This is a genomic window from Myxococcus sp. CA056, from assembly GCF_013336715.1.
Lineage (GTDB): Bacteria > Myxococcota > Myxococcia > Myxococcales > Myxococcaceae > Myxococcus > Myxococcus llanfairpwllgwyngyllgogerychwyrndrobwllllantysiliogogogochensis.
The window spans coordinates 1-55,218 of sequence record NZ_JABUMT010000026.1 but is presented as its reverse complement, the minus strand read 5'-3'; the positions used below and the strand labels follow the sequence as shown (position 1 = coordinate 55,218).

Below are 55,218 nucleotides of genomic sequence, written 5' to 3'. Positions count from 1 at the left end.
CCCAGGCCCGAGAACATCGACTCAAGGAAGCTCGCCAGCTCTCCCTCCAGTCGCTTCAACTGCTTCGGCGTCATGCAGGGGGAACACTTCGCCCACCCTCACGCATTCTTGAAGTGACCAGGTCGTACTATGCGCCCTACGCTGACGGTCATGTCCTTCGCGCCTCCGACACCACGAACCGCTATGTGGTGGCGGGTGGCGCGAGGTTCCTCATTCCCGCTGGGGAGTGGATCCACTACGTCTTCGCCCCCTCGGTGACGCAGCCCCAGGCCACCATCAACACCTATGAAGTGATTCCCAGAGACGGCACGCTGATCCGCGAGCTCAGCGAGACAGCCATCTACGTCGTGGTGGGCGCGAAGGACTGGTGGGTTCCGAATCCCACGGAGCTGGGCTTCTGGGATGACACCACGAGCGTCAACAACGTCCCGACCGGGTCGCGGGACGTCTTCCCCATGCTCGTGTACAGCGCGCTGATCCAGGACCGCACGTCGAGCGACATCTATCTCTTCGTCGCGGGCGCGGTGTTCCCCGTCACCACCCCCGCGGACCTCGCCTACTTCGGCGGCTCGTCCGCCGTGAAGGTCGTTCCCCTGGGCACGGTGGGTCAGTACACCAACGAGGTGTATTGCGGAACGCTCCTCCGCGAGCGCTCGAGCAGCACCGTGTACTACATGGGGTATCGCTCCAGCTCCCCCACCATGTGGAAGGGCGAAGTGACCGGAGTCACCGCGGATGGCGTCGTGCCGGATGGCGCGCTCTCCTCGTTCCCGCTGCTCCCCGGCATCCCGTCCTGCATCTGGTAGTGCGCTGACTCCGAGGGGGCCGGGAGTTCGCCGGCCCCCCCTTCTCCGTGGAGCCACGCGGCCGCAGTTCGCCAGAAATTCACGTATTGCGACTCTCCCTTTCTTGGTAAACAAGTCAACGAAACATTGAAACCGACTCAGAAAGGACCCAAGAGAATGCGCGCGCTGAACAAGCTCTTCGTTGCGGCGGTGTTTGTCCTGATGTCTGGCGGCTGCGGAGTCACTGACACGGACCTGGGCGGCGATGGGGCCGCCCATCAGCTCGAGCAGGACTTCGGCGGCCCGAGCGGTCTCATGGAGTTCTTCGAGCACCACACGGAGGAGGAGATCCGGGGGGCGCTGAAGCAGTACGGCGTCGGCTACGTCATCCACGGGGAAGTCTCACAGGCAGCCATCCGCGACTGCCCGAAGTACTTCCCGTCGGCCGACCGGAACATCTGGCACAACTTCGACGGCGAGTACTACTTCATCGACACGGCGGGCCGACCGAGCCGGGCGTACAAGAACCTGCCGCCCATCACCGCCGCGCCGCGCGTCGACTCCTGTCAGACGACCGTCGGGCAGTGGGGCGACGCGGAGAACTCCAGCAACGACTATGACGGGGGACACCTCATCGGCTCGCAGCTTGGAGGATGGGGCGGGCGGGCGAACCTGGTGCCTCAGGATGCCAACTTCAACCGTGGCAACTGGGTGCAGCTCGAGAACAAGATGGCCAAGTGCGGGAGCCTCCCGAGCGGCCGTATCCGCTACACCATCGGCGCGAACTACCCGAACTCCACCACGCTCATCCCCAACAACATGACGATGGAGCTCAGGAACCAGTCCTCGGGCGCCAGCGTGTCCCTGTCCTTTTCGAACACGGACGGCGGCGGTACGAGCGGCACGGCCACGCGGACCCGGGGCGTGGACTGGCTGACCAGCCAGGGCTGCAACTGAGTAGACCGTCGCAGTCGGACGCTATTCGCGCGCTTCACAACCGCGCGCAGGGAAGTCTGGTGTGCAGGCACCCTCCCGCGACACGCACGGGGGGGTGCTCGGAGCGAACGCGGTGGGACGGACATCGGCGAGGGCCGTGAGGACTGACGCCGTGTCGAGCGCCACCCTCTGAGTGCCGGGCGACGCGCGGACCCCTGGGGACGATGAGTCCGAGTGGGCCGCGCCACAGCCCGTGTTGCTCGGCGACAGCAGCGCGAGGCCCGTGAGGCAGAGGGAATACAGCGCGCAGTCGACGACGTGTCGCAGGAGATGCACCGAGGCAGGTCTTTCGCGAGAGGAACCGCGGCCCAGTGCAAGTGGAGCGCCACGCGGCCTCCCGTCAGGTGTCGTGCAGGCACGTCCTCGCGTCGCGTGCGCGAGGGACGCAGCGCGCAGGCAGGGCGTTCCTCCAGGACGCACACCTCCCGCGATGTGACAAAGCCGCCCTCTGACGGGAGCGGCCGGCCAGGACATGCGCCGGGCCACGCACGCCGCAAGAACGACTCTCCGTGCTGGTACCTGTCCCTGGCGGAAGTCCGCGACCGCGCCACGGCGCCGCCCGAAACGAGCGCCATGAAACCCCATTGACAGGTTACCGTTTCTCGAACATACCTCCGTCCGTAACCTTATTATCGGGTTACGGAGTTCATCCGACGCGGAGGCGCACCCATGCAGTTGGAAGGCAGGAAGGTGATTGTCGTTGGGGCTGGCTCAGGCATCGGCCGGGGCGTGGCCATCGTGGCATCCGAGGCGGGCGCCCACGTGGTGCTGGCGGGCCGCAAGCGCGAGACACTGGAGGCCACCTCGGAGTTGATGAAGGGCCCCCGCGAGGTCCGTGTCCTGGACGCCACGGTGGAAGCAGAGGTGGCGGCCTTCTGTGAAGGGGTGGGCTCCTTCGACCATCTGGTGAGCACCGTGAGCCAGGGCGCCGTCGGACCCCTCTCCGGACTGGGCGCCGCCGCCATCGAGCGAGCCTTCGCCGCGAAGCTCTGGGCTCCCCTCTTCCTGGTGAAACATGCCGCGCCGCGCATCTCCCCGGAGGGCTCCTTCACCTTCTTCTCCGGGTTCCGCGCCTGGAAGCCCGCTGTCGGAACCTCCATCACCAGCCTGGTCAACGGAGGGCTCGAAGCCTTTACCAAGGCCATGGCCGTGGAGCTGGCGCCGGTGCGGCTCAACGCCATCTCTCCGGGCGTGGTGGACTCCGGCTCCTTCTGGGACCGGCTCGGCGCCGAGGCCCGCGAGCGGCTCTTCGCGGACTACGCCAGCAAGGCTCCTGCCCGCCGCGTGGGGAGGACGGAGGACCTGGCCGCCGCCACCCTCTTCGCCATGACCAACCCCTTCCTCACCGGCACCGTCCTCAGCGTGGACGGCGGCGGGGTGCTGATGTGAACGGACGAAACCCGATGACTCGAAGCCCATTGCGCGCCCTCCCCACCGTGTCCCTGCTGCTCCTGGCGGTGTTGCTCCCCTCACGCGAGGCGGACGCCGGGGAGAAGTCCTTCAAGGAGCAACTCGTGGGGTCCTGGACGCTCGTCCTGGTCGACAACGTGCTCCCGGATGGGAAACGCGTGCAGCTCTACGGTGCCGAGCCCCAGGGCCTCCTCATGTTCGATGGCCAGGGGCGCTACTCCATCCAGATCCTCCGAGCGGGACGCGCCCGGTTCGCATCCAGCAACAAGAACCAGGGGACACCGGAGGAGAATCAGGCCACCGTGCGCGGGACCAACTCCCACTTCGGCCGGTACTCGGTGAACGAGGTGGAGCACACCGTCACCTTCCACATCGACCACGCCTCGTTCCCGAACTGGGAGGGAACGCAGCAGCGGCGCACCTTCACGCTGACGGGCGACGAGCTGAAGTACATCGTCCCCGCGCCGACGACCGGTGGAACGGGCGCCGTCGGCGAAGTGAAGTGGAGACGCGCGAAGTAGCCGCGACGCCCGCGAGCACCCTCCCCTTTTCGTCCCGGGGGCCTGCCTCTGGACCAGCAGGTGGCGAGTTCCCGCCGATGAGGCGTGTCAGCCGACCAGGAGGCGAGGCTGATCGACGAGGTGCTCCGTGTTGGACTCGTTGCTCGACCGCTCCCGCCTCGCGTTGGGGCGGCGGGCCACGACAGGGGCGCTCCCGCCGAGCCAGTCCCACTTCTCTCCGTCCCAGAGCTGCTCGCGCCAGGTGAGCTGTGCCGCGGCCTCGCGCGCCTTGTCTCCGTGCGCGATGAGCGCCCAGCCCGCGCGTGACTGCTTGCACTCACCACTCTTGAACTTGAGCAGGCGGCGGTGCCCCTGGGCTTCCTCGCGGTCCGCGTCCCAGAGCGCCTGCTGCTTGCCGCCCGGCCCCTCGTAGTCCACGCCGTTCCACTCACACCAGGCGATGACGTCCTTGAGCCGGACCAGCTTCGCGCTCCTCGACAGCGAGAGTTCCGTCACGGCCGCCACGAGGAGGCCTGGGGAGATGACACGCATGGAAGAAGCCCCGTTGCAGGTCAGCGAATGCAGCCAACCTACTGCGGCGGTATAGGTGGAAGGTCCATGGCGACTCCATGCCTTTGTCATGGTTCTGTCATGGCGCACTGAGCGCTTGACTCACGGCGTTGAAATCAGCGCGCGGCGTCATCGCACGACGCACTCCGACAGGGCCCGCGAGCCCCCACTGCCGGTGGCACCGGCGCGCAGCGAGGGTGAGGGCCGGACTGGTGGCACAGGCCGAACACACCTGGAGTCCACGAGCCATCCGCGGCCCCCGTCCTCCCGGAGTGGTGGCTGGAACCGACTCAAGCGGTGATGGGCTGTCTGCCAAAAGGCGTGCGCTCACGGGCTTCAATCGAAGACTGTGATTGCCCATCTCCCTGCCCTTCCTGGATACCCTCCGCATCCACTGACCGGGTCGGGCCCCTCTGGGGTGTTCTCATCCTCGGCACGAAGACGGTGAGGGCTGCCTGAGACGGTGGGTGAGGTCATGGGGGCTCGAAAGACTCGGACGGAGCCTCGGGGCGCACCCCCGCGAGAACGAGGGACTGTCACTTTCATGGAGTGCTAGCATCCGCCGCCGCCGCGCCGCCAAGGCTCGCACTCCCTCCCGCGTCGTGAGCTGGCGCTGGGAGTCAGGTGGGGTCCTGGCGCGCTTCGAGGGTGGGGACTGAATGAGCACAGGTCGTGTGATGGGATTCAAGGCGCGTTGCGCCCTGCTTGCGGTATGGGTCTGTGTCCTGGGGGGGTCGTGTGTGAAGCGCCCCGTGGACTACGCGCGGGAACATGCACAAACCCTCGCTCCAGCGAAGCTGGAGACTTCGTCGCAGTCATCGGCGGGTCCGGTTCGGAAGGTTCGGGTCCGCGTCTACGCGGATGCGGACTACCGGGAACAGGTGATTCGCTGGCGAAGCAGCATCGTGTCCCAGTTGCAACGCGCGAGCGCGGTGGTGCGAGGGCCGCTGGGCGTTGTCTTCGAGCTCGAGTCGACGCGCGAGTGGGCGCATCGCGGCGTCGAGGGCGAACTGGAGGGCTCCCTGGCCGCGCTGGAGCTGGCGGACCCGGGTGAGGACGTGGACCTGGTGGTGGGCTTCGTCTCCTCGCTCAAGTTCTTCTCCTCCGCGCAGCATGAGCTGGGCATGGCCCGGATGTTCGGGCGCCACTGTGTGCTGCGCGAGATGGGAAACCCGGAGGAGGTCCGCGCCATGATGGAAGCGCTGATCCACCTGCCAGCGGACGAACAGCAGACGCTCTACCAGCAGCGCAAGGCGCACAAGGAGACGTCCGTCTTCCTCCATGAGTGGGCGCACACACTGGGGGCCTTCCACGTGCGCAGCTCGCACTGGATGATGTTCCCGAGCTACGCGCCGAATCAGGCGGCCTTCGCGTCGCAGACCCTGGCGTTGCTCGCCACCAGCCTTCGCCATGCGTCCGCGGGTCGTCGAGATGACGAAGCCGCGCGGGCCTGGGCGACCGAGCTGGGTGGGCAACTGGCCTCGACGACCTCACCGGACTGGGAAGGTCCGGAGAAGCAGGCCGTGGTCGACTGGCTCGCGAAGGTCCGCGAAGGCAAGGCGCCGCTGGTCCAGCACGAGCCCAAGACGACCCTGTCGCCGGACGACCGGCGTCGGCTCAACGAAATCCTCGCGCTCGAAAAAGAGGGGCGTGTCGAGGTCGCCGCCCAGCAGATGGAGCCCCTCGCCCGACGCTACCCGGAGGACGCCCACCTCCAAGGTCTTGCCTGCTACCTGGACACGCGGGTCGCCCCCAAGCTGCCGGCGACCCGCGAGAAGTGCGAGTCCGCCGCCGAGAAGTTCCCCGACCAGGCCGCCGCCCTGCTTCAGCTCGCCGTCCTGGAGCTCCACCAGGAGCGGCACCTGGAGGCGCAAGGTCACCTCGTGCGCGCGCGGCAGCGGATGGAGGCGAACCCGGGAACGCCGCCAGAAGCCTGGGGAGACCTCGCGGCGCTCTTCAAGCAGTCCTCCGCGCTCACCTGGGCCGAGCAGGCCACCCAGAAGATGGGCAATGGGGCCCGGACCGAGCCGTTGCGGACGTGGGCCCTGCAGGCGCGACGATGGATGGCGCTGCCGGTGGATGCGTCCGTGAGCGGTGTCGCGGTGGAGCGGGAGGGAGAGCTCATCCGCGCGGTGAAGGACGTCGAGGTGTACCTGGACAAGGGGCCGGCGACGAAGGCGCAGGCGCGGCTCGCCTGGCTGAAGCGGGAATTCCCGCGCGCGGCGGTGCAGCACGTTCTCGACTGCGAGGTCCACATGCGCGCGGGCAGGTCGGGGCCCGCGCGCGCGGCATGTCGGCGGGCGGTGGCCGCGCATGAGGAGGCGGTGCAGGCACATTTCATCCTCGGCTGGCTGGCCTCCACGTCCGGCCCTCGCGAGGAAGCACGGACACACCTGGAGCGCGTCGTGACGCTGGAGCCCCAGCACATGGAAGCGTGGCGACTCCTGGCGGACCAGTACCGTGCCGTGGGGATGACGGAAGCGCTGAAGTCGCTCCAGGGGCGGTATCGCGAGCGGTTCTCCCAGGAGCTGCGCTGACGCGCGACGCGCCGATAGAAAGCGGAAGCGGGCCCGGCTGGCGTTCCAACAGGACGCCCCGGGCCCGCGGTGTTTCCTGGCGCCAGCGCCGGGCTACGGAGTGCCGGGCACCGTGAAGGCGAAGCGGATGTACTGCGAGTTGGTGCTGGAGCTATGGGCGACGCAGCTCCGAGCCACGCTCGACGCGGGAATCGCGATGTTGAGTTGCTGCGTGTCGGAGTACGTCACCGTGGCGCTCACCGGCGAGCCATTGCAGACAATCTGCCCCACCGAGAATCCGTTGACGCAGCTGAGCGAGTTGAAGCTCGCCGTCCCGATGCTCGGGTTCGAGCTGGTGAAGTTGGAGTAGTAGAGCTCCAGGTAGTGCAGCCCTCCCGCCGCGCCCCGGTCCACCGCGCTCCCCACCGGAAGGGCGGCACAGGGACACCCCTGGGGACTGGTGTTGGACTGACACTGCGTCGCGTTGACCGTTCCCCCACCGCAGAAGCCGCAGCTCAGGTTGCAGACGAACGCGATGGCGGAGAAGCCCGCGGGGCACCCCAGCCCGCATTGCGTGATGGTTCCGCAGTTGGGCGTCACCGCGCACGTCGTCGCGTTCGAGTTGTTGAAGTTGCAGGCCAGCGCGCCACAGGCGAAGCGATCACAGTAATAGGCCGTGGGATGCTGCCCAGGCGGACAGCCAATGCCACAGATGGCCTGCTCGGAGCTCTCCTCGAAGGACGCCTCGTCCTCCAGGTTGGAGTCGGTGCCGACACAGCCCACCAGGAGGGATGCCAACAGGACACAGCCAAGGTACTTGAACATGGGTGCCTTTCCGCGCGAACGCGAAGGACGCCCGTTCAGTCAATCCCAATCCGAGCGCCTGAATTCCATTTTATCATGAAATTCATGCATTCTCTGCCGGAAGGCATTTCCTTCAAGTATTGCGCGGGAGCAACTCATGGAGGGCCTCGGCGACGAGCCCCTTCGCGCCCCGCGCCGCCGCCGCCAGCGTGTCGCGGATGCGGCCGAGGGTGGCGGGCTCCACGCCCTCCAGCGCGCTGAGCGCGGCGCCGACCTTGTCCGGGTTCTCGGCGGACGCCAGTTGGGCTGCCAGGAGCGAGGCAGCCTCCTGGGGAGGAGCCCCGACGCGCAGCAGGGCCACGGCGGCGCAGGCAGCCACCGCGGGGCTCTCATCCTGGAGGCGCTTGCGCAGCGCGGCCACGGTGGACAGCGAGGACAGGCGCCCCAGGCCCAGCAGGGACACCGCCTCCAGGCGGACGGGCGGCTGGGGGTCCTCGGCCGTCTTCAGCAAGACGGGCTCCAGGGAGGCCAGCTCCGGAGCGGGCTTGCCCTCTCGGCGGCCCTCTTCCACCAGGCTCCGGAGCGAGGTCAGCGCCAGGTACTGCCGCGTCCCCTCCGCCCGGCTCACCTGGTCGAACAACGCGGGCAGGGCCACCTCCGGCGCGGCGGAGGCGAGCGAGCCCAGCGACTCCAGCGCGGCCCCCGCCACGGACTCCGAGTCGTCCAACACCGTGAGCAGGCGAGGAAGCAATGACACCGCCGCCTTGCCCACGCGGCCCACACAGCCCGCGGCGACTCGACGGACCGAGGCCTTCGCGTGGCCCAGGGCTCCCTCCAGCGCGCTCAGCGGCAACGGGGCTGCCCGGTAGAGGTTCGCGATGAGCAGCGCCGCTTCATCCAGCTCGGGCGCATCAACGTCGATTCGAGCCACCGCGGTCAGCACCGCCTCCAGCGCGGGCTCGGCCAGTTGCACCTGCGGCGGCCACCAGGACGTCTGGAGCAGGCGGAGGATGGGACCGTGGGCGGCCGAGCCAGCCCGGGCCAGCTCCTTCACCAGCAGTTGTGCCGCTCGCTCCCGGACCGCCTCATCGTCCGCGCAGAGCGCCTCGCCCAGCACTTCGAGTGCCGCCGCCACGTCCTTCGGGTTCGAGGTGGAAAGGCGGGATACCCACTCATCCAGGGGACGGACACGGTTCACCAAGGCTCCTCGAAGAGAATCACCCGGGTGGTACCACGGGCGGGTGCGCCGAGGGTGCCAACCGTTCCCTTGCGGCGGAACTGTCCGTCAATCCCCTGCACGCGAGCGATAGGCACGAGGCGAGACGCCGAACGCTCGCGTGAAGCTCGCCGTGAAGTGGGACAGGTCACCGAAGCCGGCCTCCAGGGCGACGTCAGTGACTCGAGCGCGCGTCATCCGCAGTGCCGCCGCCGCCGCGCGAAGCCGCGTGGCGATGACGAACTGTCGAGGTGTCTGCCCCGTCATCGCCCGGAACACGCGCAGGAAGTGGAAGCTCGCGAGCCCCGCGACATGGGCCAGGGTCTCCAGGGAACAGTCCTCCGCGCTGTGGGTCTCGATGTAGCGCAGGCTCCGCGCAATCCGGCGCGCCTGCGGCTCCGAGACCGCCAGCGACGCCTCCCCTGGCTCACACCCCAGCGTCAGCGCCGTCCCCATCACCGTCAGCGCCGCCTCACGCAGGGCCTCTGCTTCTCCACTCGCCAGGGCGTGATGCGTGAGCAGGACGGCCTCCGCCGAGGCGACCGAAGCGGGGATGCAGACCCGCTCGAAGGGACGCTCGACATGCGCGTGGCGCCCCAGCGAACGCAACGCATCCTCCAACAGCGACTCCGAACAGTCGAACACGATGGAGCGGTCTCCCCCATCATCGACATGCCGGTACTCGTACGGGGCGGAGCGGTTTCCCAGCAGCAATGCTCCGGGCCCCACCACGGCGGCCCCCTCGCGAGCACGGACATGGAAGACACCTGACAACACCACGCTGATCCGGACGCGAGGATGCTGACCGCCGAAGGCAGGGCTCCCCGCGCCCTCCAGACAAACACAGTCCCTGACGTCGAAGGCCTCGCCCTGCCCGAGCAGGTGATAGCCACCAGGGCGCCCGGGCAGCGTGGACGGAGCCGACGCAAGATTCCCAAAGTTTCGCCTCATGCCCGGATGCTACCGCTGACCTCCCAACGACGGAATGCACGTCCAGGAGGGACTGACGATGACCGGAAGGCAGTGGATGCGAGGGGTTCTCGGAGTGCTGAGCCTCACGACGCTGGCATGTGGCGCCCATTCGGGACGCACGGCGACGCCTCGCGCCGCCTGTACGCCCGAGCTCTACGGCGCGGGCCTCTTCACCACGGGCGCCTGGGACTTCTTCATGGCCTTCTCGCCAGACCAGCGCCGCGTCCTCTTCGGGAGGGCCGACGACAGCTTCGAGCGGTACACGATGTACGAGACGCGGCTCGGGGACGACGGGGTCTGGTCTCGCCCCGTGCTCCCTCGCTTCGCGGACCAGTGGAGCAACGCGGATCCCCACCTGTCGCCCGATGGGCGTACTGTGTACTTCATCTCCAATCGTCCCCAGCCCGGCGAGCCCGGTCCGCGCGCGTCGTATGACATCTGGGCCGCATCCCTGGGCACGAACGGCAAATGGGAAGACGCACGAAGACTGCCCGCGCCCGTCAACGACGCGAGCCTCGACGAGTGGTCACCCGCGGTCGCCGCCAACGGCAACCTCTACTTCGGAGGCGAGCGCGTGGGCACGCTCGGAGGGAGCGACCTCTGGGTCTCCCGTTGGGTCGACGGCGCATACCAACCGCCAGAGAACCTGGGCGCGGCCATCAACTCCACGGTCCACGAGCTGGAGCCCTGGATTGCTCCGGACGAGAGCTATCTGCTCTTCAGCGCCCTGCGCCGCGCGGACGGGCTGGGAGGTTATGACCTGTTCCTCAGCCGCCAGGTGAACGGCACCTGGGAGCCCGCGCGGCGCCTCTGTGAAGGGCTGAACACGCGCGCGAGTGAGTACAACCACAGCGTGTCTCCCGACGGGAAGTGGCTCTATTACAGCAGCACCCGCCCCTTCACGGGGGACGTCGGCGAGCGCTTCGACACGCCTCGGGACGATGGCTCGCTCAAAGGCATCGGGAGCGGCACCGGGGACATGTACCGCATCCCCATGAGCGAGCTGGGGCTGTAGGTCAGTCGTTCGGGCATGAGCCTGGGTGAAGACCTGACGAACGAGGCGGCCTCCTCGGAAGGAAGCCGCCTCGCGGCCATGCTCCGTACGCCTACTGCAACGCGCTCGCAGGCAGCTCGACCACGTACGAATCGATGTCCGTGTCGCTGCCATTGCCCCAGTTGGAGTTGAAGAGCACCCGCGTGAAGTCACGGTTGACGCTGGCGACCGGCTCCGTCCAGTAGCCGTTCGAGGCGGTGCGGTGGTGCGCGAGCGTGTAGACCGTCGGATTGGCCTTGAGCTGCACGGCCATCACCTTGCGGTGCAGCCACTGCTGGGCGCCACCGTAGTCGGCATAGGTGCTGACCACCACCCAGCCGGGTTTGGCGAACGCCTTGCCGGAGATGTGCAACGCCGTCGCGGTGCCGCTCACGTACGTCGGGAACAACGCCGTGCGAACACCCGTGCGAATGTTCAGCATGAACACGTCGCCCGCGTTCGACTGGTAGTCGACGGCCACGAAGATGTCGTCGCCATTGGCATCCAGCGCGATGTCCGAGTGCTCGGACTTCGAGAGCAGTTGGGTCTTCGCGCTGAAGTCGCGCGAGAACGCCGCCGTGCCCCGCGCACCGTCGCCAGACACCACGCAGTAGTTCCCGCTGGGGGACATGCTCACGTGGTCGGGACGCTCGCCCAGCGTGTCATACGTGCCCAGGATGGTGTTCGTGTCGCGGTCCCAGGTGAACACGCCGACACTGCTCCACTCGCTCGTGTCGACCATGAAGCACCAGTAGCGACCATCCGCGGAGGGAGAGCCCTCCGACTTCGTCCAGGCCGCGTTCGCCGTCGGCCAGCGGGCCTTCAACCGCGCGGCAAAGTCCCCCACGACGCGGGTGGCCCCGGTCGTGACGTTCAGCTCGTGGAGCTTCATGCCGACGCCGTTGGTGGGCAGGTAGTACAGCAGGTCCGGGCTCGTCGGGTGCCACTGCGGCTCCGCGTCCCCAGCCGGACCCGACAGCTGCTTCAGCCGCGCACGGGTGTTGGCGTCGTACACATGCCAGGCCCCGTCCAGGGCGTACACCAGCTGCTTCGTGTTGTTCGCGTTGAAGGCCTGACGGCGCGAGTAGTCGTTTCGGGCAAAGCCGGAGACGCCATCCGCGGCGTGGTCGGTGGTCCGTACGAGACACGTCTTGTACGTGGGCTCCGTCACCGCGACGCCCTTGGCGGGCTCCGCCAAGGTGGGAATCGGGTGGGCCTGACGAACGCTGGAGAGCGCGAACCCCGAGGGATAGAACGTAGCACACGCGGGGCTGAGCGCCGGCTCCGGCACCGGCTGAATCTTGCGCTGGCACGTCTTGAACCTGCCGGGCGCCGGGTCCGGATTGAAGAAGCAATACACACTGCCCGCGGCCAGCTCCTTCGTCACCCAGGTCTCGCCGAGTCCAAACCTGACGGTCGACGGCTGGGTCAACGTGAACGACTGATACTGGTTCGCGACCGTCTCCCATCCCTCCGGGGCGAGCGTCGAGTCGACCGCCCCGGGGAGTGAGCCAGGAGGGACACCGCCCTCGTCCGCTCCGCCGCCGCAACCCATCAACGCCAGACACACCAATGCCATCACGTCATGCTTCAATGCAGGACTCATGTTGAACGCTCCTCGTTGAGTGGAGACCACGGCACCGCGCCACGCGCGGACACGCGTGGGCCAAGGGTTCGGACTGAAGAAGCGGGCCCCCTACCCGCTCGAGCGCGGGGGCCCCAAGTGCGCCGCGTCGTTACTGCAGCGCGTTCGCCGGCAGCTCGACCACGTACGTGTCGACGTCCGTATCGCTGCCGTTGCCCCAGTTGGAGTTGAAGACCACCCGCGTGAAGTCGCGGTTGACGCTGGAGACGGGCGTCGTCCAGTAGCCGTTCGGCGAGGAGCGGTGGTGCGCGAGCGTGTAGACCGTCGGATTGGCCTTGAGCTGCACGGCCAGCAGCTTGCGGTGCAGCCACTGCAGTGAGCCACCACCGTCGCTATAGGTGCTCACCACCACCCAGCCCGGCCTGGCGAACGCCTTGCCCGAGACGTGCAACGCCGTCGCGGTGCCGCTCAGGTAGGTCGCGAACAGCGCCGTGCGCACGCCCGTGCGCAGGTTCACCATGAACACGTCCCCCTCGTTGGAGCCATAGTCGATGGCCACGTAGACATCCTCGCCATTGACATCCAGCGCGAGGTCCGAATGCTGGGAGATGCCGAGCAACTGGGTCCTCGTGCTGAAGTCACGCGAGAACGCCGCCGTTCCCCCCGCCCCGTCGCCGGACACCACACAGTAGTTCCCGCTGGGGGACATGCTCACGTGGTCGGGCCGGTCGCCGTGGGTGTCGTACATGCCCAGGATGGTGTTGGTGTCGCGGTCCCAGGTGAACACGCCCGCGCTCACCCAGTCCGTCGCATCGACCATGAAGCACCAGTAGCGACCATCCGCCGAGGGGGAACCTTCCGCCTTCGTCCAGGCCGCCATCGCGGCCGGCCACCGGGCCTTCAGCCTCGCGGCGAAGTCACCCACGACGCGGGTCGCCCCGGTCGCGATGTTCAGCTCGTGGAGCTTCATCCCGATGCCGTTGGTGGGCAGGTAGTACAGCAGGTCCGGGTTCGTCGGGTGCCATTGCGGCTCCGCGTCCCCGGCCGGCCCCGACAGTTGCTTCAGGCGCGCGCGGGTGTTCGCGTCATACACATGCCAGTACCCATCGAGGGCATACACGAGTTGCTTCGTACTGTTCGAGTTGAAGGCCTGACGGCGGGAGTAGTCGTTCCGGGCAAAGCCGGAGACGCCGTCAGCGGTATGGTCCGTGGCGCGTACGAGACACGTCTTGTAGGTCGGCTCCGAAACCGCGACACCCTTCGCGGGCTTCGCCAATGCGGGAACGGCGGGGGCCTGACGAGCGCTGGAGAGCGCGAAACCCGAGGGGTAGAACGTGGCACACGCGGGGCTGAGCGCCGGCTCCGGCACCGGGTTCTGCTGCGTCTTGCGCTGGCACGTCTTGAACTTGCCGGGCGCCGGGTCTGGATTGAAGAAACAATACACACTGCCCGCGGCCAACTCCTTCGTCACCCAGGTCTCGCCGAGTCCGAACCGGACAGTCGAGGGCTGGGTCAGCGTGAACGACTGATACTGATTCGCGACCGTCTCCCAGCCCTCCGGGGCGATTGTCGAGTCGACCACTTCAGGGATGGATTCTGGAGGCACGCCGCCCTCGGGCACCGCTTCTCCGCAGCCCATCAAGGCGAGACACACCAACGCCACCGCGTTGCACTTCGAATCAGGATTCACGTTGAGTTCTCCTCGTTGTTTCAACTTCGAAACTTCGACGAGACTATTCGTGAATAATCTGACCTTCAAGCCTTAGCTGTCTTTCTTGGATTATGAGATATGCGCTGTTTCACTCTGCGGAATGACTGTAATTGCCGCCGTGAGACGAGATGCCCGGCGCGACCCTCCGGTTGTGCAACCTGAATCGCAAAGCAAGCGTCAGACCAACCAGGGGGCGCAGCCCACCCCTGTGAAAACAGGTCGCTCATGCCCGGTGCGACAGGCTCATGGGGTGGACTGCTCCCCCCAGACTGCCGGGTGGTCCCCTCATTCTCGGCCCCGGCGGCGACACCGGCACGCACGGAACCGCGAATTGCGTCTGACGCGATGTTTACAGCATGCGCATACCAACAGTTTCTGAGATGCATCTCGACAGGGATGACGCTCCAGCAGGCCGGTCCGCCACCAGAACCGTCCGGAGAGTGGGAGTGCCACCACGGGCCCGACTGGCCGGCTGGCGTTCTCCGCACCACCCTGGTCGGCACCCGCCTTCCAGGCGAGGCATGCGAAGCCGCCGGGTCCTGCAAGCGCGCTCGCGAATGAATATCGATTCCAGAGCCCATGTGGATCCAGATCGGAAAGAGCAACTCACCCGATTGCGAAGCCGCCGCCCATGAAGCCATCCAGGAGGCGCTTCGCGAAGGGGATGACGCGCGCTTCGCCCTCGTCCTGTGCACGGACCAGTACGACGCGGCGTCCCTGGCGTCCGCGGTTCAGCGGGAGCTGGGGGATATTCCCTGGGCCGGGTGCAGCGCGGCGGGCGTCTTCGCGGGAGCCGAGCTGTTGCTCCAAGGGCTGGTGGTCGCGCTCTTCCGCGGGAAGGACTTCCAGGTGGGCGTGGGAATGGGCGGGCCCGTCAGCGAGGCCCCCAGGCTGGCCGGACGCTCCGCGGTGGCGCAAGCCGTCGGAAAGCTGCCCCCCAAGCCCCCTGAACATCGGCGCGCGTTGATCATCCTCCCAGACGCGCTCAGCGGAAACCCCACCGAGGTCGTACGAGGGGCTCAGCAGGAAGCAGGCGCGGGCATCGGCTGGGTGGGTGGCGGCGCTGGCAACAACCTCCAGCTCGTCAAGGCGGCCCAGTTCACCGAGGGCCAGGCCTACCGGGACCAGGTGGTGGTGATTGCCCTCGACACCCTGGCCCCCATCGGCGTCGGGATTCAGCATGGGTGGCATCCGTACGGCCCACCCACCCAGGTCACGAAGGCCCGAGGAGCGACCGCTGTCGAGCTCGAGTACGAGTGCGCGTTCGAGGTCTACCGGCGCACCGCCGCGAGTCGAGGAGACGTGCTCGACGAAAAGGGCTTCGCGCGCTTCGCGATGACGCACCCGCTGGGGATTCCCCAGGCCAATGGGGAGTTCGTGATTCGAGACCCGCTCGCCGTCGAGCCCGACGGCGCTGTCCGCTGCGTCGCAGAGGTTCCGGACGGCTCGCTGGTCCGGGTGATGGAGGGCGAGCGCGCGGACCTGCTCGACGCCGCGGCCCGCGCCGCCACCCTGGCGCGGGAAGCCACCTCAGGCACGCTGGGCGGCGCGGTGGTGTTCGATTGCATCTCCCGGTACCACATCCTGGGCGAGGAGTTCCGCGACGAACTGGCGCGCTTCCAGGATGCACTCGGGGAGGACACCCCGGTCGTGGGCTGCCTCACGCTCGGCGAGGTGGGGGCCCTGGGGGGAGGAGTTCCACAGTTCCACAACAAGACGGCGGTGGTGCTCGCCCTTCCGGGGTGATGGACCCATGCGGGACATGGTGGACCACGAGGCGAACACGGACCAGAAGCTCACCGAGGAACGCCTCGCGCTCCTGAGTGTGCTCCAGGAGCTCACCGTCGCGGCGCTCGACCTGTTCGATCCGAACAAGTCCGCGGACACCTTCCTGGACCGTCTCGCGGAGCGCTTGAGCTGCACCGTGGCCCTCTGGCTCCAGGAGGATGCGCGGGGGCGGGTCCATCTGCTGGGCGCGAGCGGCCTCTCCGCCGCCTCCCGCCGCCTGCCGATTCCGGGTCCCCTGGAGCAGCCCCTGGCGCCATGCCCCGCCTCGGTGGACCTGCCCTACCCGGAGCTGACCTCGCCGGAACTCGCGTGCTGGTCCGTGCCCGTCATCCCCGGAACGACAGACGCGGGACGCGGAACCAGCGTGCTCCTGCTGTACTTCGACCAGGAGCCTCGGCTGCCGCGTCAGTACCGGGGCATGGTGGAGCGCCTCGGCGGCGTCCTCCGCACCGCGCTCGTCCACCGGCGACTCTTCGCGCGCACCCTGGACAGCGAGCGCGACCTCCACCAGCAGAAGACGCTGTGGGAGTCCCTGAGCGAAGCCTCCGTCGAGGGCATCCTGATCTCCTCCCCTGGCGGCGGGACGCTCACGCACAACCGCCGCTTCGCGCAGATGTGGGGACTGGAAGAAGACATCCAATCCGCCTCCCGCGAGGCCTTGCTCCGCGCGATGGCGGAGCGCGTGGAAGAGCCCGCACGGTTCACCGCGCGCTCCCGCGCCTTCTCCGAACACGAGAACGCGTCGGGACAGGACGAACTGCGGCTCAAGGATGGCCGGGTGTTCGAGCAGTACAACGCCCCGGTGGTGAGCGAGGACGGTGTCTATTATGGGAGGGCCGTCTACTTCCGGGACATCACCGCTCGACAGCGCACGGAGCGGGAGCTCCAACGTGAGCGCGACTTCAGCTCCACGGTCCTGGATACGGCCCGCGCGCTGGTGATTGTGCTGGATCCAGAAGGGCGCATCGTCCGCTTCAACCGGGCGTGCCAGGAGGTGACGGGCTTCTCCTTCGAGGAGCTCCGCGGTGCGTATTTCTGGAAGCGGCTCCAGCCTCCCGAGGAAGCCGCGCGCGTCGAGACGGACTTCGCCGTGCTGGCCTCGGGCATGGGGAACGAACAATACGAGAGCTTCTGGCTGACGCGGGACGGAGAGCGGCGCCTCATCTCCTGGGCCAGCAACGTGCTGCGTGGCGAGACGGGAGAGATTGAGTATGTCATTGGCACCGGCATCGACATCACCGAGCAGCGCCGGGCCGAGCAGGAGCGCGACCAGACGTTCCAACGCGAGCAGCAGGCACGCGCCAGGGCCGAGGAGCAGGAAGGGAGATCCGCGTTCCTGGCGACGGCCTCCGGAATGCTCGCCGGCTCGCTGGCCCCCGAGGACTCCTTGCGGAGCGTGGCGGAGCTGACCGTCCAGCGGTTCGCGGACTGGTGCGCGTTCGATCTCCTGGAGCCGGATCACACGGTCCGGCGAATCACGCAGGCCCAATCCGAAGCGCTTCTCGCCAGGTCTCCGGCGAAGGTCTATCCGCCGCCACCCGACCTCAAGGCAGCGCAGGGCCCTGGCAAGGTGCTGCGCACCGGCGAGCCGGCGTTCTTCCCGATGGGAGACACCTCGGCGCCCTCGGGAGACGTCCCGTTCCAGTCCTGGATTTCAGTGCCGCTGCTCGCCCGGGGCCGGACGCTCGGCGCGCTCACGCTCGCCCGCGAGTGCGAGGGCTGCCAGTACGGCCCGGCGTCGCTGGTCCTCGCCCAGGAGCTTGCCCGCCGCGCGGCGATGGCCGTGGACAATGCCCGGCTCTATCAGCAGGCCCAGACGGCGATCGGCCTGCGCGATGAGTTCCTCTCCATTGCGTCCCACGAGCTGAAGACCCCGGTGACGTCCCTTCAACTGTCCGTGCAGGGCCTGCTGCGCCTCTCCCGGCTGGGGACGCTCCGTGCCGCGCCGATGGAAACCGTGGCCCACTCGCTCGAAACCATCGAGCGACAGGCGAAGCGGATGGCCAAGCTCGTCACCACGCTGCTTGATGTCTCACGCATCCATGCGGGGCGGCTCGACCTCGAACTCGAGGAGGTGGACCTCGCGGCGCTGGTCCGCGACATCGCGGCGCGCTTCGCCCCCGAGCTGGCCACCTCGGGAGCCCGGCTTCGAGTGCATGCCGACACGCCGATGCCTGGCGTGTGGGACCGCTCACGGCTCGATCAAATCGTCACCAACCTGCTCGCCAACGCCATCAAGTACGGCGAAGGAAGGCCCATCGACATCGCGGTCGAAGGCAACGCCGCGACAGCGCTGCTGGAAGTGAGGGACCAGGGAATTGGAATCCCACCGGAGCGACAGACACGAATCTTCCGGGCTTTCGAGCGTGCGGTGTCGTCGCGACATTACGGAGGTCTGGGATTGGGCCTCCACATCGTGAGCCAGCTCGTCGAAAGGCTGGGCGGGTCGGTTCGGGTCGAGAGCGAGGCCGGACGTGGGTCCACCTTCACGGTGGAGCTTCCGCGTCAGGGCCCTCCCGTGCCCCCGTTCACCGCGAGCCGTGGGGCGCCAGACCGTGTCTGACGGATGCAGGTGGCGCAAGTAGGAGAAGATGCGCGCCACCTGCACCATGGCGAGGTAGTTGACGGCGGGCTTGTCATAGCGAGTGCCAGTGGCTTGCTTGTCCTTGAGGTGCCCGACAACGCGCTCGATGACGTTGCGCTGGCGGTCGAGGCCCAGGTCAAATCGAGCACGGCACCGCGCCGCCGCTTGCTGGCGAAAGCTCGGAACGCCCTGCGGAACCGGGGCAACTTCAATCAAGCACGCGCGCATCTGCCCCGGACAGGAATGTTGGAGGTCGGACGGAGTCGAAGTGGACGCGGCTGCACGGTTGCAAACGGTTGCGTCATCGTCTGCCAAAGCGCGGCCTCGAATCGGCGCGGGGGGAGCCCATGAGTCTGAAGACAGTGACGTGGATGGCGGTCCTGATGACCGCATGCGCATCCATGCCGGAGCAGGTCGGCGACGCAGCGTTGCTCGACAATGGCGTGGAGGACTCCGCGGATTCCTGCGCCAGGTCGGCAGCGTCCGGGGAGGAAGGCGGATGCTATGCGCCCGCCTGTGGCGAGGAGGCGTGTGGACTGTTCCGATGCGAGGACCTCGCGTCGCCTCCGCTCGCGCTGCGGTTTCCACCCGCGCAGACTGGCGGCGCTACAGCCCGCATTCAGCGGTACTGGGGTGGCGCAGTGCCGTTACCAGGGCGGCAGCCCGTCTTCGTCATCCCATGGTACCAGCGCGAGGAGCTGCCGAGCGTCAAGGCGGCGCGGAAGGCCATCGCCGAGTGGACGAGGAGGCCGAAGGAACGTCACCACATCTTCCCCCGCGCCTTCGCTGGGTACTTCGAGTTCGTCGGCATCAACATCCACCAGTACACTCTGCTGGTCGCGGTCGATGAACACCATCGAGTCCACGCGGGCGAGAATGGTGGCCCGTGGAATCGGGACTGGAGGAAGTGGATTGATGCGAACAGGTTCACGGCCACGCGCGACGACCACTTCAAGCAGGGGGCGCGGATGATTTCAAAGTATGGGCTCATCGGAATGCCAATGACGTACTGGCAGACCCTGCGGCTGTACTCCGCCGGAGAATGAGTGATGCGGTACTACACACTGCAGGAACGCGAAACGGTGCGGTGGAGTGGGGGGTACGACATGGGCAGGCGCTGGCAGCTGCCCGGCGTTTCGTGCCCCACATGCGGCAACACGTGGGGAGGAGGAGGCTACGACTACCCAGCAGTGGATTTGTCGAAGCTCGGTGGGGGAGCAAAGGCCCTTGAGCGCCCACGGTGCGTCCCGTGGGCCGAATTCACGGCGCTGCGAGCGAACGTGTTGCCGCTGGTGCCGCGCGGCGCGGTGGTGACGCCGGGGTCGGGCTTTGGCCCGTTGACGGGGCGGGCACAGGGACGGTTCGGTCCCGTGAGCGTCCACATGCCGTGGACACTGCTGGTGCGACCGGACGTCGTGCGGTGTCTCGACGGACTGACCGGAGCTGTCCCGGTCCCAGCGACTTTCCGGCGTGCTCGGAGCGACGGCGAACTGTTCGAGTTGCAGGTGATGCCGGGCGGCAAGCTGGTTGGCGAGGACCGCCACAAGCCGTGCACGACCTGTGGACGTGCCAGCTGGGTCCTTCCGCCGCCCGAGAGGCGGCGCCTGGCTGTTCCACCATCGACCGATTTCGCCCGAGCAACAGCGAGTGTAGTGGTTGTAAGCGAACGTGTTGTTGAGCAGCTTGAGCGGCAGTTGGAAGAGTCCGACGTCGTCGCGCTCGATGTGAGTGGCTCACCAGGGTACGCGAGGCGGTCCAACGTCGTCCCGCCCGCATGATGTCGGGGACTGAAACGGTGCCGCTGCTCTGGAAGGTGGCCGACCACTCACGCGGACATTCCCAGGGACGGGAGCGACGTCGCGTCGCCCCTGCGCACGGCTCCGGGGGACACGCCCATGAAGCGCTTGAACGCGCGACTGAAGGCCGCTTCGGACTGATACCCCATGCGCTCCGCGAGCTCGGCCAGCCCGGGGCGCTCCTCCTTCAGCGCCGTATGCGCGACGTACATCCGCCACCGCGCGAGGTAGTGCATGGGCGGCTCGCCCACCATCCGCGTGAAGCGCGCCGAGAACGCCGAACGGGACATCGCGACCCGCGAGGCCAGCGAGGCCACCGTCCACGGACTCGTCGGCTCGCGGTGGATGAGCGCGAGCGCGCGCCCCAGTTCAGGGTCCTGCAGCGCCCCCAACCAGCCCGTGCGCGCGCCGGAACCCTGGGCCATCCACTCTCGGAGCGCCTGGACCACCAGCACGTCCGCGAGCCGGGTGATGACCGTCTCGCCTCCGGGCCTCAACTCCTTCGCCTCGTCGGCGATGAAGCGCAACGTGCTCTGGAGCCAGTCCATGCGGGGTGAGCCCGAAGGCTCCACGCGGATCACGCTCGGCAGCAGCGTGACGAGGTGCCGGGCGGCGGGATGGTCCAACCGCACGACCCCGCAGATGAGCGTCGTGGGTGCCCCTCCTCCACCGTGCCGCAGGACGGAGTAGCGCTCGCTCACGAGTTCCTCGGGGAGCTCCTCCAGCTTCCGCGTCGGCCCCCCTCGCTCGCTCGACACGCGATGTCCCTCGCCATGGGGCAAGAGCACGAACGTGCCCGGCTGGAGCAGCTGGTCTTCCACACCATCGACCTCGAGCCAGCACTGGCCCGACGTCACGACATGGAACATCAGGCTGCCCTTCATCACCGGCAACGCGAGCCCCCACGGCGCCGTTAGCTCCGAGCGGCAATAGAACGTGCCGCTCATCCGCAGGAAGTGCAGGGCCTCGCCGAGCGAGTCCACCGAGGGCATCAGGTTCTTCATGTCCCGAGTATCCGCCCCCACCCTCCCCGTCGTCCACCCCAACCTGGACGAACGAGCATGAATCAGCGACTTCGCATCATTGAGAGTCCTGCCTCGTGCCCCGATATTGGACTCCAGGCAAGCCAATGCCACGGGGCTGATGGCCCCAGGGAGCACACATGTTGACGGTGATGGGAGCGACCGGGAACACCGGCAAGAAGGTGGTGGAGTTGCTGCTCGCGGCCGGGCAGGACGTCCGAGCATTGGGCCGCTCCGAGAGTCGACTGGCGGAGCTCGCCGCGCGCGGCGCGCAGGTGCTCGTGGGAGACCCGGGCGACGCCGCGTTCCTGGCGAAGGCGTTCGCCGGCGCCGAGGCCGTCTACACGCTGCTGCCAGCGGACCGGGAGTCGCCGGACTACCACGGGGACCAGCGGCGCAAGGGCGAGGCCATTGTCCAGGCCCTCCGGGACAGCGGCGTGCGACACGTCGTCGCCTTGAGCAGCCTGGGCGCGGAGCAACGGGAGGGGACGGGGCTGCTCGCCACGCTCCATGCGCAGGAGGAGCGCTTGAAGACGCTTGCGGACACGAACGTGCTGCTGCTGCGTCCGGTGTCCTTCTTCGAGAACTTCTTCGATGCGCTCGCCGTCATCGAGCACCAGGGCGTCAACGCGGACTCCGTCGAGCCGGACCTCGCCGTTCCGATGATTGCGACCCGGGACATCGCCGACGTCGCGGCGAAGGCGATGCTGCATCGGGACTGGAAGGGCCTCGCCATTCGAGAGCTGCTGGGCCCCAGGGACCTCAGCTATCGCGAGGCCACCCGCATACTCGGAGCGCACCTGGGCAAGCCTGGGCTCGAGTATGTCCGGCTCGCCCCCGCGGAGATGACCCAGGCGCTCGTGCAGGCCGGAATGTCAGAGACGTTCGCCGGGCTCTATGTCGAGATGACCCTCGCCTTCAACGAAGGACGCGTCATGCCTCGTGCGGGGCGAACCGCGCACAACACGACACCGACACGGTTCGAGGACTTCGTGGAAGAGCTCGCGCTCGCCGCCACGACGAAGTGAATGGAGACGGGACGGATGATGGAGACGGTGCTGCGAATCCTGACGTGGGTGTCCGTGCTCGGCTGCGGGCTGATGGCGGGCGTGTTCTTCGCCTTCTCGACGTTCGTGATGAACGGCCTGACACGGTTGCCCGCGGCGCGGGGCATCGCCGCGATGCAGGCCATCAACGTCTCGGCGGTGTCGGGCCTGTTCATCGCGGCGTTCATCGGCACCGCGCTCACCTGCGCGGGACTGGTGCTGTCCTCGCCAGGCACCTGGAGTGACCCTCACTCGCGAGAGCGGCTCCTGGGAGGCGCCATCTTCCTCGTCGGCTGCTTCGGGGTGACCGCCGCGTTCAACGTGCCGCGCAACGACGCGCTGGCCGCGCTGAACCCGGACAGCGCGGACGCCGCGCTCCACTGGGCACGCTATGTGTCCAGCTGGACCGCGTGGAATCACGTGCGGACGGTGGCGTGCCTCGCGGCGACGGTGCTCCTGACGCGCGCGCTCCGCTGAAGACTCTCGACTCGCGCACTGGCGACGTGGGAACCCCGCCCCGTCGCCAGCACCCGTCAGTCGATCTTCGCCACGCGGCTGCGGTCGCCGAGGAACTCCTCGACACCGTGGGCAATCGCCTTGGCCACGTCCGTCTGGTAGGCGCTGGTGGCCAGGCGCTTCTCCTCGTCCAGGTTGGACAGGAACGCGGTCTCCACGAGGATGGCCGGCATCTTCACGCCGAGCAGCACGTAGAACAGGGCCTCCTTGTGGCCCAGCCCCTTGATGTCCGTGTATTTGGTCGACAGGGACGTCACCAGGCTGCGCTGCACCTGGTTGGCGAGCCGCGAGGACTCCTCGGTGTTCGCCTTCGTCGCCAGGTCCGCCAGGATGAACTGGAGGTCGCTGATGCCCTTCTCGGACGACGCGTTCTCCCGCGCGGCCAGCCGGATGGAGTACCGGTCCGCCGACGTGTTGAGCGTGTACGTCTCGATGCCGCGCAGCTTCCGGCTCGTCGCCGCGTTGCAGTGGACGGAGATGAACAAGTCACCCCGCTCCGTGTTGGCGAACTTCGCGCGGTCCTCCAGGCGGATGAAGCGATCATCCTCTCGCGTCAGGACGACTTCCAACCCGCGCTCGCGCAGCTCGTCCGCCAGCTTGAGGGAGATGGAGAGCGCCACGTCCTTCTCGCGCGTCCCCTCCTTGCCGATGGCGCCCGTGTCGTGACCGCCGTGGCCCGGGTCGATGACCACGCGCCGCACCTTGAGGCCCAGCTGCTCCGCCAACGTCAGCTCCGCCCGGCGCGACTGCTTCGCCACCGCCTTGAGCCGCGCCTGCGCGACCTCATCATCCACGGGACGGGTAATGGGCTTGGGCGGCTCGACCACCGCGGCGGCGGCGACCTCGATTGTCTTCGGCGCCACCTCGGCCTTCGGCTTCTCCGCGACGGTCGACATGGCCTGGACGGGCTCGGCCTCCGGGCGACGCTCCTGAGGACGCGGCGTGGAGACCTTCGACGAGGCCACCTCGACCGGAGCCACCACGGGCTTCGACGCCACGGCGACAGCGGGGGCCTTGGAGGACTGCTCCTTCGCGGCCAGCGCGGCGGCGACGGCTTCATCCAGCCCCTTGCCCTCACCGGACGACTCACCGTTCACGGGAGCGCTGGGGTCCAGGCGGGGAATCATCGGGGACGGCTCGCGTGCCAGTTTCTCGATGGCGCCCACCAGCGCGGACGCCGGGCGCTCCGACGGCGTCTCCACCCGAGCGACCGCCGTGGCCTTCTCCTCCTGCACGGGCGTCTTGTTCGGCGCCGGCGTGGCGGCCTTGCCGCGCGACGGAGCGGGCGCGACGGGAGCACCCTTGGGCGTCGGCAGCGAAGCCAGCAGCGTCTTCATCTCCTTCGCCTGGTCGCCCTTGCTGTTGAGGGCGAGCATGTCCGCCAGGACGCGGCGCGCGTCCTCGGGCCGGTCCATCCGGTGGACGTGGATGCGCGCCAGCGCCAGCGCGGCGTCGTCCGCCAGCCTGTGCTTGGGGTAGTCGCGGCTCAGCTTGTCGTAGTCGGCGATGGCCGACTTCAGGTCCTCTTCGACGAAGGAGATGCGGCTGAGCTCCTGGAGCAGCTCGCCCGCGGTGAAAAGGGCGTCGGGCGCGCGCTCGGACTTGGGGTGGCTCTTCGCCACCGCCTCGAACTTGTGCACCACGTTGAGCCAGTGGTGGCGCAGCTTGCGCCGGGCCGCGTCGTCCTTCAGCGCGTAGTACGCGCGGCGAGCCCCCTGGTACGCGGCCTCCGCCTCATCCCGCTTCGCGGCCCCCACCGTGCCCGGGACGAGCAACAGCAGCATGGGCAGCGCGAGCAAAAGGCGTGGGCACATGAAGAACCTCCGGCGAACTGGGAGCTACAGGCGTGTGTCACACGGCCCCACGTCACCGGCAAATTTTCGGCCCCACCCGTCAGCGCAGCCAGCCGAGCACGCCCGCCAGGTCCTGGTCGATGACCCGCGCCCAGCCGGGCTCCCGAGGCACCACCGCCGCGAGCACCTTCGTCCCGTTGCGCACCGGCGCCCGGCCCGGACGCACCCGCGCGCGGACCTCTAATTTGACGTCCTGCCGGAAGTAGTGGGCGGGGAAGACCACCTCGCCCCGAGCCTCCGGCAAGGGCGCATCCGGCGTGAGCCACACCAGCGCGCCCAGTCGCAGCGGCTCCACTTCCGAGCGCACCAGTCGCCGGGCCTCGCGGGTGAACATGGCCACCGCCCCGAGCGCGCCCAGCCCCAGCCCAAACGGCAGCCACCCCATGCGGGAGGCACGGGTCCGCGCGAAGCCGGCTTCACGGGGACGGCCCGGCGCGGCAGGGTCCACCAGCAGCTTCACCACCGCGCCATGGCCCAGCCCCTCCGCATACTCCGCGAAGGTGCGGACGTCCGACACGGAGTGCTCCACGTTCTGGAAGGTGTAGAGGACCTCGAGCAGGCCCTCGGCGCCGTCGCGCTTGTCCGTCGGGGGGAGCCGCGTGGCGACCAGCACCCCGTCCACTTCCTCCGCCCGCGCGTTGAAGCCGTGCTCCTCCACGAAGAAGCGGCCCGCCCAGGTGGCCCCGGCGCCGAGCAGCGCCATGAAGGCCAGCCCGAGCACGGCATCTCGCGCGAGACGACCCACCGCGCCGGGAACCTGCGTCAGTCGCACCTTTCGAGGTGCATGAGGAATGGCCAGCTGCATTGGGCCGACAGCCTACACGTGATCCGCGCATCCGCGCGCTACTCGCCTCGGGCGCGCTTCTGGGCCTCCCCCAACATGTGGAAGATGCTGTTGGTACCGGTCTTGAAGTCCTGGCTCAACGTCGAGCGTCGCTTGAGCTGACGCAGCTCATCCGCCTTGCCAGGCACCGTGGCGGGGGGATTCTTGTACTCCCCACACAGGCTGCCCCACACACGCCGGAAGTTGCCCTCGGCGACGAGGGTGATGCGCAGGCCCAGCGAGGCGCTCTCCCTGGACGGAAGGGTCACCTTGAAGACGTCCTTTTCGGGCGTCTGGATGGTGACCTCCGAGCCCTTCACCTTCGCCTCGATCTCCGCGTCCTCGCAATCCAGCTTCGAGCCGTACTGGACGCCTTTGGCGTCGACGGAGATGAGACATTCCGACTTCAAATGCCAGAAGCCCACCGCTTCGAGCCGAGGCTCCGTCGCGCCCTCCGGCTGGGAGACCAACACCTGCACCTGGCTGCGCGAGCGTGAGAAGAAATAGAGGGCCGGCTCCTTGAGGTCGAAAGAGCCGCCGCCCAGCATGGTGAGGCGCAGCGCGGGGGTGAGTTCACACGTCGCCTCCGGTGTGGCGGGGGTGAGCTCCTTGCGTTGCGCGAGCGCGGCCGACGAGACACAGACGCAGAGCAACGCCAGCAGACCAGAAACACGATTCACGGAGACTCCCCGGCGGAAAAGCGGTGATTCTCGCGACGCCGCCGTGGGCCCGTCAATGAGGGAGGACGCTCGTCAGCCCTGTTCCCCCGGGCGAACCCAGATGCCACGGAAGCGCTTGCGCGCGGGGTCCTTGAGCTTCTTGCACGCCACGCCGTCGAGCGGCCTCGAGCCATCGTCACTGAGCAGCAGAATCTCCTCCGCGTCCTCGGGTGTGAAGAAGGCCTCCGGGTTGAAGCCCGCCAGGTCCACGTCGCTCGCCAGGACGGGCGCATCGTCTCCGCCAGCCCAGGTGAACAGGTGCGAGGTGCCCCCGCCATCCGTGCCCCCGCTGATGATGAGATAGCGCCCGCGCCACCAGGACATGGAGCGGACGCCCATTCCGCCCAGGTCCACCAGCCGAGGCTCACCCACGCGCGCGGAAGCGCCCTCCAGCACCATCTCCTTCGGATTGAGGAGCGGAACGAGCAGCGCCTTGCCTTGAGGCACGGGACTGCGGAAGCCGATGAGGATGGACGCGCCGTCAGCCATCGCCGTCATGCCCTCGATGTTGAGCCCACCTGGAGCCTTGGGGGCCAGGCCCTCGGCGTCCGCGAGCCGGAACGCGCCGAGCTGCGGCGCCGCGAGCAGGTCATCCAGCAGTTGCGTGTAGGGACGGCCCACGAGTTGGGGCAGGCCTTCCTTCTCCTCGGTGGCGAAGAAGCGCAGGCGGCTGGGCGCCTTCTTCCCGGAGCTGTTGCGGCCGTGGGACGTGAGCCAGAAGGAGTACGAGCCCAGGCCCGTGGCGGCCTCGATGTCCGCCTCCGGGGCCTTCTTCTTGTGGGCCGGCAGCTCCAACTCCGGTGACAGGTCCACGCTGCGCACCGGGGCGCCACCGCGCCGGGCGTCATAGACGCGGAGGATGTTGTCCTCGTCGTCACCCACCACGAACAACGAGCCACCCAGCGCCACCGCGCCCGACGCGTCGCACATGCCCTCGAACACGAGCACGTCGCGCCCGGAGCCACCCTCGGCCGGAACACTCTCCGGCCCTGCCTGGACGCCCCGGGCCGCGCAGCCCGCGATACCGATTCCGACGATGATGGAGGCCAGCCTCATAGACCCCCAGATCTCGTCACGCCTCCCGCATCCGGGAAGCCCCCTGCACTCGATGTGGGCCGCGAAACAGCCCTGAATGCCAACAAGGCCAAGCACCAGAAAGGCTCGATTTTACAGGAAGTCCAACTTTGCATTGTCAGGTTTTGATAGCTTGTCTTCATGAAGCGTCGAAACGCATCCGCCGCCCCCGCGGAGGTCGTCATCCTTCGCCCGTCCTCAGCCCTCTTTTCGACCCCTCACGTGGGACGCCTCACGGGCATGTCGGAGGAGGGCCTTCCGCTGGTGGACTTCGAGGGGAATCCCTCCGGCCCGGTGCCCGCTCGCGTGCTCGCGGGCGCGAGCACGACACACCTGGAGGAGGTGGCGCCTCAGACGGAGGTCCTCCTCACCTTCGAGGGAGGACTGCCCGGCCGCCCCATCCTCATGGGACTCCTCGAGCCGAGGAAGAACCTCCTGCGCTCGGTGGAAGCCAAGGTCCCCGCGCTGCCTGTCTCCGCCAGCGTGGATGGCCAGCGCATCGTCCTCGAAGGCCAGGACGAAATCTTGCTGCTCTGCGGCGAGGCCAGCATCACCCTGCGTCGGAATGGACGTGTCGTCATCCGAGGCACCCAGATTGAATCGCACGCGTCAGGCGTCCAGCGCATCAAGGGTGCCGCGGTGAAGGTGAATTGATGGCGGCTCCACGCCGATGCCCCGTCATGTGGGACATCATGGAGGAACACCTGGAGGAGGCTGCCTTTCTCGCGAGTCAATGGCAGCGGGCCCGCCATTCTCCTGACTATCGCTTGCACGAAGTGGCGCAGGGGCCCGAGGCCCGTTTGATGGCCCATCTGGACGGGCTGGCGTGCGCGGGCCCGGAAGCCCCCGAGCGACTCTTCATTCCCTGGCTGGAGAGCACCCGGCCCGAGGAGGTCTTCGTCGCGGCCCTCGCGCTGATGGCGACGGGCGCGCCGCTGGACTGGCTCCTCCCATTCTTCTCGGAGGCGCCAGGTCCGCGACAGACAGCCCTCTTCAAGGCGCTGCGCCTGGCACCCACCGCCGAGGTCTCGAAATTCCTGCGACGTCGTGAGCTTCAAGCGACACCAGGACTCCAGGCCGCGGCGGTGGGCCTCCTGAGTCTTCGTGGCGAAGCGCTGGGGGCCGAGGCCTTGTTGCCACTGCTGCGCAGCGAGTCCGCCGAAATCCAGACAGCGGCCCTGAGAGCGCTCCGTGAAGACCTTCCAGCGGCGCGCCCCCTGCTGGAATCAGCCCTCGGCGCGCAAAGCTCCGACGTGCGCATCGCCGCCGGTGAGACGGCGTTGGCCCTGGGATATCCCGCCGCGCTCCAGGCCCTCCGCAAGCCCGTCGCGAGCACGGCGCCCGAAGCCGCGCGGGTCCTCGCGGTGCTCGCGGCGGCGGGTCACGCCGAGGACGTGTCCCGGATGGCCGCCGCGCTGGACGTGCCCGCCTTGGAGTCAGCGGCCCTGTGGGCGCTGGGTCACTCCGGCTGGCGTCACGCCGCGGAGCTCTGTCTGGAGGCCATGAAGCACGACAGGACCGCTCGCCTCGCGGGCGAAGCCTTCTCTCGCGTGACGGGGCTGCGGCTGGAAGGCGACTTCGCACGGCCCGCCAAGGACGACGAGGAGAACGGCCTCCCGCCCCTCGAGGAGGACGACCTGGACGCGGACCTCGTCCCTTCCCCTGAAGCCACCCTGCCCCTCCCGGACGCGGCCGCCGTCGCCCGGTGGTGGGTGAAGGAGAAGGACCGCTTCTCCCCGAAGACGCGCTACCTGCGGGGCCAGCCCCTTTCCCCCGAGGTCGCGTGGAAGGCCCTCTCCACCGAGCCCATGCGCGGGCGCGAACAGCTCGCGCTCGACCTGGCGGTCCAGACCCAGGGCGCCGTGCGCTTCGACACGCGGACGTGGGCGAACCGGCAGACCGCGACCCTGGCCACGGGCCTGACAGCCGCCAGGATGGGCCGCCCGCGACTCACGACGCGATGAGCATGCCAGCCAGGGGAACACCGCCATGCTGCAACTCGAGAACACCACCCCCTTCGCGTCGGCGCTCTACCTGTTTCCAGACGAGAAGGGCGTGGACACGCTGTACGTGGTCCTCAAGGCGACCTTCGCCATGACCTCCAGTGGGCTCCACGTCGCCGAGACACAGCAGGCCGTCGCGCACGTGGACGAGCACTGGGGCCCTCCCGGAGAGACCAGCCTCAAGTACTCGGGCGAATCACACCTCATGAAGCGCGGCACGGACGTCGTCCTCGTCGGAGACGCCCACGCCCCCAAGGGACGTCCGGCGTCGGACTTTGGCCTGTCCATGTCGGTGGGTACTCTCAAGAAGCTGGTGCAGGTCCACGGAGACAGGGCCTGGAAGGCGGGCCTGCTGGGCGCATCACCCACGACGCCCATTCCGACGACGCGGGTGCCCCTGACGTGGGAGCGCGCCTACGGAGGCCGTCACCAGACGGGCCCTCACGGCTTCCTCGCGGAGATGCGAAACCCGGTGGGCATGGGCTTTCGGGGGCAGCGCGCCGTCAAGGAGATGAACGGCACGCCGCTGCCCAACCTCACGCACCCCGGCTTCCCCCTCGCCAGCCTGTCCGACAAGACACCGCCACACGGCGTGGGTTTCATCGCTCCGTCCTGGCAGCCGCGCATGGGGTTCGCGGGGACGTATGACGAAGCCTGGAAGAAGCATCGCGCGCCCTATCTCCCGCGAGACTTCGACACGCGTTTCTTCCAGGCCGCCCCCGAGGGGCAGATCTACCCGACCTGGCTGAAGGGCGGCGAGCCCGTGGAGCTCATCAACGCGGCGCCCGAAGGCGTGCAGCGCTTCCATCTGCCCGAGGTGGACCTGGACGCCTCCGTACGCATCGCCGGCAAGGAGGAGAAGCCGCGCCTCCACATCGAGACCCTGCTCCTGGAGCCAGACCAGCACCGCTTCTCGTTGACGTGGCGCGGATGCGTTCCTTGCGACAAGCGCGCCTTGAAGGTCGAGCAGGTGACGCTCGCGGTGAAGCGCATGACGGGGGCGCGCTCGTGAGCGGCGCCATGCCTGGCGTGGAGGTCGTGGGGCTGGGAGCCACCACCCCGGTGGGGCTCGATGTGCCCACCACGGCGACGTCCGTCCGCGCGGGGCTCGTGCGGTTCGCGGAGGCGGGCCTCTTGAACCGTGCCCATGAACGGCAGGTGGTGTCGTTCCTCTCCGAGCACTACCTGCCGCCCCTGGAGGTCGACGGGACGCGCCTCTCCAACACCTGGATTCGCCTGTTGCGCCTGTCCACGTACGCCCTCGCCGAGGCCTGCGCGGGGCTCACGGGTGCGGCGCCCCTGCTCCTGGCCCTCCCCGAGGACCGGTGGGGGATTCAGCTCCCCTCCTCACGGGTGATGATGGAGCAACTCGCCCGCCAATCGGGAGTGCGGCTCGATTTCGCCAGCAGCCGGGTGTACCGGCACGGCGGAGCGGGCGGCCTCATGGCCCTGCGCGACGCGATGCGACTGCTGTCCACGGGACAGGCCTCCACCGTCATCGTCGGTGGGCTGGACACCTTCAACCATCCCCGGAGGCTGGCCGTGTTGGACTCGGAGGACCGACTGCGCCCCCGGGGCACGGACGGCTTCATTCCGGGAGAGGCCGCGAGCTTCCTGCTCCTGTCGACTCCTGGTGGCGCGCGACGCTCCGGCCTCGAGCCCGTGGCCCGCATCACCCACGTGGGAGTCGGCGCGGAGCAGGGGCACCGCTACTCCGAGGAGCCCTATCTTGGAGACGGTCTGGCCCACGCGTTTCAAGCGCTCTTCGCGGGGATGCCGGGCAACGCGCCCAAGGTGCAGTGCGTGTTCGCGGGCTTCAATGGAGAGAGCCTGCCCACCAAGGAATGGGGCGTGGCCTACCTGCGAAACACGGAGCGCTTCCAGGAGGCGCATCGCATCGAACATCCCGCGGACTGCGTGGGCGACGTTGGCGCGGCGTTGGGCCCCCTGATGCTGGTGCTCGCCGCGGAGCGCCTGCGCGCCGGGCACGTGAAGGGCCCCACCCTGGTCTGGAGCACCTCCGACCTGGAGGCCCGTGCGGCGGCGCTCCTGCTGCCCGCCTGAACTGGAACTTGGAAGGAGGAGGACCATGGAGATCGGTGAAAAGGTGACGGATGTCTCGGAATTCTTCTCGGGGGCCGAGCATGACGAGACGACCTGCCCCTGGCACACCCTGGGCGACACGCCTCCCACCCAGGAGATGTTGCCGCAGGAACCCGACGATGACGCCGAGACCCCCGTTCCGCTGGTGGGCGAAGGCGCATTGGTCACGAAGATGAAGGCCGCCAAGGACCTCCCTCCGCGCGCGGACAAACTCCTCCTGATTCCGGAGACGGACGGAGGCGTCTTGGGCAAGAAGATGAAGTCCTCCGAGGACCTCCCGCCCGCAGTGGACATGGTCAGCCTGCACTTCGAGACGGGAGACGTCATCGAGCAAGCGAGCAAACGCGTGCGAACGCAGACCTACAACCCGCACGAAGACGCATTCTCCTACGACCTCCAATACGCCCCCCATCACCTCATCCCAGGCAATGAGTCGCTCAAGGGCTCTGCCGTCGTTCCATTCATGGGGGACGACAACTCCATCAAGAACTACACGTCACCAAGAATGACGAGCCGAATCAAACCCGGCCACTCGATTGGCTATGACGTCAACGCCGCGGAGAATGGAGTCTGGCTGCCGAGTCCTTATGCCCTCTCCAACAAGAAGCTCTGGCCCACGGGCCCAGGACTCGCTGCCCTCCTCAAGAGCCCGGACAAAGAAATAGGCAAACAGACGACGCTCTTCAAACTGGACTACGTCGCCGCCGCAATCGAAGCCTCTGGCGGCAGACAGTTCCACATGCGGCACAAGCCCTATTCGGACAAGGTGAGGCAGACGCTCCAGTCGATTGGCGAGCGTCTTCAGGTAATGGCGGACGAGGCATGTCCCCTTGCCAAGGCGAGCAAGGACCAGGATAAGTGCGCGCCTCCCCTGGGCCTCACCGCCCGCCTGAATTTGCTCTCCGAGAACCTCCGCGGATTGCTGACAAAATCCGTCTGGCGCCCTCCCCTGTATACAGACTCCCTCACCGAGGAGTATGCCAACACCATGGTAGCGACAGGGAGATTCCCCAAGACCCATGCAAAGGGAAGCATCACCCAGATTTTCTGAGCCCTCACGATGCAAACGACCCCAAAATACTACATCCTCGAGTCGAGCAGCCACGACATGATGCTCATCTATCCCCCGCTAGACCCGGGACTTCGAGATCGGTGGTGGGCGGGCAGACCCTTCCAGCATCCGCCCGAACAACCCATCGTCGCCGATATCAACCCTGGCAATGAGCGGGGGGAGTTGCTGGACTACTTCAATACGGCCTCCCTCATGAGCAATGCGTTCCATGCGGCGTTGCTCGAAGCCGGGGTGGACAACGTCGACGTCTATGACGCCGTCATCCAGAGCGAGGATGGAACCGTCGTCCACCGGGGCTACAAGGCCTTCAATGTCATCGGGCTGGTGAGGGCCGCCAACCTGGCGGAGACCGTCTTCCATTCGCCCGACAGCTCGCGACTGTTCGATGCGAGCATCGACCACCTGGCCATTGATGGTGACAAGCCCCGGGGTCTCAAGCTCTTCCGACTCGCGGAGTATGTCGGCGCGGTCCTCGTCCACGAGGACGTCAAGCGCGTCCTGGAGTCAAAGTCCTTCCCCCACCTCAGCTTCCTGGAACCTCGTGAGTTCGTGAGCGCCTGACGGCTCACGACACTCTCGCCCCTTCGAGAAAGGACCTTTCCGTGCCCACCTTCGTCAACGGTCGAGGCGTCACCCATGGTGGAAGCAAGGGGCAGAGCATCGTCCTGCCAGACGTCTGCAAGACCCCGTCTCCCGCCGGCCCGGTCCCCATCCCCTACCCGAACGTGGGTCGCTCCGCGGACGCGGCGGATGGCCCCAAGACAGTCACCATCGAAGGGCACATGCCCATGGTGAAGGGGGCCACCTACAGCGTCTCGTCAGGCAACGAGGCCGGCACCGCGGGCGGCGGCGTGGCCAGCAGCGCCACCAAGGGCCCCTGCGAGTTCATGATGTACTCCTTCGACGTGAAGTTCGAAGGCAAGAACGTGTGCCGCCTGGGCGACCCGCTCTTTCACAACAAGAAGAACATCATGGGCTGACCGCGCGTCGCTCAGCCCTCCAGCTCGCGCTGGAGCTTCGCCAGCAGGTTGAGCGCGTCCAGCGGCGTCAGCGTGTTGACGGACACCGCCTTGAGCGTCTCCAACGCCTGCTGATGCGAGGCCGGCAACGTGGGCGCCGGAGGGGCCACGGGCGCGGGCTCTCCGAAGAGTCCGAGCTGCGCCGTGGACACCGCGCGCTTCGGGTTCTGCCGCACCGCCACTCGGGGACGTCCCGCGTCGTCCAGTTCGCCTGACTCCAGGTTCTGGAGCAGCTCCCGCGCCCGACCCACGACCTCCGAGGGCAGGCCCGCGAGCTTCGCCACTTCGATTCCGTAGGAGCGGCTGGCCCCGCCGGGAATGAGCTTGCGCAGGAAGATGACCTTGCCGCCCTGCTCCTTCACGGCGATGCACAGGTTCTTCACCCGGGTCCGCTCGCGCGCCAGGTCCACCAGCTCGTGGTAGTGCGTGGCGAACAGCGTGCGCGCGCTCACGTGGTCATGCAGGTGCTCCGCCACCGCCCACGCAATCGAGAGTCCGTCGAACGTCGACGTCCCGCGTCCAATCTCATCCAGGATGATGAGGCTCTTGCGCGTGGCGTGGTGGAGGATGTGGCTGGTCTCCGTCATCTCCACCATGAAGGTGGACTGACCGCGCGCCAGGTTATCCGCCGCGCCCACGCGCGTGAAAATCCGATCACACAGGCCGATGCGCGCCGCCTTCGCGGGGACGAACGAGCCCGCCTGCGCCATCAGCGCCGTGAGCGCCACCTGCCGCATCACCGTGCTCTTGCCGGCCATGTTCGGACCGGTGATGACCAACAGCTGCGCGTCCTCCGGGTCCATCCGCACGTCGTTGGGGACGAAGGACTCCCCCGCCCCCAGCATCCGCTCCACCACCGGATGCCGCCCGGCGGTGATGCTCAGCACCTCCGACGCATCGACCTCCGGCCGCGTGTAGCCATACTCGGAAGCACACCGCGCGAAGGACAGCAGCGCGTCCGCCGCCGCCACCGCCTCCGCCGCCGAACGGATGCGCGGCGCCGCCGAGGCGACCTTCGCGCGAAGCTCCTCGAATAGCTGGAGCTCCAGCGCGCACCGCTTCTCCTCCGCGGTGAGCACCAGCTCCTCGTGCTCCTTCAGCTCCGGGGTGACGAAGCGCTCCGCCCCCACCGTGGTCTGCTTGCGGATGTAGTCCGCCGGCACCAGGTGCAGGTTCGACTTCGTCACCTCCAGGTAGTACCCGAAGACCTTGTTGTAGCGGATCTTCAGCGAGCCGATGCCGGTCCGCTCCTTCTCGCGCTGCTCGATCTTCAGCAGGATGTCCTTGCCCGACGTGGACAGCTCCACCAGCTTGTCCAGCTCCGCGTGGTAGCCCTGGCGGATGAGGCCGCCTTCCTTCAGCACCACGGGAGGCTCGTCCACCACCGCGCGCGCCAGCAGGTCCGCCAGCTCCGGCAGCGCCGTCAGCGGCCCCGCGAGCGACTGGAGCAGCGCCGTCTGGCACCGCGCCAGGGCCTTGCCCAACCGGGGAAGCTGCGCCAGCGACAATCCCAGCGCGCGCAAGTCTCGGGCGTTGCCCGCGCCCAGCGACAGCCGGCCCGTCAGCCGCTCCAGGTCCGCCACTTCCTTGAGGATGCCGGTCAGCTCCTCGCGCCACACGCTGCGCGCGGACAGCTCCTCCACCGCGTCCAGCCGCGCGTGGATCTCCGGCAGCGAACCCAGGGGCGAGGCCAGCCAGCGCGCCAGCTTGCGCGCCCCCATGCTCGTCACCGTCCTATCCAACACGCCGAGCAGCGAGCCCTTGCGCCCCCCATCCCGCTGCGAGCGCAGCACCTCCAGGTTGGCGCGCGAGGACTCGTCCATCAGCAGGCTGCCGGAGCGCTCCTGGCGGCTGAGCCGGTCCACGTGGGCCGCGGGCGTCTTCTGCGTGTCCTTCAGGTAGCGCAGCGCCGCGCCCGCGGCGCTCGTGGCCAGGGGCGAGTCATCCAGGCCAAAGGCGGACAGCGACTGCACCGCGAAGTGCGTGCGAAGGAACCCCGCCGCGCGCGTGGGCTCGAACGCCGCGGCCTCGCTCTCCGCGATGGCGGGCACGCGAGGCAGCCGCGCGCACAACTGCGCCACCTCCGCCGAGTCACGCTGCCCTCCAGGCACCAGCAGCTCCCGGGGCTCCACGCGCGACAGCGACTCCGCCAGCTCCGCCGCCGACGCCGCCTCCATGGCGAGGAACTCTCCGGTGGACGCCTCCAGCAGCGCCCCGCCCCACCCGCGCTCGCTCCAGCACACGGCGGCCAGGAAGTTGCTGTCCCGAGGCTCCAGCACCTCCTCGTCCAGCACCATGCCGGGGGTGATGACCCGCGTCACCTCGCGGCGGACGATGCCGGGCCCGGTGCCGGCCTCCTCCACCTGCTCGCAGATGGCGACCTTCAGGCCCTCGCCAATCAGGCGCGCGATGTAGCGGCGCGACGAGTGGTAGGGGATGCCGCACATGGGCACCTTGTCGGCGCCCTTGGCCCTGGCGGTGAGGGTGATCTGGAGGATCTCGGAGGCCCGCACGGCGTCCTCGAAGAACATCTCGTAGAAGTCCCCGAGCCGGAAGAAGAGCACCGAGTCCGGGTGCAGCGCCTTCACCTCGAGGTACTGGCGCATCATCGGCGTCAGGGACGCGATCTCCCTCGCGCCCGAGCCGTCGCTCGCCTTCTCCCCTTCCGAGCCGACGTCCGGCGTCGGGTCCACGGGAAGCTCCACTGCTGCTGCCTTGGCTGCCTTCAACTGCTGCGTCACGGCCATCCCCGCCCTTCTCTCATGCCCCCGCCCCGTGGATCAACGAACGGCTCACCCTACCCGCCGAGTTCCCTAGCACGCACGGGTGACATTTCGGCGGGCCCTCGTCCGAAAACGGGTGCGCCCACGGGAAGGCGCGGGCATCTTGCCCCCCACCATGGAGACGCCTCCCATCACACCCTCTCCCCGGACCCGCTCACCGGCGCCCGTGCCCGCGCTCTTCCGGGTGGCCATCGCCCCGCTCCAGGCCTTCTTCCGCCTCCAGGCCAGCAGCGGCATCCTCCTGGCCCTGTGCGCGGTGGTCGCCATGGTGTGGGCCAACTCACCGTGGGCCGCGTCCTACGTCGGCCTGTTCGACGCCCGCCTGGAGCTCGGGGTGGCGGGCACCCATGCGTCCTTCACCTTCCAGCAGCTCATCAACGACGGCCTGATGACGCTGTTCTTCTTCCTCGTCGGCATGGAGGTGAAGCGCGAGCTGAGCGCGGGGGAGCTGCGCACGCTGTCTCGCGCGATGTTGCCGCTCATCGCCGCGCTGGGGGGCATGGTGGTGCCGGCCGCGCTCTATGTCGCCATCAACGCGGGCACTCCGGCCATGGCGGGCTGGGCCATCCCCATGGCCACGGACATCGCGTTCGCCATCGGCTGCCTCACCCTGGTGAAGGCGCGCGTGGGCCACGGGCTCATCGTCTTCCTCACGGCGCTCGCCATCTTCGACGACATCGGCGGCATCCTCGTCATCGCCGTGTTCTATGGCACGGGACTGCACGTCGAGTGGCTGCTCGCCGCCGCCGCGGTCGTCGGTGTGCTGATGGCGCTCAACCGCTTCTACGTCCGCAACGGCGTCATCTGGCTGCTGGCCGGCGCGGCGCTCTGGTACACGATGCACCATGGCGGCATCCACGCCACCCTGGCCGGCGTGGTGGTGGGCCTGTGCATCCCCTCGCGTCCCACCCGGTCGGGCCGGGACGTGCTGGAGGAGCTCTCCACGTACATCCGCGATTGCACCCAGAACGCCGAGGATGAGTCGATGCGGAGCGCGCAGTTGCTCTACATCGAGGACCGGCTGGAGGAGCTGGAGCCGCCGCTCAACCGCTTCGAGCACCTGTGGCACGGGTGGGTGGCGTACGGCATCGTCCCGCTGTTCGCGCTGGCCAACTCGGGCATCTCCCTGGAGGGCATGGGGTGGAAGGACCTGCTCGCGCCGTTGCCGCTCGGCATCATCGCGGGCCTCTTCGTGGGCAAGCAGGTGGGCATCTTCCTCTTCACCCTGGCGGCGGTGAAGCTGCGGGTCTCCACACTGCCTGGAGGCGCGGGACTCGGGCAGCTCCACGGCGTCTCGGTGGTGGCGGGCATCGGCTTCACGGTGGCCCTGTTCGTCGCGGGGCTGGCCTTCGCCGGACAGCCCGCCCTCTTGAATGAGGCCAAGCTGGGCATCCTCGTCGGCTCACTGCTGTCCGCGGTGGTGGGCTATGTGCTGTTGCGCTTCGTGGCGAAGCCGGTGGCGCGGGCGTAACGTCGTACCGTCGTGGCAAGGAGACAGACCCTCCCGTGATTCTCCAGGACCTCAACCGTGTGCGGCAGATCACCGTCATCGCGGCGCGGCATGGCTTTGGCGAGGTGCTCGAGCGCGCGGGCCTGTGGCGCATCCTGGGTCGCCAGGAGAAGGTGGAGGTCTCCCCGGAGGCCCAGCGCGCCTCCACCGCGCGCCGCTTCCGGATGTTGCTGAATGATCTGGGGCCCACCTTCGTGAAGCTGGGTCAGGTGCTGTCCACGCGCGCGGACCTGCTGCCAGCCGAGTTCGTCGAGGAGCTGGCGCTGCTCCAGGACAACGTGGATCCGATTCCCCTGGAGCAGGTGCTTTCCCAGATTCGCGAGTCGCTGGGCAAGGAAGCCAGCGAGCTGTTCAAGCAGATCGACGAGACGCCGCTGGCGGCGGCGTCGATTGCCCAGGTGCACCGCGCGGTGACGCTGGAGGGTGAGGAAGTCGTCGTGAAGGTGCAGCGGCCGGGCATCGCCGCGAGCATCGACTCCGACCTTGGGGTGCTGCGCAGCCTGGCGCGGTTGCTGGAGGCCGTGGTGGAGGAGACGGGCATCTACACGCCCACGGGCATCGTCGACGAGTTCGACCGGGCCATCCACGAGGAGCTGGACTTCATCAACGAGGCGACGAACGTCCGCGCCTTCCTGGAGAACCATCGGGAGCGGACCTACCTCAAGATTCCGCGCGTGTACGCTTCCCTGTCCAGCCGCACGGTGCTGACGCTGGAGTTCATCCGAGGCGTGAAGATTGCTCCGGAGACGCTGGCCGAGGAGGACCGGAAGGCCATTGCCCAGAACATCCTGGAGGCGAGCTTCCGGCAGCTGTTCGACGACGGGCTGTTCCATGGCGACCCGCACCCGGGGAACCTCCTGCTCCTGGAGGGCAACCGGCTGGCGCTGCTGGACTTCGGCGTGGTGGGACGGCTGACGCGGCCGATGCAGGAGACGCTGGTGATGTTGTGTCTGGCCGTGGCGCTGAAGGACAGCGACTCGGTGGCGCGCATCCTCTACCGCGTGGGCGTGCCGGACGCGCGAGCCAACCTGGTGGGCTTCCGCAACGACATCGAGAGCATCCTCGGCTCGCACCTGCCCACCACGCTGGGCCAGGTGGATGCGCGCACGCTGCTGCGGGACTTGCTGGACCTGGCGGTGAAGTACCGCATCCGGATTCCCAAGGAGTACGCGCTGCTCAGCCGCGCCTCCATCTCCACCGAGGGAATGCTGCGCAGCCTCTACCCGGAGATGAACATCATCGAGGTGGCGCTGCCGTATGCGAAGGAGCTGCTGGCGGGGCGGTATGACCCGACGCAGCTGCAGGGCGGGCTGATGCGCACGCTCCTGCGGCTGCAGTCGATGGCTCAGGACCTGCCCACGCAGCTGTCGCAGATTCTTCTCGACATGGAGTCCGGCAAGTTCACCGTGACGGTGCGCGCGGACCAGTTCGAGAAGCTGAACGAGAACCTGCGCAGCGCGGCGGTGATTGCCTTCATGGGGCTGTGCGCGTGTGGCTTCATCGTGGGCGCGTTCATCTCCTTCGCGCCGAAGCCGTGGATGTATGGGAACATCCCGGTGCTCGGCGCGGTGGGCATCGCCCTGGCGGCGGGCCTCTTCGGCGCGGCCATCACCTGGTACCTGTTCGGCGGGCGCGGACTGGGCAAGGTGCGGTTGAGCCGGTTCTTGAAGAAGCAGCCCAGGAAGTAGCGCCGAGTGGCATTGCACGCCCTTTGGAGGGCGCCGGCACTCACCGCGTTGACCTCCGCTTCAGCACTGCGGGATGGTTGACGCCAAACGGGGAGGAACGTGCGCGCCCAGGACTCGAAGAACGGTGCTCGAATTGTCCACCCCTCCACTGCGAGTCCAAACGACCGTGACACCTCTGCACCCCAAAGAAGCACCGACGATTGCGTACCAAGCCTTCATGTACGGCTACCCGCTGGCTGGTTTCCAGATCATCGATGCATGCACCCATAACGTTGACTCCGCGACCCTAAACCCAATGCCGTTCACTTTAGGGAAGGCCGCGACGTAGGGGCCTGCGGGAGCGTGCTCGACGGACCGAGCGGGGACGCTTCCGAGGGCAGCTGCTCATCTTGAATTTCACCGCACGGGGACACCGTCTGTGGCTTCGCCGCAGCGGAAGGATGAAGCGTTCTACCTCTTCTCGCAGACGTCGCGGATGTTTGGGAATCGCTCCAGGGCGCGCGCCGGCCAGCCACAGCCACTCGTCGCGGATGAGACGCAGGGCCATGACGAAGCTGATTCAGGCACCGCAAGGAGGGCCTGACGCGAGCACGACGGAGGCTCAAGGCTCGCCGAGCGCATCCACCGCCAGGGGGAGCCATCCCCCAGTGAGAGGTCTCAAGAAATCTTGGGGCGGAGCAAGCTGGAGCTCCAGACTGAATAGATTCAGCGCCTGCACCGTCACTGCGGATCTCGAAGGGGCTCCATGGACCGGAACGTGGTCATAGAGTCAGCTCCCTGGCATCAACTCCACAGGAGGATGGGTCATGTTGGGATTGAAGTGTCGTGACTGGAGTCCATCACCGACGGCTCGCGTGCTGACCGCAGTCTCGTGGGGGCGTCATCAGGCGCGACTGCGACTGCTGCCTCTCCTTGTCGCGTCAAGCCCGCTGGCGGGGCTTGCCCAGACGCCGCCGACCATGGCTGCTGGCACGGGCGGCGGGGATGCGGGAACGGGCGCTGTCGTGGCGGCACCACCGAAGCCCTGGGGCTGTCCCCTGGAGCAGCAAGTCACGGTGTTGCCCAAGGCGTTGAAGAAGCAGCTGGGCGCCGCGACGCGGTCTGCCGAGGTGAAGAAGCTTCTCGAACCACTTCACCTCGAAACCAGTTGGGACATGTACTCCTCATGCGATGCGGACGACCCTGCATCCGTGGTGCTCGATGTCTTCCGTGCCCGCATCGTGTCTGCGGAAACTGAGGATGTCGTTCTCCAGGCTCGGGGAACGATGTGCGGCCAGGAGCAGTTCATCGCTGGAGCAGTGCTCCATCCTCTCGCGGAGAAGAACGCCTATTGTTCCATCAACATGCCGTTCTTGCCAGGAAAGCCAGAGTCGTCGATATCTTATGCGCCCACCAAGATTGTCTTTGCGTTCGAGAACCTCACCGACCCCGTGCGAAAGGTCATCAGGGTCGAGTTGGTAGCTTGTCCTCGTTTCTGCACCTCCGAGTTCTCCTACTGGGAGGCCCAGGACGGTTCCCTGAAGAAGATCTTCGGCATCGAGTGGGGTAGCGGCAGTGACTTTTCTGGTAGCACGAACTCCAACGTGAGCGTCAGCGCGGAGGGCAAGGAGTTCCCGCGAAAGCTCCGGGTGAAAGAGTCGGTCGAGAGCTGCGGGTCAACGGTCACGCTGCCGTCAGGAGAGATTGCGCATAGTTCGGCATGCGATGAGGCCTCGAGCGAGGCGATCTATTGCTATCAGCGCAATGAGCCTCAACTGACTGGCACATTCAACGAGTGTGGAAGAAGCTCCCCTGACGATTGAGGGCCTCAAGCGGCGCGTGAAATCCGGCCAAAGAGGAGCGGACCTGCTTGGATCCTCCAGCCCACGGATGACGAGAGCGGTTCCGACCGGGAGAGGTTGGGCTGCGGGTGGGGCTACAACCTCTACGAACAGTTCGGAAACGGCAGGTCGGGGTTCTCTCCGACGCGTGTTCAGCTGGGGTGAGGCGAGGTGAGGTGAGGCCTCGTGACGTCATGACGTCCGGTGTCTGGGAGCGGAGGCGTGGGCCTCCGCTCCCGGTGACCGCGCCGCATGGGTGCTGGACTACCGCAAGCGAAGGACGTTGGCCGGGAATTGCCCCATCATGTTTCCCGGAGGGCTATACAAACAAGCCATGGCCGTATAGCCATCTTTCGTCGCAACGCCACACCCCAGCTTTGTGCTGCTCTTCCAGACCACCGCCGTGAAGTGGCCGGTGTTCATGGAGAAACCAGGCTTCGTGAAGTCGTAATACCTGACTTCATCGTACCACATCTTGACACCCATGGCTGTGAAGTCGCCCGGGGACCACGAACCCGCGCCACCACTCAGGTTTTCACCCGCACCGTTCTTGAAAGGACATGTGTGGTCTATCGTCTTTTTCGCCGCATAGTAGTTCGCGCACTTCTCCGCGCTGGCAATCAGGGTGGCATCCGACTTCAAGGCGGGGCTGCCATGCTTCGCGCGGTACTGATTGTGGAGGGAGAGCGCGGCGTTCTGGTAGGGCTGTTGGCCGAATGCGTTGGCAACGACGAGAGGCTGTAGGATGAGCAAGCTGAACAAGGCTTGATGGTGACGCATGGCCTTTGACCCCTTCTGCGAATCGGGAATCCGCTATTTGACGTAGCACTGGCCTTGCCTGCAAGCGCCATACTGTGGCTTGGGGGGCGGCGTCACAATCATATATCTGACGCAGAATGAGCCATCCGGGAGATGGGTGCGCACATTCATATCGTTCGCGCATTCGCACTGGACATTGTCGCACTTCTCCACATCGACCACGGTCATATCAGGAATGACTTTTCTGGCGGAGGTCCTGTGTTGTCTCTGGCATGCCGCATGGCATGCGGGCATGGCTCCTTGCGCCCACCGGGGGTCATAGTCGCCACTGCCCGTTGCAGGGGGCGGGCTTGCCTTGGCCTTTGTCTCCGTGGCCTGAGGGGGCTTCTTTTGTTGCGGGCTCTTGCTGGGGGCTTTGGGGGCTTGTTGTGGAGCGGGGGGCGCTTGAGGGGTACTCGGCGCCGCCATCACACGGGATGACAGCGCGAGTATCGATATGATTGCGAACGGCATGAATTTGCGGGCCATGTTGGTTTCCGATCGAGATGAAACTACAGGTATCGGCCACTTCCATGCCCGGTTCTTTTCAGGTCACGGTCCCCAGACCGGCCCGCTCGGCGTGACGGTCATCACCTGGACGCCAGCGCGCAGCGGCGACTGGGTGACCGCGCCCGTGGCGGCGAAGCCGAAGCTTCCGCCTGTACTCACGATTCCCTTCTCGAAGGTGACCACCGCGCTCCCCCGAGTTGGATGGACCAGCGTCACCGTGTACGCGGTGGACGTCTCGTTGAGCGTGAGCTGAAGGTTCGCACCACTGGCCGCATCCCTGGCCTGCACCACATGCAGGAAGTGGCTGACCACCTGCCCGCTGGTCTCGATTTCCCCACGGAACTGGCCGACGGGATACGGGTAGGTGCCGTTGGGGCGCACCGGACCGCGCTCGTCCACGATTCGCCGCGTCGGAGTGGCCGGAACCAGGGTGCTGACCCTCACCGACTGACCGCCACTGTTCGCCGACCATGTGTTGCCCGTGAGCACCGGGTTCTCCGGGAAGTGGATGACGAAGGTCTTGTCGACCGCGGCGTTGTCGCTCGCGCTCTCCAGCCGGTCGAACACAATCAAGGTGTCGAGCGGACGGACGAACAGCGTCTCCCGCACCACCCTGCCCGCGTACGGGTTGCCGACCTCGGCCTCGCGGTGGGCCCACTCGTCGTTCAAGTCGTACACACCGGTCAGGTCGACCGCGGCGTAGTTGACCACCGGCGTCGAGTGGAGCCGCAGCATCTGGGGCACGTGATGGTAGTAGCCGACCGTGCCCATCCCCTCGAACAGGAGGGTGTTGTGGGCGACGGGCGATTCGACGTCGACCGCGCCACCGCCGGCGTAGCCGACAATCGAGTTGGCGTAGCCGACCGTCTCCCGGGTCAGGAACTCGCCGGCCCGCCACAGCTGGAAGTTGCCGGCGTCACGGTGGGCATGGCCCGCGTTGGCTGTCATTCCGAACTGCAGGTTGATCATGGTCGCATCGGGCGCCCACGCCGTCTTCGCGTACACCATGCCCAGGCCAGGCGCGTGGTAGTCGAGCGGCAGCTCCGCGAGGTCCCTCGACGGCACCGCCGCCACCGTGTCGCTGTAGACGTATCGAATCAGACGGTCATCAATCGGGTGGCCGGTGAGTTCGAGGAAGCGCTTGGCATAGCCGGCGATCGGCTGGTCAGACCACTCCTCGATGAGCGGGGCGAAGTAGCTGCCCAGCAGGGTCTGCGCGGTATTGCTCGAATCCCACCGGGTCAACCAGCGCTCGTCGTCGTTGTACGGGAAGGTCTCGAACAGCTGGAACTGTCCCATCCGGCTGCGCCCCGGCGTGGTCGAGTAGATGGACCAGAAAACCGACTCCATGAAGTAGTTCGTCTGGTTCCACATGTCGTGCCCATACAGGCCGAGCGTGGTGAACGGCACCGTCATGTAGCCGAACGTCCGGCGGCCGTACGTCGAACCCTCGTGCGGCGCGCCGCCAGCGGCCGGGCCGTCCAGGTAGGGCCGGAGCGAGAAGTCCCAGCGCGAGCTCATCGCGTACTGCAGGAGGTTGTTGGCGTACGGCTGGTTCTCATGCCAGCTGGCAATCGCCCACAGGAGCGAGTTGCGGAAGTAGCCCGTGTAGTAGTTGTTGCCCTCCATGCCGATGCCGCCCCACGGGTTGTCGTTGAGCGCCTCGATCGAGAGGTTCCAGCGCGCAATCAAGGTCGTGCGCTCCGCCGGCAACAGGTGCGCGAAGCACCAGTCATAGGTGAGGATCACCGCCTCGCCGTACCAACGGGCCGGATCGCTCGACACCGTGTTCTCGCTGATGGGGATTTCGGTCTGCACCGCCCAGGTGATCGCGGAACGACACGACGCCGGAGTGCCGGTGATGAGCGAATGCATCGCCGCGTCGATGGCCTGCTCGGGGCCTTGCACGTTCGCCACCGGGGTGTACGGGTGCTGCGCGAAGTACGCCTGGGCGCGGGCCAGCCGGGACGCGGTGAACCAGACGCGAGGGTGCGCCACGGGAATGGCGAGGACTACCGGAGGCCCGTTGGCGATGGTGAGCGTGATGGGCGCGGAGGTCGTGAGGTTGCCGGCGCGATCCCGCGCCACCGCCGTCACCGGGAAGGTGCCATCGCCCACCTGAGTGGTGGTGACGTTGATCCAATACGGATAGCTGAGGTCCTCGCGGCCCACATTCTGGCCGTTCACCTTCAACTGCACGCCGGCGATCCTCACGTTGTCGTAGGCGTCGATCTTGATCTGGATGGTGCCGCCCACCGTCACGCCACTCGCGGGCGAGACGATCTGCACCTCGGGAGGAATGGTATCGGGCGGAGGCGCGCTCACGGTAATTGCGACCGGCGCCGAGCTGGCGACGTTGCCAGCGGCGTCGCGCGCCACCGCGGTCAACTGCCGAAGCCCATAGGGCTGGAGCGTCTCGGTGTCGAGCGTCACCGACCAGGGGGCGGCCACGTCCGCTTCACCGACCTGGGTGCCATCCAGCTCGACATGCACCCGGGTGACGCCAATGTCGTCGACCGCGCTCATCCGCACCGTGAAGGGCCCGCTCACTGTCTCACTCGCGACCGGCGCGGTGACCTGAACCTGCGGAGGACCCGTGTCGACGAGCTCGTTGTCGATGGTGATGCGCACGGAGGCCGAGGTGGTGAGGTTGCCAGCGGCATCTCGCGCGTGCGCGGTCAGCACGTGGTCGCCATTGCGGAACAAGCGGGTGTCGAGCTGCGATGAGGCGAGGTTGCGGCCGTCGATGCGCAGTTGCACGTTCGCCACACCCACGTTGTCGCTCGCGGCCACCGTGATTGCGACCACGCCCTCCACCGTCGCGCCTCCCAGGGGCGCTGTGATTGCCACCGTCGGAGGCGAGGTGTCGCTGTTCGGCACGGGCGGGGTGTATTCGATGGTGAGGAGCGGCCGTCGCTCCGGCTGCGTCGCCAGGCTGGTAAACAGCTTGGCCACCTTGCCGACCTTCGAGTTCGCCAGCATCACACCCTGGTTCGTCGAAGGGTCATCGACCCACGACTGCACCACCGCGACATCGAGCGGCACGTTGTGCACGCTCACCGTGCTCGGAAACGTGGTGACCTGGAACGAGGAGCCGGCGACGAGGTCCGTCCCCTGCCCCACCGCGCCCAGCCGGTCCCACGCCAGGTCCTCATCCCGGAACTGCCACCCCAGGTCTCCAGCCACCAGGTTCCAGGGCGCCTGCACATACGAGCCACGAATCGCGAAGTCGTCGGTATAGGTCTCCACGGCGAACCGGAGCGTCGCACTCTGCACCACCGCCCGTTGCGGCACCCCGAGCTGAGGGAAGCGCAGCAGCGCCTCGACCTCGTAGTCCTCGGTCTGGAACACCCCGAGCAGCGCCTCGTTGCGGTGCGCCGAGCCGTTCTGCGTCATGCCCTGGCTGGTGATCGCCACCGCTTCCGACACGCTCACCGGTGACGTCGCGGCCTGCGACACGGTCCCCACGCGGCTCTCGCGCTCACCCTCCTTCGTACATCCGGTGAGCGCGATTGCGGCCAGCACTCCTGCCCATAAAACAGTCGCACTGCTTATTCTTGAGTTCATAGACTGACGGTTCCTAGCGAATCAATGCCGGGAAGTCCACCGCGCCCCTCCTCGGAGCGGCGCGGCCATCAGCCATTCACGACGCCTGCATGCTATGGCGCGGTGACCGGTTTCTCGGGGAGAGGGCTCTCCTTGGTCTCACAGGTCTGACTGACAGCCAGGGTTCCGCCCATTTGCAAGGTGACGGACTCCGTGCGCTTCCAGTAGCCGTTCGCAGGATCGTACACGCTTCCCTTGAGCTCTTGGTCATACCAGCGCTCGGCCGTGGTCTTGTAGGTCGTGCCAGGGGGCAGTTGACCCAACTGCACCCACAGCGTCGCGTCGAAGATGCAGTAGGGGGGCACATTCAACTCAACCGTGACCACGAGCGTCGTTTTTTGCGTCTTGGTCAACGACGATTCATCAGTATGTGAATAGACAAAGCCGACGCTGAGTGTCCACTCCTTGGTCACCTCATTCGTTCCCTGGGTCTTCTTGGCCGAGAGCGAATAGCTCAACTGCATGCCCGCCGTGTACTGGTTGGTGGCCGTCACCGTTGTCGTCTGCTCGTCCGTGACGTCGACCGAGAGGGTCTGCTTCTGGAACGCGGAGGAGTCGTTTGGCCAATGCAGACTGTCCGACACCCTCTTCCCGACGGAGTCGGGGACCACGATGTCCACCGGTTTGACGAACGACTGCTTCGGGAGGAGGTTGTTCCAGGAGAAACTGGAGACGGCGTCGTTGAATCCGACCTCCTTGAGATTGCTCACCTCCGAGAAGCTGCCCCACGCCTTGATGTTCCCATAGGCCGCCCCCGAGCCGTCGTTGTTGTTGAACAACGAGGCCATCTGGGCGTCCACCAGCGCGGGCCAGCGCACGGAACTCGCGCGATCCTTGATGTACCAGCCATCCAGGGCGTAGGTCTTTCCCGCGCCCCACTCCGAGAGGAACAGGACGGTGCGGTTCCCCGCGAAGGCGGCGGATTCGTAGAGTTCGATGGCGCCGGCGCTCAGGTCGGGCGTGTGCCAGAAGAACGCCGAAATGCAATCGTTCAGGTTGATCTTCGTGAGATCCACGGCCTCGGTCTGGCCTGTTCCCACGAGGTCGACCACCCTGCCGCAGTTGATGAGGTCATAGACATTGCCGTTGGCCGGGGCGACGTAGTTATCCGTCAGGGTCATGACGGTGCCTACCGGGAGATTGAACGCAATCCAGGTCGCTTCGTCGTGAAGGCTCGACCCGGCGATGGAATGGCGTGTGTCTTTGAGGTAATCACGGGTATTGACTGAGTAGGGCGAGCCCACCCAACCCGCATCTTTGTAGAGCGTGACGGTACCGGAAGGTTGAGCCGGGGGCGGGGCAGCCGGAGCGGGCAGCTTCGAAACCACTGACATTTGGGACGATCCTTTGATGAGCCTTTGATAGCCTCGAGGCAGTGCGAGAAAAAGCACACTGTTCACTCCCAGTCAATTGCTCACTGGTGTCAATGGTAGCCCGCACTCTTACCCGCACCTTGACAGCCATTCCGTCACTCAATCGTGGAGTTCGTGACGGCGATCGGCGTATCCGAGTGATTCGATATCTGGGGATACGTCACGTACCAGGAGCCACCCCGGTTGTTCTGGATGACCGAGCGGTCGATGCGGATGTCGCCTGAATGGTCATTGCTGACAAAGAAGATGGCGCTTCCATGCGCGTTGACTTCGTTGTGCTCGATTCGCGTGCCACACAGGGACAGCGTCATCCTGTCGCCGTCGTTGTAGATGGCGCCGCCGCTGCCCCCTCCCGGGGTGCCTGGAGTGGCGGGATTCGCGCCGTTGCCGATGGCCCGGTTGTGGGAGAAGAGGCTGTTGATGACCGTCCACGACACACCGATGCTGCTGATGCCACCACCGTTGGAGCAGACCCCGCCGAAGCCCTGCTTGCCGCCGAAGGTCGTGTTCACCACGTAGACGGGCCGCCCTTCGTACTGGCTGAACACCCGGAGCGCGCCACCTCCGACGTCGGGCCCGACATCCGCGCACGCGTTGTTGAAGAAGCGGGAGTTGATGACCTTCACCCGCCCACCGCGCACCCAGACCGCCCCGCCTCCGTCGAACTCCGACTCACTCTTGGAGCTGGCATCCACGAACGTGAGGTTCTGGATCGTCAGCCGAGGGTGGTCCTGGTTCTGGCAGTGGGAGGTCGTCCACACCTGCTTCTGGTCACAGGTGTTCATGTACAGGATGCGGTGCCTGCCCGCTCCGCTGAGCGTCACCAGCCCCTTGCCGTCGATGACGATCTCCGGCCCCTTGTCGTTGAAGATCTTCGCCGTCCTGTCGAGCGTGATCGTCACCGGCTCCGGGCCACAGTCGAAGGTGATGACCCCGCCCCGGGCCACTGCCTCGACAAAGGCGGCACTGGTACAGCTCGCGGGCGTTCCCGTGCCGACAACGGTGGTCGGCCTGGAGCTGTCAGCGAGCCCCGCTTCCGCGGGCACGGTGCAGGTGGCCTCCGCGTTCGGATTGCCGGCGGGCGGGCCATCCTTGGGATTGGTCAGCGGGTTGGGCACGTCCACGCCCGGCGCATCCTCGCTCGAACAGCCCGCCACGCTGGCGAGCGCGAAGCCCGTGGCCAGCGAGAACACCGCGCTCACTGCCGACCGATGAAGTCTCTTCAGGTGCATCGTTCCTCCAGGAGGGAGGCAGTGTAGAGCGACGATGCACCCGAGACGAGCGGACCCGGCCCCGCGTGGCTCAGGGGTGGTGCCGACTCTGACCGAGGAAGCGGACCACTTCCGTGTGGAACCACTTCGCCGAGTCCAACATCAGCCAGTGACTGGCGTGCGGCGCCACGGTGCGGGACAAGTCGGCCCGCTGTCCCACCAGCGTCTCCGGCCCCGTGGCCGCCACCAGCGCGTGGGTGGGGCCCTTGAACTGCTCGAACGCCGCGTCCGGGTCATGCGCGAGCAGCGACTCCAGGTTCCCGGCGATGGCCTCGCGACGCGACGTGCGCATCGTCTTCATCACCAACACGCGCGTGGAATCCTTCGCGGCGAGGAGCTGGGGCGTGAGCCAGTGCTCATGGAAGGCGCCGTACTTCGCGGCGCTGAAGTTGTCGAGCCAGGCCTCCGCCTCGGCCTCCGGCATGCGGCGCAGGTCTCCCGGCGCTTCGACATAGAGGAGCCCGGCCAGCCGCTCGGGGTAGTACGCGGCGAAGGCGCCAGCCACCGCGGCTCCAAAGCCATGCCCCACCAGGACGAACTTCTCGGGGGCCAGCGCGTCGGCGACCGCGACGACATCCTCCACCGCCGCCTCCACGCCAAAGGGACCGTGGGAGCCGCTGCTCTCGCCCAGCCCGCGAAGGTCGAAGGCCACGCTGCGCGTCGCGAGGCCCACTTGCGTCTCCGCCCAGTGAGACCGGTCCCCGGCGACGTCGTGCACGAAGATGGCGGGGATGCCGCCGTCGCCCTCGACTGTCGCCATCAACCGACCCGCGGGGCCGTTGACGGACACCATCCTGGCTTCCTTGTGCTTCATTGGCCTGACTCCCGGCCCCTGGTACGGGCGCTGCCCGTCCACCCACCGCGCCATCCGTGGCGCCGGGGCCATCACCCACCAAGTCTGCCCTACTTCCCTCCGGGACGCCCCATGCCCGCTCCCGCACCTGTCCACCACTGCATTTCCAGCGGAGCGACAGGCACGAGCAAGGACTGCCTTTGACACGGCAGGACTTGCCGGCCGGCGTTGCGCTCACGTGCCCCTGATTCCTCGCGCTTCCCTCTGAGAGCACGCGCGGCACGGCCATTGCTCATGGACCGGGAGCACGCCGACACGGTCCGCATGAGGTTTCGCGGCGCGCACTTGCATCCCACCCCACCACAACATGAGCGGCGCCAGGCGCGTTGCTCGGGAGAAGTCCCATGAAGCGTATCGTCCCTGGAGTCATGATGATGGTCCTCGCCGCCGGCTGCGGCATCGAGGACGCCGCCACCACCACCGAGAAGACGGAGACGCCCGCGTCGGTGCTGGCGCGCGTGGAGCGCGACAACGGCAACGTGGTCGAGTTCCTCGAGCTGGCGGACGGCGAGGTGATGGTCATGGAGGCCGGCGTCTACCCGAACCCCCCGGCGGCCATCGACGGCATTGGCCCCGCCGCGGCGTGGAGCAAGCTGACCGGCCGCAGCGACGTGCCCCAGGCGCTCGGCATCGCCCAGCAGCGCTACGAGCTGATGCGCACGTCCCCCCGCGACGCCGAGGGTGCGACCGAGCGCGGTGAGTCGATCTTCAAGGACGGCCTGGCCGCCGGAAGCACGAGCGCCGCGGCCTACGGCCCGTGCGACATCACCTGGTTCCAGGACAACTTCTGCAACGCGGCCTACGACTGGAAGATGTGCCTGACCAACTGGGGCGGTGGCGCCTACGCCCAGCGCGGCGGAGTGGACTACCACAAGACCGCCGTGTGCCCGACCTCCGGCAACGTGACGCTCAACATCAAGGACCAGGTCATCCGCAACGTCGGCGCGGGCGGCTACCTCTGGTACTACCGCAGCGGCACCAACTTCGACTTCCGCGCGGACGTGGACAACGCGTCCGGTGACACGTTCCACTTCGCGGTCAACCTCAACTACTGAGCCCTGTCCGCTCCTGGCCTCGCGGCTCCGGGTTCATCCCGGCCGCGAGGCCGGTGTCGTTTCCGGAGTCGCAGGCCGAGGCGCCGCGCGGTTCAGCCCGCCGTGGCGAGGCCCTGGACGGCGCGCACCACCATGCGCACGTGGTGCTCCACGCGCAGCTCGTGGTGGAAGATGCCTCGGATGATGCCCCGCGCATCGATGACGAAGGTCACCCGCTGCACGCGCTTGAGCAGCGGCCACACCACGTCGTAGCCGCGCGCGATGCCCGCGCTCGGGTCGCCCACCATCGGATACTCGGCGCCCGTCGCCGCGGCGAAGTCGCACTGAACCTGGTGCGTGTCCGTGGACACGCCCACCACCTCGGCGCCAAGAGCCCGCAGCTGCGGAAGCGCCTCGCCGAAATGCTTCGCCTCCTGGGTACACACGGGCGTGAAGGCGGCCGGAAAGAAGAAGAGCACCACGGGGCGCCCTCGCAGCGCGGAGAGGCGCAGGCGCTGCCCCTGCGTGGTGAGGGCTTCGAAGTCGGGAGCCGGGGCGTCGAGGGTGACCATGGGCGCGGGGACGGACCATAGGTGCTCGGCAGGCAAGGGGTCACGAATGAACCAGGATTCCGGGCCCGTTTCACTCGCCGCCCCGGTTCTCCTTGCAAGTAGATTCTTTGCAGTCCAAAGACTGAGGGATGGCATGGGATCCTCGAGTGTTGAACCCCGACCCGAACGGGCGGGACCCCGCGGACGTCCTGCGTGAGCTGCAGAAGAGGCTGAGTCGCGGCCTCGGACGTCGGCTCCTGCTGGGCTCGATTGCGCTCGTCACGTTGGTGGGCCTGCTCACCAGCTACGCGCAGGTGGAGCCGGACGAGGTTGGCGTCATCCTCCGGCTCGGCCGCTTCGTGGGCACGGTGGAGCCGGGGCCCCACTTCCGGCTGCCGTTCTGGGTGGATCGCATCGTCAAGGTGCCGGTGCAGCGGCAGCTCAAGGCGGAGTTCGGCTTCCGCACGGAGTCCGTCAACTCGCGCGCCACGTCGTATTCGGCGAGCACGTCGGACCTGAAGCGCGAGTCCCTGATGCTCACCGGTGACCTCAACGTCGCCGTGGTCGAGTGGATCGTCCAGTACAAGATCAAGGACCCGTACAAGTACCTCTTCAAGGTGAAGAACGTGGAGGGGATGCTCCGCGATATCTCCGAGGCGTCGATGCGCGCGGTGGTCGGCGACCACTCCGTCAACGAGGTCCTCACCACGGGCCGCCAGACGGTGGCCACCCAGTCCAAGCTGCTGCTCCAGGACCTGGCGGACCGCTACGAGACGGGCGTGGACATCCAGCAGGTCGTCCTCCAGGACGTGAACCCGCCCGACCCCGTCAAGCCGTCCTTCAACGAGGTCAACCAGGCCATCCAGGAGAAGGAACGCGCCATCAACGAGGCCTACGCCGAGCGCAACCGCGCCATCCCCCGCGCCAAGGGCGAGGCCGAGGAGGCGCTGCGCTCCGCGGAGGGCTACGCGATTGAACGCGTCAACCGCGCCAAGGGCGAGGCCGAGCGCTTCACCCGCGTCTACGAGGAGTACCGCAAGGCGCCAGAGGTCACCCGTCGCCGGATGTACCTGGAGACGGTGAGCCAGGTGCTCCAGGGCGCCGGGCAGAAGGTGGTCATGGATGAGAACCTCAAGGGCTTCACGCCCCTCTTGCGGATGGACGGGGCGGACTCCGTCTCCGCGGGCGCAGCGCAGCTGAAGGAGGCCCAGCAATGAGCCGCGTCGCACTGATTCTCGTCGTCGTCGCCGCGCTCGCCGTCGTGCTGGGCTTCTCCAGCACGTACACGTTGAGCGAGCACGAGCAGGCCGTCATCACCCGCTTCGGCCAGCCCCGGGGCCAGTCCATCACCGAGCCGGGACTGCACTTCAAGCAGCCCTTCGTCGACACGGTGAACCGCTTCGACAAGCGCTGGCTGGACTGGCGCGGGGACCCGAACCAGATCCCCACCAAGGACAAGAAGTACATCTGGGTGGACACCTTCGGCCGCTGGCGCATCGTGGACCCGCTGCGCTTCTTCCAGCGCCTGCGCGACGAGCGCAATGCCCAGTCCCGGCTCGACGACATCATCGACGGCGAGACGCGCAACACCATCGCCTCGTTCGCGCTGATTGAGGCGGTGCGCTCCACCAACCGGCCGTTCGAGGACGACGAGTACACCACCGAGGCCGAGCGCGGTGAGTCGCTGGAGCAGGTCTCCCAGGGACGCGACAAGCTCACCCGGCAGATTCGCGACCGCGCCGCGGAGATCGTCAAGGAGTTCGGCGTGGAGCTGGTGGACGTGCAGATCCGCCGCATCAACTACGTCGACGAGGTCCAGGTGAAGGTGTTCGAGCGCATGATCTCCGAGCGGCGCCGCACCGCCGAGCGCTCGCGCTCCGAGGGCATGGGCCGCGCGGCCGAAGTGCGCGGACAGCGGGAGCGGGACTTGAAGGAGATCCGCTCGGAGGCGTACCGCAAGGCGCAGGAGATCACCGGCACCGCCGACGCCGAGGCGACGAAGATCTACGCGGACGCCTTCGGGAGGGACCCGGAGTTCTACCAGTTCATGCGCACGCTGGAGGCCTACCCCCAGGTGGTGGACCGCTCCACGTCCCTCTTCCTGGGCAGCGACTCCGAGTTCTATCGCTACCTGCGCAGCAGCGCGAAGAAGTAGGGGCAAGGCTCCGCCCCGGGTTCGGGCCGCGCTTCACGCTGGAAACGACAGCGTGAAGCGTGCGCCCCCCAGCGACGAGCCCAGGGCACGGACGCTCCCTCCATGCACCTCCGCGATGCGGTGCACGATGGCGAGCCCGAGCCCGAAGCCGTGGCGCTCGTCGTCGAGTCGATGGAACGGCTCGAAGATCCGCTCCCGCTCCGCGAGCGGAATCCCCGGCCCGTCGTCGTCGACATGGATGTGAATCACGCGCCCTTCCCGGCTCAGGCTGACCTGGACCCGGGAGTTCGCATGGCGCAGGGCATTGAGAATCAGGTTCGACGTCGCGCGCTCGATGAGCCGGGCCTCGACACGAACGACGAGCGGCTCCTCGTCCGGCCCCGGGGCGGCCAGCACCGCCTTGTGTGGCAACAGGGTCAGGGTCTCGCAGAGCGCGGCCAGCACAGGACGCACATCCACCCGGGCCTCCTTGCGCGCGCCGTGCGCCTTCAGGCGCGCATAGGTCAGCAGCTCGTCGATGAGCGCATCGAGCTCCGACAGGCTGCGCTCCACCCGGTCGAAGGCCTGTTCCCGCGCGTCGGGCTCTGACGCTTCTCTCGCGAGCGCGAGGCTGAAGTGCAGCCGCTGGCTCGGGGCCCGAAGCTCGTGGGAGGTGTTGTGGAGGAGCTCGTCTCGCAAGGTGATGGAGCGCTGGAGCTCCGCGCCCATGTGGTTCACCGCCGCCGAGAGGGCGCCGATGACGTCCCGTGAGCCGACCTGGGCTCGCGCGCCGAGCTCTCCCCTGCCGAGCGCCTCGGCGGTTCGCCGCAGGTCCAGGAGCTGACGGCGCACGGGGCGAAGGAGCGCGAAGATGCCCAGGGAGAGCCCGCCCACGAACAACAGGAGGAGCGCGCCGCCTCGCGCACCGCCCAGCGGGAACATGAGCGGCAGCGGCCCCACCTGGAGGACGTGGTTCGTCCCTTCGATGCGCGCATAGAGCATCGACGCGAACACCGGCCCCTCCCGGATGACCTGCCCGCGCGCGAGCCGCTCGGCTCCCTCGGCGTCGAGCGGGGTCCGTGCCTGGGGGATGAGCGCGACTGGCACGCCGAAGCGCTTGGAGGCCTCCTCGGCGGGACCTCCGAAGTCGCCGTGCTCGCGGTAGCGCGCCTCGAACAGCTCGGCCATCAGCCCGACGGGCACCGCCAGGGAGACTTCGAGGTTCCGCGCGAGCTGCGCGTTGATCCTCGGAATCACGAACGCCCTGGCGGCGAGTCCGGCGATGAGCACGCCCGCGAAGATGTGGAGATAGACGCGAAGGAAGAGTCGGTCCACGGGTCAGCTCACGGTGAAGAGGTAGCCGACCCCACGGACCGTCTTGATGACGTCCGCCTCGCCGGAGGCTTCGCGCAGCTTGTGACGCAGACGCGAGACGCGGAGATCCACGGAGCGGTCGATGTCATCCTGCTCCACGCCCCGAAGCCGCTGGTACATGAGCTGCCGGCTCACGACCTGCCCCGCATGCGTCATCAGCAGGAACAGCACGTCCAGTTCGCCCGAGGTCAGGTCGAGCGCCGCCCCCCGCAGATGGGCCGTTCTGCGAGCCGGGTCGACCGTGAGTTCGCCGACGCGAACGGGGCCAGGCGGTGAGCGTCAAGGTAGATGTCGCGTGAGAGGGTTCAGCCGATGCGCTTCATCTCCTGCACGGCCGGGGTGAGGCTGGGCGAGGGGCCCAGGCGGACGGAGCCTGCGGGAGTCCAGTTGCGAGTGA

Annotated in this window: 45 protein-coding genes; 25 read left to right on the top strand and 20 right to left on the bottom strand. The window is 67.4% G+C overall.

Features of this window, described 5'->3' with window-relative positions; genetic code table 11:
* The first annotated feature begins 113 nt into the window (after nt 1–113).
* The 4 genes from HUA76_RS44460 to HUA76_RS44445 all read left to right on the top strand — a co-directional run bounded on the left by HUA76_RS44460 (nt 114) and on the right by HUA76_RS44445 (nt 3,712).
* Entirely contained in the window at nt 114–806 is a 693-nt protein-coding gene (locus tag HUA76_RS44460) for a hypothetical protein (protein WP_254614907.1), read from the top strand.
* Nucleotides 807–962: 156 nt separating this feature from the next.
* On the top strand, nt 963–1,742 hold the full coding sequence (locus HUA76_RS44455; protein ID WP_174464391.1) for a DNA/RNA non-specific endonuclease: 780 nt from the start codon (nt 963–965) through the stop codon (nt 1,740–1,742).
* Between the two features lie 708 nt (nt 1,743–2,450).
* Complete coding sequence (locus HUA76_RS44450; RefSeq protein WP_174458317.1) at nt 2,451–3,170, top strand: SDR family oxidoreductase; 720 nt, start codon at nt 2,451–2,453, stop codon at nt 3,168–3,170.
* Nucleotides 3,171–3,184: 14 nt separating this feature from the next.
* Complete coding sequence (locus tag HUA76_RS44445; RefSeq protein WP_217440974.1) at nt 3,185–3,712, top strand: lipocalin-like domain-containing protein; 528 nt, start codon at nt 3,185–3,187, stop codon at nt 3,710–3,712.
* Nucleotides 3,713–3,799: 87 nt separating this feature from the next.
* Here HUA76_RS44445 and HUA76_RS44440 read toward each other — a convergent pair whose 3' ends face one another.
* Entirely contained in the window at nt 3,800–4,243 is a 444-nt protein-coding gene (locus HUA76_RS44440) for a hypothetical protein (RefSeq protein ID WP_174458316.1), read from the bottom strand.
* A gap of 758 nt (nt 4,244–5,001) precedes the next feature.
* On the opposite strand from HUA76_RS44440, the gene HUA76_RS44435 reads away from it, so the two are divergent.
* Nucleotides 5,002–6,798, top strand: coding sequence for a matrixin family metalloprotease (locus HUA76_RS44435; protein ID WP_174464390.1), 1,797 nt, complete (start codon nt 5,002–5,004; stop codon nt 6,796–6,798).
* Nucleotides 6,799–6,891: 93 nt separating this feature from the next.
* Here HUA76_RS44435 and HUA76_RS44430 read toward each other — a convergent pair whose 3' ends face one another.
* The 3 genes from HUA76_RS44430 to HUA76_RS44420 all read right to left on the bottom strand — a co-directional run bounded on the left by HUA76_RS44430 (nt 6,892) and on the right by HUA76_RS44420 (nt 9,748).
* Nucleotides 6,892–7,602: a hypothetical protein gene (locus tag HUA76_RS44430; protein WP_174464389.1), complete on the bottom strand. Its 711-nt coding sequence runs from the start codon at nt 7,600–7,602 to the stop codon at nt 6,892–6,894.
* A gap of 112 nt (nt 7,603–7,714) precedes the next feature.
* The gene (locus tag HUA76_RS46680) at nt 7,715–8,779 is read right to left on the bottom strand and encodes a HEAT repeat domain-containing protein (RefSeq protein ID WP_174458313.1); all 1,065 of its coding nucleotides are present in this window, start codon (nt 8,777–8,779) and stop codon (nt 7,715–7,717) included.
* Between the two features lie 87 nt (nt 8,780–8,866).
* A complete protein-coding gene (locus HUA76_RS44420; RefSeq protein WP_174464388.1) occupies nt 8,867–9,748 on the bottom strand; it encodes an AraC family transcriptional regulator in 882 nt (293 codons plus the stop codon).
* A 58-nt stretch (nt 9,749–9,806) separates the two neighbouring features.
* Between HUA76_RS44420 and HUA76_RS44415 the strand changes: the two genes are divergently transcribed.
* Nucleotides 9,807–10,784, top strand: a complete 978-nt coding sequence (locus HUA76_RS44415; protein WP_174464387.1) for a PD40 domain-containing protein — start codon at nt 9,807–9,809, stop codon at nt 10,782–10,784.
* Between the two features lie 91 nt (nt 10,785–10,875).
* Here the strand turns inward: HUA76_RS44415 and HUA76_RS44410 are convergent, their stop codons facing one another.
* The gene (locus HUA76_RS44410; protein ID WP_174464386.1) at nt 10,876–12,408 is read right to left on the bottom strand and encodes a hypothetical protein; all 1,533 of its coding nucleotides are present in this window, start codon (nt 12,406–12,408) and stop codon (nt 10,876–10,878) included.
* A gap of 130 nt (nt 12,409–12,538) precedes the next feature.
* Entirely contained in the window at nt 12,539–14,077 is a 1,539-nt protein-coding gene (locus HUA76_RS44405) for a hypothetical protein (protein WP_371823623.1), read from the bottom strand.
* A gap of 600 nt (nt 14,078–14,677) precedes the next feature.
* Here HUA76_RS44405 and HUA76_RS44400 point away from each other — a divergent pair.
* From HUA76_RS44400 to HUA76_RS46675, 4 genes are all read left to right on the top strand, one after another.
* A complete protein-coding gene (locus tag HUA76_RS44400; RefSeq protein ID WP_174458309.1) occupies nt 14,678–15,844 on the top strand; it encodes an FIST signal transduction protein in 1,167 nt (388 codons plus the stop codon).
* A 7-nt stretch (nt 15,845–15,851) separates the two neighbouring features.
* Nucleotides 15,852–18,449 carry an ATP-binding protein gene (locus HUA76_RS44395; RefSeq protein ID WP_254614906.1) on the top strand — a complete coding sequence of 866 codons (2,598 nt, stop codon included), beginning with the start codon at nt 15,852–15,854 and terminating at the stop codon, nt 18,447–18,449.
* A 368-nt stretch (nt 18,450–18,817) separates the two neighbouring features.
* Nucleotides 18,818–19,516: a TIGR02269 family lipoprotein gene (locus tag HUA76_RS44390; RefSeq protein ID WP_174464385.1), complete on the top strand. Its 699-nt coding sequence runs from the start codon at nt 18,818–18,820 to the stop codon at nt 19,514–19,516.
* Between the two features lie 3 nt (nt 19,517–19,519).
* Complete coding sequence (locus tag HUA76_RS46675) at nt 19,520–20,248, top strand: double-CXXCG motif protein (protein WP_174464384.1); 729 nt, start codon at nt 19,520–19,522, stop codon at nt 20,246–20,248.
* A gap of 47 nt (nt 20,249–20,295) precedes the next feature.
* On the opposite strand, the gene HUA76_RS44380 is transcribed toward HUA76_RS46675, so the two are convergent.
* Complete coding sequence (locus tag HUA76_RS44380; protein ID WP_174458306.1) at nt 20,296–21,270, bottom strand: AraC family transcriptional regulator; 975 nt, start codon at nt 21,268–21,270, stop codon at nt 20,296–20,298.
* 158 nt (nt 21,271–21,428) lie between these two features.
* Here HUA76_RS44380 and HUA76_RS44375 point away from each other — a divergent pair, with 158 nt between their 5' ends.
* Together HUA76_RS44375 and HUA76_RS44370 are read left to right on the top strand one after the other, a co-directional pair.
* Nucleotides 21,429–22,316: an NAD(P)H-binding protein gene (locus tag HUA76_RS44375; protein ID WP_174464383.1), complete on the top strand. Its 888-nt coding sequence runs from the start codon at nt 21,429–21,431 to the stop codon at nt 22,314–22,316.
* A gap of 15 nt (nt 22,317–22,331) precedes the next feature.
* On the top strand, nt 22,332–22,811 hold the full coding sequence (locus HUA76_RS44370) for a DUF1772 domain-containing protein (protein ID WP_174464382.1): 480 nt from the start codon (nt 22,332–22,334) through the stop codon (nt 22,809–22,811).
* Nucleotides 22,812–22,867: 56 nt separating this feature from the next.
* Here the strand turns inward: HUA76_RS44370 and HUA76_RS44365 are convergent, their stop codons facing one another.
* The 4 genes from HUA76_RS44365 to HUA76_RS44350 form a co-directional block, all read right to left on the bottom strand.
* A complete protein-coding gene (locus tag HUA76_RS44365; RefSeq protein WP_174464381.1) occupies nt 22,868–24,664 on the bottom strand; it encodes an N-acetylmuramoyl-L-alanine amidase in 1,797 nt (598 codons plus the stop codon).
* Between the two features lie 79 nt (nt 24,665–24,743).
* Nucleotides 24,744–25,508: a DUF3592 domain-containing protein gene (locus HUA76_RS44360; protein ID WP_174464380.1), complete on the bottom strand. Its 765-nt coding sequence runs from the start codon at nt 25,506–25,508 to the stop codon at nt 24,744–24,746.
* Between the two features lie 38 nt (nt 25,509–25,546).
* On the bottom strand, nt 25,547–26,206 hold the full coding sequence (locus HUA76_RS44355) for a hypothetical protein (protein WP_174464379.1): 660 nt from the start codon (nt 26,204–26,206) through the stop codon (nt 25,547–25,549).
* 72 nt (nt 26,207–26,278) lie between these two features.
* On the bottom strand, nt 26,279–27,301 hold the full coding sequence (locus tag HUA76_RS44350) for a DUF3616 domain-containing protein (RefSeq protein ID WP_174464378.1): 1,023 nt from the start codon (nt 27,299–27,301) through the stop codon (nt 26,279–26,281).
* A 159-nt stretch (nt 27,302–27,460) separates the two neighbouring features.
* Between HUA76_RS44350 and HUA76_RS44345 the strand changes: the two genes are divergently transcribed.
* The 7 genes from HUA76_RS44345 to HUA76_RS44315 are packed head-to-tail and all read left to right on the top strand — an operon-like array spanning nt 27,461 to nt 33,477.
* Nucleotides 27,461–27,973: a DUF6484 domain-containing protein gene (locus HUA76_RS44345; protein ID WP_174464377.1), complete on the top strand. Its 513-nt coding sequence runs from the start codon at nt 27,461–27,463 to the stop codon at nt 27,971–27,973.
* Complete coding sequence (locus HUA76_RS44340; RefSeq protein ID WP_371823622.1) at nt 27,973–29,283, top strand: TIGR02270 family protein; 1,311 nt, start codon at nt 27,973–27,975, stop codon at nt 29,281–29,283. Before HUA76_RS44345 ends, HUA76_RS44340 begins: the two co-directional genes overlap by 1 nt.
* Before the next feature lie 25 nt (nt 29,284–29,308).
* Nucleotides 29,309–30,334, top strand: coding sequence for a DUF2169 domain-containing protein (locus tag HUA76_RS44335; protein WP_174464376.1), 1,026 nt, complete (start codon nt 29,309–29,311; stop codon nt 30,332–30,334).
* Nucleotides 30,335–30,342: 8 nt separating this feature from the next.
* Entirely contained in the window at nt 30,343–31,386 is a 1,044-nt protein-coding gene (locus HUA76_RS44330; protein ID WP_174464375.1) for a beta-ketoacyl synthase N-terminal-like domain-containing protein, read from the top strand.
* 25 nt (nt 31,387–31,411) lie between these two features.
* Entirely contained in the window at nt 31,412–32,476 is a 1,065-nt protein-coding gene (locus tag HUA76_RS44325) for an AHH domain-containing protein (RefSeq protein WP_174464374.1), read from the top strand.
* A 9-nt stretch (nt 32,477–32,485) separates the two neighbouring features.
* A complete protein-coding gene (locus tag HUA76_RS44320) occupies nt 32,486–33,058 on the top strand; it encodes a hypothetical protein (protein ID WP_174464373.1) in 573 nt (190 codons plus the stop codon).
* A gap of 41 nt (nt 33,059–33,099) precedes the next feature.
* Nucleotides 33,100–33,477, top strand: coding sequence for a DUF4150 domain-containing protein (locus HUA76_RS44315; RefSeq protein WP_174458294.1), 378 nt, complete (start codon nt 33,100–33,102; stop codon nt 33,475–33,477).
* Nucleotides 33,478–33,488: 11 nt separating this feature from the next.
* On the opposite strand, the gene mutS is transcribed toward HUA76_RS44315, so the two are convergent.
* Nucleotides 33,489–36,263 (bottom strand): DNA mismatch repair protein MutS, encoded by a 2,775-nt coding sequence (gene mutS / locus HUA76_RS44310; protein ID WP_174464372.1) that lies wholly within the window; start codon nt 36,261–36,263, stop codon nt 33,489–33,491.
* Between the two features lie 151 nt (nt 36,264–36,414).
* Between mutS and nhaA the strand changes: the two genes are divergently transcribed.
* The 3 genes from nhaA (at nt 36,415) to HUA76_RS44295 (ending at nt 41,299) form a co-directional block, all read left to right on the top strand.
* Entirely contained in the window at nt 36,415–37,770 is a 1,356-nt protein-coding gene (gene nhaA / locus HUA76_RS44305) for a Na+/H+ antiporter NhaA (protein WP_174464371.1), read from the top strand.
* Nucleotides 37,771–37,805: 35 nt separating this feature from the next.
* Nucleotides 37,806–39,497, top strand: a complete 1,692-nt coding sequence (locus tag HUA76_RS44300; RefSeq protein WP_174464370.1) for an AarF/UbiB family protein — start codon at nt 37,806–37,808, stop codon at nt 39,495–39,497.
* Nucleotides 39,498–40,303: 806 nt separating this feature from the next.
* Entirely contained in the window at nt 40,304–41,299 is a 996-nt protein-coding gene (locus HUA76_RS44295; protein ID WP_174464369.1) for a hypothetical protein, read from the top strand.
* A 282-nt stretch (nt 41,300–41,581) separates the two neighbouring features.
* On the opposite strand, the gene HUA76_RS44290 is transcribed toward HUA76_RS44295, so the two are convergent.
* From HUA76_RS44290 to HUA76_RS44270, 5 genes are all read right to left on the bottom strand, one after another.
* The gene (locus HUA76_RS44290; RefSeq protein ID WP_174458290.1) at nt 41,582–42,097 is read right to left on the bottom strand and encodes a CAP family protein; all 516 of its coding nucleotides are present in this window, start codon (nt 42,095–42,097) and stop codon (nt 41,582–41,584) included.
* 570 nt (nt 42,098–42,667) lie between these two features.
* Nucleotides 42,668–46,150: an Ig-like domain-containing protein gene (locus HUA76_RS44285; RefSeq protein WP_371823621.1), complete on the bottom strand. Its 3,483-nt coding sequence runs from the start codon at nt 46,148–46,150 to the stop codon at nt 42,668–42,670.
* Nucleotides 46,151–46,284: 134 nt separating this feature from the next.
* Entirely contained in the window at nt 46,285–47,565 is a 1,281-nt protein-coding gene (locus HUA76_RS44280; protein ID WP_174464367.1) for a hypothetical protein, read from the bottom strand.
* A 134-nt stretch (nt 47,566–47,699) separates the two neighbouring features.
* Nucleotides 47,700–48,836, bottom strand: a complete 1,137-nt coding sequence (locus tag HUA76_RS44275) for a hypothetical protein (RefSeq protein ID WP_174464366.1) — start codon at nt 48,834–48,836, stop codon at nt 47,700–47,702.
* A 70-nt stretch (nt 48,837–48,906) separates the two neighbouring features.
* A complete protein-coding gene (locus HUA76_RS44270; protein ID WP_174464365.1) occupies nt 48,907–49,689 on the bottom strand; it encodes an alpha/beta fold hydrolase in 783 nt (260 codons plus the stop codon).
* Nucleotides 49,690–50,072: 383 nt separating this feature from the next.
* On the opposite strand from HUA76_RS44270, the gene HUA76_RS44265 reads away from it, so the two are divergent.
* On the top strand, nt 50,073–50,783 hold the full coding sequence (locus HUA76_RS44265) for a hypothetical protein (protein ID WP_174464364.1): 711 nt from the start codon (nt 50,073–50,075) through the stop codon (nt 50,781–50,783).
* Between the two features lie 92 nt (nt 50,784–50,875).
* Here HUA76_RS44265 and HUA76_RS44260 read toward each other — a convergent pair whose 3' ends face one another.
* Complete coding sequence (locus tag HUA76_RS44260) at nt 50,876–51,334, bottom strand: peroxiredoxin family protein (protein ID WP_174458284.1); 459 nt, start codon at nt 51,332–51,334, stop codon at nt 50,876–50,878.
* A gap of 128 nt (nt 51,335–51,462) precedes the next feature.
* Here HUA76_RS44260 and hflK point away from each other — a divergent pair, with 128 nt between their 5' ends.
* Together hflK and hflC are read left to right on the top strand one after the other, a co-directional pair.
* Nucleotides 51,463–52,530, top strand: coding sequence for an FtsH protease activity modulator HflK (gene hflK, locus HUA76_RS44255; RefSeq protein ID WP_141646801.1), 1,068 nt, complete (start codon nt 51,463–51,465; stop codon nt 52,528–52,530).
* Entirely contained in the window at nt 52,527–53,468 is a 942-nt protein-coding gene (gene hflC, locus HUA76_RS44250; RefSeq protein WP_141646802.1) for a protease modulator HflC, read from the top strand. The genes hflK and hflC overlap by 4 nt, the downstream gene beginning before the upstream one ends.
* A gap of 33 nt (nt 53,469–53,501) precedes the next feature.
* On the opposite strand, the gene HUA76_RS44245 is transcribed toward hflC, so the two are convergent.
* Nucleotides 53,502–54,782: an ATP-binding protein gene (locus HUA76_RS44245; RefSeq protein WP_174464363.1), complete on the bottom strand. Its 1,281-nt coding sequence runs from the start codon at nt 54,780–54,782 to the stop codon at nt 53,502–53,504.
* Between the two features lie 3 nt (nt 54,783–54,785).
* On the bottom strand, nt 54,786–55,013 hold the full coding sequence (locus HUA76_RS44240) for a winged helix-turn-helix domain-containing protein (RefSeq protein ID WP_256434524.1): 228 nt from the start codon (nt 55,011–55,013) through the stop codon (nt 54,786–54,788).
* Nucleotides 55,014–55,218: the final 205 nt, after the last annotated feature.

Coding starts and splice junctions, on each gene's coding strand:
- HUA76_RS44455 (WP_174464391.1), top strand. CDS start 963: ATGCGCGCGCTGAACAAGCTCTTCGTTGCGGCGGTGTTTGTCCTGATG.
- HUA76_RS44450 (WP_174458317.1), top strand. CDS start 2,451: ATGCAGTTGGAAGGCAGGAAGGTGATTGTCGTTGGGGCTGGCTCAGGC.
- HUA76_RS44445 (WP_217440974.1), top strand. CDS start 3,185: ATGACTCGAAGCCCATTGCGCGCCCTCCCCACCGTGTCCCTGCTGCTC.
- HUA76_RS44440 (WP_174458316.1), bottom strand. CDS start 4,243: ATGCGTGTCATCTCCCCAGGCCTCCTCGTGGCGGCCGTGACGGAACTC.
- HUA76_RS44430 (WP_174464389.1), bottom strand. CDS start 7,602: ATGTTCAAGTACCTTGGCTGTGTCCTGTTGGCATCCCTCCTGGTGGGC.
- HUA76_RS44420 (WP_174464388.1), bottom strand. CDS start 9,748: ATGAGGCGAAACTTTGGGAATCTTGCGTCGGCTCCGTCCACGCTGCCC.
- HUA76_RS44415 (WP_174464387.1), top strand. CDS start 9,807: ATGACCGGAAGGCAGTGGATGCGAGGGGTTCTCGGAGTGCTGAGCCTC.
- HUA76_RS44410 (WP_174464386.1), bottom strand. CDS start 12,408: ATGAGTCCTGCATTGAAGCATGACGTGATGGCATTGGTGTGTCTGGCG.
- HUA76_RS44400 (WP_174458309.1), top strand. CDS start 14,678: ATGTGGATCCAGATCGGAAAGAGCAACTCACCCGATTGCGAAGCCGCC.
- HUA76_RS44395 (WP_254614906.1), top strand. CDS start 15,852: ATGCGGGACATGGTGGACCACGAGGCGAACACGGACCAGAAGCTCACC.
- HUA76_RS44390 (WP_174464385.1), top strand. CDS start 18,818: ATGAGTCTGAAGACAGTGACGTGGATGGCGGTCCTGATGACCGCATGC.
- HUA76_RS46675 (WP_174464384.1), top strand. CDS start 19,520: ATGCGGTACTACACACTGCAGGAACGCGAAACGGTGCGGTGGAGTGGG.
- HUA76_RS44380 (WP_174458306.1), bottom strand. CDS start 21,270: ATGAAGAACCTGATGCCCTCGGTGGACTCGCTCGGCGAGGCCCTGCAC.
- HUA76_RS44375 (WP_174464383.1), top strand. CDS start 21,429: ATGTTGACGGTGATGGGAGCGACCGGGAACACCGGCAAGAAGGTGGTG.
- HUA76_RS44370 (WP_174464382.1), top strand. CDS start 22,332: ATGATGGAGACGGTGCTGCGAATCCTGACGTGGGTGTCCGTGCTCGGC.
- HUA76_RS44365 (WP_174464381.1), bottom strand. CDS start 24,664: ATGTGCCCACGCCTTTTGCTCGCGCTGCCCATGCTGCTGTTGCTCGTC.
- HUA76_RS44360 (WP_174464380.1), bottom strand. CDS start 25,508: ATGCAGCTGGCCATTCCTCATGCACCTCGAAAGGTGCGACTGACGCAG.
- HUA76_RS44350 (WP_174464378.1), bottom strand. CDS start 27,301: ATGAGGCTGGCCTCCATCATCGTCGGAATCGGTATCGCGGGCTGCGCG.
- HUA76_RS44345 (WP_174464377.1), top strand. CDS start 27,461: ATGAAGCGTCGAAACGCATCCGCCGCCCCCGCGGAGGTCGTCATCCTT.
- HUA76_RS44340 (WP_371823622.1), top strand. CDS start 27,973: ATGGCGGCTCCACGCCGATGCCCCGTCATGTGGGACATCATGGAGGAA.
- HUA76_RS44335 (WP_174464376.1), top strand. CDS start 29,309: ATGCTGCAACTCGAGAACACCACCCCCTTCGCGTCGGCGCTCTACCTG.
- HUA76_RS44330 (WP_174464375.1), top strand. CDS start 30,343: ATGCCTGGCGTGGAGGTCGTGGGGCTGGGAGCCACCACCCCGGTGGGG.
- HUA76_RS44325 (WP_174464374.1), top strand. CDS start 31,412: ATGGAGATCGGTGAAAAGGTGACGGATGTCTCGGAATTCTTCTCGGGG.
- HUA76_RS44320 (WP_174464373.1), top strand. CDS start 32,486: ATGCAAACGACCCCAAAATACTACATCCTCGAGTCGAGCAGCCACGAC.
- mutS (WP_174464372.1), bottom strand. CDS start 36,263: ATGGCCGTGACGCAGCAGTTGAAGGCAGCCAAGGCAGCAGCAGTGGAG.
- nhaA (WP_174464371.1), top strand. CDS start 36,415: ATGGAGACGCCTCCCATCACACCCTCTCCCCGGACCCGCTCACCGGCG.
- HUA76_RS44295 (WP_174464369.1), top strand. CDS start 40,304: ATGTTGGGATTGAAGTGTCGTGACTGGAGTCCATCACCGACGGCTCGC.
- HUA76_RS44290 (WP_174458290.1), bottom strand. CDS start 42,097: ATGCGTCACCATCAAGCCTTGTTCAGCTTGCTCATCCTACAGCCTCTC.
- HUA76_RS44280 (WP_174464367.1), bottom strand. CDS start 47,565: ATGTCAGTGGTTTCGAAGCTGCCCGCTCCGGCTGCCCCGCCCCCGGCT.
- HUA76_RS44275 (WP_174464366.1), bottom strand. CDS start 48,836: ATGCACCTGAAGAGACTTCATCGGTCGGCAGTGAGCGCGGTGTTCTCG.
- HUA76_RS44270 (WP_174464365.1), bottom strand. CDS start 49,689: ATGAAGCACAAGGAAGCCAGGATGGTGTCCGTCAACGGCCCCGCGGGT.
- HUA76_RS44265 (WP_174464364.1), top strand. CDS start 50,073: ATGAAGCGTATCGTCCCTGGAGTCATGATGATGGTCCTCGCCGCCGGC.
- HUA76_RS44260 (WP_174458284.1), bottom strand. CDS start 51,334: ATGGTCACCCTCGACGCCCCGGCTCCCGACTTCGAAGCCCTCACCACG.
- hflK (WP_141646801.1), top strand. CDS start 51,463: ATGGCATGGGATCCTCGAGTGTTGAACCCCGACCCGAACGGGCGGGAC.
- hflC (WP_141646802.1), top strand. CDS start 52,527: ATGAGCCGCGTCGCACTGATTCTCGTCGTCGTCGCCGCGCTCGCCGTC.